The sequence below is a fragment of the Nesterenkonia sp. F genome (genome assembly GCF_000220985.1).
Classification (GTDB): Bacteria; Actinomycetota; Actinomycetes; order Actinomycetales; family Micrococcaceae; genus Nesterenkonia.
Genome location: NZ_AFRW01000099.1, coordinates 1 through 53,557, shown reverse-complemented (window position 1 = coordinate 53,557; position 53,557 = coordinate 1). Strand labels below are relative to the sequence as shown.

The following is a 53,557-nucleotide window of genomic DNA, read 5'->3' as shown; positions in this document are numbered from 1 at the left end:
CCGAGCGAGACCCCTTCGGAGACGCCCTCGGAGACGCCGAGCGAGGCCCCGTCCGAGACTCCATCGGAGGCCCCGTCCGAGACTCCATCAGAGACTCCCTCGAAGACCTCGCAGGAGACGCTGTCGGGATCGCCGTCGGAGACCCCGATGAACGGAACTGTGGAGGATGGCCCCACCGATGGTCCATCCTCGAGCACCGGTCCGAGCGTCGACCAGAGCACCGATCCGAGTGCCGAGGCGCAGGCGCCGGAGGATCTCGCCGAGACCGGCATCAGCACCACGATGCTGGGCATCGCCGCAGGGGCGCTGCTGCTGGTCGGTGCGGCGGTGACGGCCGTGGGCCTGCGTCGTCGTCGCGGTCACTGATCCGGTCGGACGGGTGCCGGCGGAGCGTCGTCGGCACCCGTCGCCGGTCGGCGGTGCCCGGGGGACGCCCCGGGCACCGCTCAGCCGTCCAGGCGCTGACGCTTGGCACTGATCACCCCGGTGTTGAAGCCGGCGAGGTTCAGCCCGCCGTGGAAGCGGGCGTGCTCGATCTTCACGCAGCGGTCCTGCACCGCCTCCATGCCCCGGTCGCGGGCCAGCTGCGCCGCCTCCGGGTTCCGGATGCCCAGCTGCATCCATACGGTCTGGGCGCCGACCTCGGCGGCCTCGTCGACGATGCCCGGCACGTCCCCGGGGCGGCGGAAGACGTCGACGATGTCGGGGACCTCCGGCAGGTCGGCCAACGAGGGGTACACCGGCTGGCCCAGGATCTCGTCCAGCCGGGGATTGATGAAGTGCACCCGGTAGCTCGACGAGCTCAGCAGATAGGTCGCCACGAAATGGCTGGCGCGCTGCGGCTTGTCCGAGGCGCCGACGATCGCGATCGACTGCGCAGAGTGCAGCAGCTGCAGTCGGCGCACCGGCGACGGCGGCTCCCAGATCCCGTGCGGGTGCTCGGCGGTGGTCTCCGTGGTGCTCATCGGGCCTCCTCGCTCTGCTCAGCCTGCTCGCCCTGCTCGCCGTCGCTCTCGACCGCCGTCGCGGCCAGGGCGGCGTCCAGCGCCTGGTCCAGATCCCAGAGGATGTCCTCGACGTCCTCCAGACCCACTGAGATGCGGATCAGATCCTCCGGGATGCCGGCGGCGTCCATCTGCTCTTCGGTGAGCTGCTGGTGGGTGGTCGAGCCGGGGTGCAGGATCAGCGTGCGCACGTCGCCGACGTTGGCCAGGTGGCTGGCCAGCTGCAGCGACTCGATGAACCGTGCGCCGACCTCGCGGCCGCCGGCCACGCCGAAGCTGAACACCGAGCCGGCGCCCAGCGGCAGCACCTCCTGCGCCCGCGCGTGGTCGGGATGCGAGGCCAGTCCGGCGTAGTTGACGTAGGAGATGCGTTCGTCGGCCTCCAGCCATGCGGCGACCCGCTGCGCATTGGCGACATGCTCGCCCATCCGCTGGGGCAGCGTCTCGATGCCCTGCATCAGCTGGAACGCCGCCTGCGCGCTCAGCGACGGGCCGACGTCGCGCAGCTGCTCGGAGCGCAGTTTGGTCAGGAAGCCGTACTCGCCGAAGTTCCCCCACCACGAGAGGTTTCCGTAGGAGGGGACCGGCTCGGTCATCGAGGGGAACTTTCCGTTGTCCCAGGGGAAGGTCCCGGCCTCGACGACGACGCCGCCCAGCGTGGTGCCGTGTCCGCCGAGGAACTTCGTCACCGAGTGGACGACGATGTCGGCGCCGTGCTCGATCGGCCGCAGCAGGTAGGGCGTGGTCAGGGTGGAGTCGACCACCAGCGGCACCCCGTGCTCATGGGCGACGTCGGCCAGCCCGCGCAGGTCGGCGACGTCGGAGCTGGGGTTGGCCACCGTCTCGGTGTAGACGACCTTGGTGTTCTCCTGCAGCGCGGCGCGGAAGGCCTCCGGGTCGGTGGTGTCGACGAAGGTCGTCTCGATGCCGAAGCGGCGCAGCGTGACGTCCAGCTGGGTCACGGTGCCGCCGTAGAGCTTCGAGGAGGCGACGATGTGGTCGCCGGTGCCGCAGAGCGCGGCGAAGACCAGGAACTCCGCGCTCATCCCCGAGGCGGTGGCCACCGCCCCGATGCCGCCCTCCAGCGAGGCCAGCCGCTCCTCCAGCGCATTGACCGTGGGGTTGCCGATCCGCGAGTAGATGCTGCCGTACTTCTGCAGCGCGAAGAGGTTCGCGGCGTCGTCGGTGTCCTTGAAGACGAAGGACGTCGACTGGTGGATCGGCACCGCCCGGGTGCCGTGGACGGCGTCCGGGACGGTCCCGGCGTGCAGCGCCCGGGTGCGGAATCCGAACTGTCGATCGCTCATGCGGTCTCCTGGGTCGTGGGGCGGGTGGCGGCGGTGCCGCGGGCGTGGCAGATCGCGGCGATCTGGTCCACGCAGTGCTCATTCTGCAGGCTGGTGGTGTCGCCGAGGGAATCGCCGTCGTGCAGCTGGGCCAGCAGCCGGCGCATGATCTTGCCGGAGCGGGTCTTGGGCACCTCGGGCACCGGGATCACCCGCCGCGGCTTGGCCACCGGCCCGATCACCTCTCCGACGTGGGCGCGCAGCCCGGCCAGCAGCTGATCCTCGGCCGCGGCGTCGCCCGCCGATCCGGCGTCGGCGAGGCGCTCGCGGGCGGCGTCGGTCAGCACGACGAAGGCCACTGCGGCGTGGCCGGTGGTCGCATCCTCCACCGGGCAGACGCCGGCCTCGACCACGTCGGGGTGGGAGACCAGGGCCGACTCGATCTCGATGGTCGAGAGCCGGTGGCCGGAGATGTTGATGACCTCGTCGATGCGGCCGAGGATCCACAGGTCGCCGTCGCCGTCCTGCTTGGCGCCGTCGCCGGCCAGGAACCAGCCCTGCTCGGCGTACTGGGCCCAGTAGGAGGTGTAGTACCGCTCGGGATCGCCCCAGACGGTGCGCGCCATCGACGGGCCGGTGCGGGTGAGCACGATGTTGCCCTGGGTCTCGGCGTCGACCGATGCGCCGGCGTCGTCGACGACTGCGGCCTCCCAACCGGGCATCGCCCGGGTCGCGCAGCCGGGCTTCAGCGCGCGGGTCGCGGCATCCTCCGGGCGCGGGGAGAGCACGGTGGAGCCCGACTCGGACTGCCACCAGGTGTCGACCAGGGGGAGTGCGGGTCGTCCGGCGTCGTCGACGGCGTCGCGGCCGATCTCCCGCCGGATCCACCGCCAGGCCTCGGGATTGACCGCCTCGCCGACGGTGCCGGCCAGCCGGATGCTGGAGAGGTCGTACTCGTCCGGAATGCCGTCGGGGAAGGCGCCCATCAGCGAACGCACCAGCGTCGGGGCGGTGTAGTAGCTGGTCACGCCGAGGCGCTGGATGATCTCGAAGTGCCGTCCGGGATGCGGGGTGGTCGGCGTGCCCTCGTAGATGACCTGGGTCGCGCCGGCGGCCAGCGGTCCGTAGATCTCATAGGTGTGGGCGGTGACCCAGGCCAGATCGGCGGTGCACCAGTGGACGTCCTCGCTCCGCCGCGCCGGATCCGGGTGGGCGAAGAGCCGCAGGTGGGTGAACAGCGCGCCGGTCAGATAGCCGCCGGTGGTGTGCACCAGACCCTTGGGCTTCCCGGTGGTCCCGGAGGTGTACATGATGAACAGCTCGTGCTCGGCGTCGAAGGACTCCGGCTCGTGCACCGGCGAGGCGGTGTCGACGACGTCGCGCCAGGCCACGTCGCGGCCCTCGGCCCAGGCGACGTCCGAGCCGGTGCGCTCGACGACCAGCACATGCTCGATCGCGTTCTCCCCGGCGACGGCGGCGTCGGCGTTCGTCTTCACCGGCACCGCCTGCCCGCGGCGGAACTGCCCGTCGGTGGTGACCAGCAGCTTCGCGGAGGTGTCCTCGACGCGGAAGCGCAGCGCCTCGGCCGAGAAGCCGCCGAAGACCAGCGAATGCACCGCGCCGATGCGCGCACAGGCCAGCGTGACGACCACCGTCTCCACGAGCACCGGCAGGTAGATGACCACCCGGTCGCCGGCGCCGACGCCCAGGGCGGTCAGGGCGTTCGCCGCGCGGTTCACCTGATCCTGCAGCTCGGTGTAGGTGACCTTGCGCCGGTCGCCCGGCTCGCCCTCGAAGTGCAGCGCGACGACGTCGCCGCGGCCGGCGGCGACATGGCGGTCGACGCAGTTCACCGCGGCGTTGAGCCTCCCGCCGGAGAACCAGCGGATGTCCGGTCCCCGCCGGGCGTCGGGATCCGGCGGGGTCCAGGAGTGGGTGGTGGTCCAGGGGCTCTCCCAGTCCAGCAGGGCGGCCGCGCGGGCCCAGAAGTCCAGGCGTTCGTCCTCGGTCTGCGGATCGGCCCAGGCGTGGACGTCGGCTGCCAGCGGCTCGGCGGACGCGACGGCGGCGTCGCCGATGGTCTCGGCGGGTCGGGTCACCGGGCGTCCTCCGGGGCGGGATCGGGAGCGGGGGCGTGCACCTGGGCGAAGTCGCTGCGGTGGAAGACCAGCGGGCGGGCCTCGTCGCGCTCGTCGACGGCGACGTCGAGGACCTCCAGGACGACGATGTCGTGGTCGCCGGCGGTGACCTGGTCGTGGACGCGGGTGGTCAGCGTCAGCGGCGAGCCGTCCAGGGCGATCGCGCCGTCGTCGTCGGCGGTCCGGGCGACGCCGTCGAAACGGGAGGCGCGGTCCTTCGAGGCGATCTGGCGGCACAGCCCGTGCTGGCCACGGCCGAGCACCGAGATGCCCAGCCGGTCGGCGCCGTCGCGCAGCCGTGGCCAGGTGTTCGAGGTGTGCTGCACCGCGAAGGTGACCAGCGGCGGATCCAGCGAGACCCCGACGGTGAAGGTGGAAGCGACCAGCGCCTCGGGGGCGCCGTCGACCTCGGCGGCGACGACGACCACGCCCTGCGGGAACTCGGAGAAGGCCCGGCGCAGCTGCAGCGGGTCGAGGGCGGTCGGCGTCTCGGCGGCGACCGGTGCGGATGCGGACATCGGCGATTCACTCCCATCGGTCCTGGCGGTAGCACCCGACTCAACGGGTTGCTGCGGCGTCGACGAGCCAGATCTCTCGGCCGCTCGGGATGGATACCTGATTCACGGTACGGGGTGCCGATCCCCGGGTCCAACGCGCGGCCCATCATGTGAGACGCGGCGTCATCGGGAGTCATCCGCGCTGCTCGGGCACTCCGCCCGGAGGTGTCCGGAATGTGGACGGCGGGTCGTGTGAGCCCGACCGGGCATGTACAGTGCGAGCCGTACCATCCAGAGCGGCTGAGAGACCTGGCTCGTCGACGCCGCAGCAACCCGGACCCGCCGGGTGCTAATGCCAGGACCGATGGAGGTCTCCTTCCTCGCGCACACCCGATCGGCGGATCGCTCCGTCGGCCGTCGCGCGAGGGGCGCCTGCATCGGCGAGCCACACGAGGAGCACCGCATGACGCACACCCCGTCCCAGCCGCCGACCACCCCGTCCGGACAGCGCGAGATCCTGTTCAACGCCTTCGACATGAACTGCGTGGTCCACCAGTCCCCGGGACTGTGGCGCCACCCGGAGGACCGGGCGCGGGAGTACAACACGCTGAAGTACTGGACCGATGTCGCGAAGACCCTGGAGAAGGGGCTGTTCGACGGCCTGTTCATCGCCGACGTGCTCGGCCCCTACGACGTCTACGCCGACAGCCCCGACGCCGCGCTGTCCTCCGGCGCGCAGGTGCCGGTCAACGACCCGTTCCTGCTGGTCTCGGCGATGGCCGCGGTGACCGAGCACCTCGGCTTCGGACTGACCGCCGGCACCGCCTACGAGCATCCCTACCCCTTCGCCCGCCGCCTGGGCACGCTGGACCACCTCACCGGCGGCCGCGTGGGCTGGAACGTCGTCACCGGCTATCTGCCCTCGGCCGCGCAGAACATGGGCCAGGACGACCAGCTCGAGCACGACGCCCGCTACGACCATGCCGACGAGTACATGGACGTGGTCTACAAGCTGCTCGAGGGCTCCTGGGAGGACGACGCCGTCGTCGCCGACAAGGCCGCCGGCGTCTTCACCGACACGTCCAAGGTCCACCGCATCGAGCACCAGGGCGAACACTTCAAGACCCCGGGCATCTCGGTGGTCGAGCCCTCGCCGCAGCGCACGCCGGTGATCTACCAGGCCGGCGCCTCCACCCGCGGGCGGGCCTTCGCCGGCAAGCATGCCGAGGCGGTGTTCATCAATCCGCCGACGAAGGAGCTGGCCGAGCAGTCGGTGCAGCGGATCCGCCAGGCCGCCGCCGACGCCGGTCGCGACCCCTACTCGGTGCGCATCTTCGCCATGCAGACCGTGGTCACCGGGGCCGACGACGCCGCCGCGCAGGCGAAGTACGACGACCTGGTCCAGTACATCGACCCGATCGGCGGACTGGTGCTGATGTCGGGATGGATGGGGCTGGACCTCAGCCAGTTCGACCTCGACCAGCCGATCGGCGACGTCGAGTCCAACGCCATCCAGTCCACCGTCGAGACCTTCCAGAAGGCCTCCGGCCGCGAGGGCGAGCCGTGGACGGTGCGTCAGCTGGCCGAGTGGGTCGGCGTCGGCGGCTTCGGCCCGGTGATCGTCGGCGGCGGCGAGTCCGCGGCCCGGCAGCTGGTCGAGTGGCAGGAGGAGACCGACGTCGACGGGTTCAACCTGGCGTACCACATCACGCCCGGGACCTTCGAGGACATCGTCGAGCACGTGGTGCCCGAACTGCAGAAGCTCGGCCGCTACAAGACCGAATACACCTCCGGCACGATGCGCCACAAGCTCTTCGGCGCCGGCGACCACCTGCCCGAGACCCACCACGGCGCCCAGTTCCAGCTGCGCCGGCAGGCGCAGAACGGCTGAGGAGCGACCAGCCATGACCACACCCCAGGACTTCACCCGGCGCCTCGACGCCGGGCCGGTGATCTGCGCGGAGGGCTTCCTCTTCGAGCTCGAGCGGCGCGGGTACCTCTCCGCCGGCGAGTTCGTCCCCGAGGTCGCCCTCGAGCACCCGGAGGCGCTGCGCGGGCTGCACGTCGACTTCCAGCGCGCCGGCTCCGACGTCGTCGAGGCCTTCACCTACAACGGGCACCGCGAGAAGATGCGGGTCATCGGCAAGGAGGACCTGCTCGAGCCGCTGAACCGCGCGGCTCTGCAGATCGCCCGGCAGGTGGCCGACGAGCGGCCCGGCGACCTGGTCGCCGGCAACATCTCCAACACCAACATCTGGGACCCGGCGGATCCGGCCGCCCAGGCGGAGGTGCGCGGGATGTTCGAGGAGATGGTCGGCTGGGCCGTCGACGAGGGCGCCGACCTCATCGTCGCCGAGACGTTCTACTACGCCGGCGAGGCGCTCGCGGCCCTGGAGGTCGCGAAGGAGAGCGGCCTCGCGGTGGTCACCACGCTCGCGCCGATGGCCACGGAGAGGATGTCCGACGACGTCGGCATCGTCGAGACCGCCCAGCGGCTGGAGCAGGCCGGCGCCGACGTCGTCGGGCTCAACTGCTTCCGCGGGCCGCAGACCACCATGCCGTGGCTGCGCCGGATCCGCGAGGCGGTCTCCTGCCACGTGGGCGCGCTGCCGGTGCCCTACCGGACCACGGAGGAGGAGCCGACCTTCTTCAACCTCTCCGACGACGCCGCGGCGGTGCCCGCACCGCACGGGCGGACCTTCCCGACGGCGCTGGATCCGCTGTTCACCAACCGGTACGAGATCCGCTCCTTCGCCGAGGAGGCGCTGGCGCTGGACGTGCAGTACCTCGGGGTGTGCTGCGGGGCCGCGCCGATCCACATCCGCGAGGTCGCCGAGGCCGCCGGGCGGACGACGCCGTCGAGCCGGGACGGCGAGCGGATGCAGAACCACTTCATGTACGGCTCCCACGAGCGGCTGCCCGAGCACATCGCCGGGCTGGGCGAGACCGCCTGAGGGAGGTGCGGGGCCTCCTTCCTGGCGATGACTCCGTGGAAGATGGCGGAAAGTTCACGCTTTCCCGCACTTTCCACGGAGTCATCGCCGTCGCCGCCGGATCTACGCCCAGCTCGTCAGCGCGCGACGCTCGACCAGGCCCAGCAGGGCGTCGGTGATCTTGCCGATGACCGCCAGCAGGATGATCGCCAGCAGCAGCCGATCGGTGCGGCCGGTGTTCTGCGAGTCGGTGAGCACGAAGCCCAGGCCCATCGAGGAGGCGATGAGCTCGGCGGCCACCAGGAACAGCCAGGCCTGGGCCAGCGCCAGCCGTAGGCCGGAGAACACCGAGGGAACCACTGCCGGCAGCTGGACGGTGGTCAGCAGCCGCACCCCGTGCAGCCCGAAGGCCCGGCCGGCCTCGACCAGATGCGGGTCCACATGCCGCAGGGCCGAATACACGGCGGTGAACACCGGGAAGAAGGCGCCGATGGCGATCAGCGTGACCTTCGAGTCCTCGTAGATGCCCATCCAGAGGATCAGCAGCGGCACCCAGGCCAGCGAGGGCACGGCCCGGAAGGCGCCGATCGTCGGCTGCAGCAGCGTGTCGGCGATCCGCGACAGTCCCAGCAGCGACCCGATCGCCAGCCCGAGCACCGCGCCGATGCCGAAGCCGAGCAGCACGCGCTGCACGGAGATCGCGATGTGCTGGCCCAGCTCGCCGCGCTCGTGCAGCTCCACGCCGGCGGCGACGACGTCCTGCGGCGCCGGCAGCTGCACGGAGGAGAAGAGGCCGAAGACATCGGTCACCAGCCACCAGGCCAGCAGCAGGATCAGCGGCACGACCGCGCCGAGCGCCGGCCGGGCGCCGGGGATGCGACGGACGCGGCGCGGGGTGCTCTCCTCGGCCGACTCTGGCCCGGAGGGCTTCCGCGCCCACTCGGAGCGGTGGGTCCCGACGGCCTGCTCGGGCCGGCCCGTCCCTCCGGTCTGGTGACGTCCCTGGTCAGCGACCTTTCGGGAGCTCTCCTGCGTCGCCTCAGCCATCACTCATCACCTCCGGAGGAGGTCGTCCCCTCGGCGTCGGCGGCCTCGCGGTCCTCGGCGAATTCGGGGTGGAACAGGGTCTCGAGGGCCTGGTCGATGTCCTCCTGCTCGGAGACGTCTCCGGTGTCCAGGAAGATCGGGCCGACCTCCTCGAGGACCTCGCGCTGCGCCTCGCCCGGCACCGGGTCGACGTCGAAGGTGGTGCGCTCGGTGATGACCTGCTCGGCCACCGAGGTCTCGATGTTGCCGTACTCGGCGAGGATCTCGGCGGTCTGGTCCGGGTTCTCCTGCGCCCACTGCCGGGCCTGCTCGTAGACGTCGACCACGGTCTGCGCCGTGTCCGGGTGCTCCTCGATGAACGTCTCAGTGGCGTTGATGACGCTGTAGGTGTTGAAGTCCACGTTCCGGTAGAAGAGCTCGGCCCCCTCCTGCTCGGAGCCGGCCATGATCGGGTCCAGGCCCGCCCAGGCGTCGACGTCGCCGTTGGACAGCGCGGTGGCGCCGTCGGCGTGCTGGAGGTTCTGGACCTCGACGTCGTCGACGCTCATCCCGGCCTCCTGCAGCGCCTGGACCAGGAAGAAGTAGGGGTCGGTGCCCAGCGTGGCGGCCACGCTGGCGCCCTCGAGGTCCTCCATCGATTCGATGTCCGAGTCCGGCCCGGTGACCAGCGCCGACCACTCGGGCTGGTTCTCGATGAGGATCATCTTCTGCTCGGCGCCGTTGGCGCGGGCCAGCAGCGCGGCCGACCCGGCGGTGGAGCCGACCTGGATCGCCTCGGCGCGGAGCTTCTCATTGGCGTCGTTGGAGCCGTGGGACTGGACCCACTCGACCTCGGTGCCCTCCTCGGAGAGCTCCTCCTCCAGCCAGCCCTGCTCCTTCATGATCAGGCTCAGCGGGTTGTAGGTGGCGAAGTCGATGGTCAGCGTCTCCAGCGAGCCGCCCTCGGCGTCGGACGGCCCCTCGCCCTGCACGCAGCCGGCGGCCAGTGCGGTCACTGCGGTGCCGGCGGCGACGATGCGGGCCAGCCGGGTGGTGCGGGTGGTGCGGGTGGTGCGGGTGGTGCGGGTGGTGCGGGCGGTGCGGAGGGCGGTGTGCTGCGAACGATTCATCTCGGGAACGGCCTTTCGTGCAGTCGTCTCATCAAGGGGCGGTGGTGCCGGGGCGTCGGCGACGCTGAAGCGGGGGAGCGTCAGTGCTCGTGGGCGTCGACGCCGAGGCCGGCGAGCAGCTCGCCGCGCAGCGTGGCCAGCTCGGCCGAGGCGCGGTCGCGCGGGCGCTCGCCGGGGACGTCGAGCAGCCGGGAGACCGTCGCCCCCTCGCGGGCGGGCTCGGGCTCCTCGTGCGGATCGGCGCCGAGCAGCAGGATCCGGTCGGCCAGCTGCAGGGCCTCGTCGACGTCGTGGGTCACCAGCAGCACGGTGGTGCAGGTCTGCGCGTGGACGTCGAGCAGCAGGTCCTGCATCTTCAGCCGGGTCAGCGCGTCCAGCGCGCCGAAGGGCTCGTCGAGAAGCAGCACTCCGGGCCGGCGGGCCAGAGCCCGGGCCAGCGAGGCGCGCTGGGCCATGCCGCCGGAGATCTCGCGCGGCCGCAGCTCGGCGTGCTCGGCCAGACCGACCAGGCGCAGCAGCTCGTCGACGCGGTCGCGGCCCTCGGCGCGCGAGACGCCGCGCGGCAGTCCCAGGGCGACGTTGCGGCGGATCGAGCGCCAGGGCAGCAGCCGCGGCTCCTGGAAGCCGACGGCGGTGCGCTCGTCGAAGGGCCTCACCGGGTCGCCGTCGATCAGCACCCGGCCGTCGTGGCCGGCGTCGAGGCCGCCGACGGCGCGCAGCAGCGTGGACTTGCCGCAGCCGGAGGCGCCGAGGACGGCCACGACCTCGCCGGGCCGGAGCGCGACGTCGACGTCGCGCAGCACGGTGCGCTCGCCGAAGCGCCGGCCCACCGCCCGCAGATCCACCGGCAGCGACCGGCGGGCGGACCCGGTCGTCGCGGCGGGGCGTGCGGCGGGGGACTCGGCGTCGGAGGCGCGCTCGGCGCGCGGCGTCGCGAGGGCGGATGCGGACGTCGTCATGGAGGAATCACGCTCCCATCGGTCCTGGCGGTAGCACCCGGCGTGACAGAAGCACCCGGGTTGCTGCGGCGTCGTCGAGCCAGATCTCTCGGCCGCTCGGGATGGATACGCGGTTCACCGTACGAGGTCGGACGTGCCGCGGCCAAAGCGCGCCCACGATGTGAGACATGCGGAGACAGGCGGGGGTGTTGCGGAGGCATGGGTCTGAAGCATGCACGTCCCCGTCCGGCCCCGTCGCGGCGCGGCGAATCTGACGAACTGTGACATGAACACTCTGCGCAGATTTGACGAGTGTTCATCGCCGGCCCGTACAGTTGAGTCCAGCCACCATCCAGAGCGACTGAGAGATCTGGCTCGACGACGTCGCAGCAACCCGGAAAGGCCACGCCGCGCCGGGTGCTACCGCCAGGACCGATGGAGAATGCCCATGATCTCACTGCGCCATGTGTCCACGACCTTCCCCGCCGCACGGGGTGAAGAGCCGATCCGCGCCGTCGACGGCGTCAGCCTGGAGATCCCGCCGGGGAGCATCCAGGGCATCATCGGCTTCTCCGGAGCGGGGAAGTCGACGCTCCTGCGGAACATCAATCTGCTCGAGCGTCCCACCGCCGGCGAGGTGCACGTCGCCGGGACCGAGCTCACCACCCTCGACGGCGAGGCCCTGCGCCGTGCGCGTCACCACATCGGGATGATCTTCCAGGGCTTCAACCTGGTGAACAATCTGACCGTGGCGCAGAATGTGGAGCTCTCGCTGAAGTTCGCCGAGGTCTCCGAGAAGGCTGAGCGCCGCCGGCGCGTGGCCGAGGCGCTGGACATCGTCGACCTCGCCGACCGTGCGGAGACCTACCCGGCCCAGCTCTCCGGCGGGCAGAAGCAGCGCGTGGCCATCGCCCGGGCGCTGGCCACGCGGCCGCAGGTGCTGCTCTGCGACGAGCCGACCTCGGCCCTGGACCCGGCGACGACGGCGACCGTGCTGCAGTACCTCGCCGATGTGAACCGGGACCTGGGCATCACCGTGGTCATCGTGACCCACGAGATGGAGGTCATCAAGGCCCTCGCCGACCATGTGGCCGTCATGGAGGACGGCCGCGTCGTCGAGCGGTTCCCGGCCGCCGAGCTGGATCGTGAGGACTTCGCCCCGCGCACCGCCATCGGCGAGTACCTCGCCGGCGGCGGCATCCGCGTCGATCGCGGCGCATGGGCAGCGGCCGCCGCGACGTCCGCGGGGGACGGCCTTCCGCCGGCGGCCTACGTCGCCGCGCCGGATCAGACCGCGTCGCACGGCCCGCACCAGGTCTCGGAGGTGGTCCGCTGATGCATCGCATCCTCGAACTGCAGCCCGAGCTGGTCCAGGCCCTGCTGGAGACCTTCGTGATGATCGGCGTGGCCATCCCGCTGGCGGTGCTGCTCGGCACGCCGCTGGGCGTGTGGCTCTTCGTCCACGCCCCGGGCGGGATCTCGCCGTCGCCGCGCAGCCACGCGGTGGTCAGCGGACTGGTCAACGCCGTGCGCTCCTTCCCGTTCCTGATCCTGCTCATCGCGATCATCCCGTTCACCCGGCTCATCGTGGGCACCACCGTCGGCACCGCCGCGGCGATCGTGCCGCTGACGGTCAACGCGATCCCGTACTTCGCCCGGCTGGTCGAGCAGAACATCAGTCAGCTCGGCACCGGCGCCGTGGAGGCATCCCGGGCGATGGGCGCGACGCGGGGGCAGATCATCCGCAACGTGCTGCTGGTCGACGCCCGGCCCGGCCTCATCGGGTCGATCACCATCACCACCGTCAGCTTCATCTCCTATTCGGCGATGGTCGGGCTGGTCGGCGGCGGAGGGATCGGCGACTTCGCCATCCGCTACGGCTACTACCGCTACGAGACCGCGGTGATGCTGGTGGCCATCGTGCTGATGCTCGCCCTGGTCAGCGTCGTCCAATGGGGCGGCGGTCGGCTCTCCCGACTGGCCGACAAACGGGTCTGACCGCTCTGCTCCCGCTCGCCGGGACCGTCTCCGGCTCCATCCGTCCGCAGTCCGGCGCGACCCGCTCGTCGCGTCGACTGCTCACCGCACCTCTGACACGAAAGCATCCACCATGTCTCATCTGCTGAACACCTCCGGATCCTCGCTCGGCGGCCCCTCCCGCCGCGGCGTGCTCGTCGGCAGCCTCGGCGCCGCCGGTGCGCTGGCGCTGACCTCCTGCGGGCTGGCCGACGCGGTCGGCGGCGGAGGCGGCGACGACACGACCATCAGCATGATCGTCACCGAGTCCGCGCCCTTCCAGGAGCCCACCGAGATCGCCAAGGAGCTGCTGGCCGAGGACGGCTGGACGCTGGAGACGACCTACGTCACCGACATCATCCAGCCCAACCAGGTCGTCTCCCAGGGCGAGTACGACGCGAACTTCTTCCAGCACATCGCCTACCTGCGCCAGTTCAACGAGGACAACGGCACCGACGTCGAGCCGGCCTTCTCGGTGTACTACGCGCCCAGCGGCATCTTCTCGCTCGAGCATGACAGCATCGAGGACCTGCCCGAGGGCGCGCAGATCGCGCTGGCGGTGGACACCGCCAACAACGGCCGCGGCATCAAGCTGCTGGCCGAAGCCGGCGCGCTGGAGATCGACGAGTCCAAGCCGGTGACCGAGCTCAGCCAGCGCGACATCACCGCCAACCCGAAGAATTTCGAGTTCATCGAGGTCGACCAGCAGTCCACGCCGCAGACGCTGCCCGACGTCGACGCCGGCTTCGCCTTCGCCCGGCTGATCGCCGAGGCCGGCCACGACGTCGACGAGACCGCGCTGATCCTGGAGGACGACGCCGAGGTCCGGCGTCCCTACACGATCGTCGTCGCCGGCCAGCCCGGCTTCCAGGACACCGAGAAGGCCCGGGCGCTGCAGAAGGCCTTCCAGTCCGAGGAGGTCCGGCAGTGGTACGCCGAGTACCTCGACGGCGCCATCGACTTCACCGACGAGTTCACCCTCTCGACCGTCGAGGACGTCTGGGCGGACTTCGCCGGCTGAGCCGGACCGCCCCCTCCGAACCCTCCCGGCGGCGGTCGCGCGGTGCACTGGGCATGGCCGCGACGACCGCCGTCGGGAGTCTCCCTCCCGAGCCGGCGCCGCCGGATGCCGCACGGCTCGCACCGCCTGCACCGCCCGAGGACGTGATGCCACGATGAGCACGAGCACACCGGCCGAGACGCTCGCCCCCGAGGCCCGTCGCTCCGCCGACGGGATCGAGCTCGGCGAGGACCTGCTCGCCGGGATCGCCGACGGCGCGGCGGCCCGCGAGCTGGAACGCGACCTGCCGCACGGCCCCGTCGCCGCGCTGGACGCGGCCGGCTTCGGCGCGCTGCGCGTGCCCCGCGAGGCCGGCGGCCCCGGAGCGAGCATCGAGGACCTGGCCCGTCAGGTGATCCGGCTGGCGGCCGCCGACTCCAACGTCGCCCACCTCTACCGCGGGCACTTCGGCTTCGTGGAGTCGCTGCGCTTCCAGCCCGGGGAGATCCGCCGCGCCTGGTACCCGCGGGTGCTGGCCGGCGAGACCGTCGGCAACGCCTCCACGGAGAAGGGCGGCAATGCGCTGGGCACGCTGAACACGGTCCTCACCCGCGGCGAGGACGGCATGCTGCGGCTGGACGGCGAGAAGTTCTACTCCACCGGCACGATCTTCTCCGACCACACCCGCGTCTCGGTCTCCCGGCCCGGGGGCGAGGGGCGCGGCTTCGCCGTCGTGCCGACCGACGCCGCCGGCGTGACCGTCCACGACGACTGGGACGGCTTCGGCCAGCGGCTCACCGGCACCGGCACCACGCAGTTCGACGGCGTGCCGGTCGCCGAGGACGCGGTGCTCGATCGGGTGCCCGGCTCGCACGAGGCCGTCCATGAGGCGGCCTTCTTCCAGCTCCACCTGCTGGCGGTGCAGGTCGGCATCGCCCGCGCCGCCCTCGCCGACGCCTCCGCACTGGTCGCCGCGCGCACCCGCACCTTCAACACCTCCGGGGCCGGGCAGCTGTTCCGCGAGGACCCGCTGATCCAGCAGATCGTCGGCCGGATGTCGGCGCGGACCTTCGCGGCGGAGGCGACGGTGCTCGAGGTCGCCCGCATCCAGGACCGCGCGCTGGCCGCCGGGCTGGCCGCCGGCACGCAGGATCCGCACGCCGAGCTGCCGCGTGCGGTCCACGACGCCGAGATCGCCGTCGAGCAGGCACAGATCACCGTGCCGGAGACGACCATCGGCGTCGCCCAGGAGCTGTTCCAGACCGCGGGCGCCTCGGCGACGCTGCGCGGCAAGGCTCTGGACCGCCACTGGCGCAACGCCCAGACGATCGCCACGCACAATCCCGTCGCCTTCCGCGCCCGCGCCGTCGGCGACTGGGAGGTCAACGGCACCCTGCCCGAGGGGCTCAACGCGATCGGCGAGGCGCGGACCGCCGCCGGAGGAGCCGGCGACGCGGCGTCGTCGTCCTGACGGCGGTCGACGTCCCCGGCCGGCCGTCGCGCCGGAGCCCCTGCCCAGACCCAGAGAACGGAGCGATCCCGTGCCCCAGCCGATGCTGTTCAACGCCTTCGACATGCTCGTCCCCGTCCACCAGTCCCCGGGGCTGTGGCGCCACCCGGACTCGCGGATCGCCGACTTCGACACGCTGGACTTCTGGACCGAGCTGTCGCGGACGGTGGAGGATGCCGGCTTCTCCTGCCTCTTCCTGGCCGACGTGCCCGGGGTCTACGACGTCTACGGCGGCAGCGGCGACGCCGCCGCGCGCGGCGGCGTCCAATACCCGCTGCTGGATCCGCAGGTGATCGTGCCGGCCCTGGCCGCGGCGACCACCCATCTGGGCTTCGGGGTGACCGCCTCGGTGACCTACGAGGCGCCGTACCTGCTCGCGCGGCGCTTCGCGACGCTGGACCACCTCGCCGGCGGCCGGGTGGCCTGGAACATCGTCACCAGCTACCAGGACTCGGCGGCGCGGAACCTGGGCATGCAGGGACAGATCCCGCACGACGAGCGCTACGACCGCGCCGACGAGTATATGGAGGTGATGTACGGGCTCTTCGAGCGCTCCGTCGAGGACGACGCGGTGGTCGCCGATGCCGAGCGCGGGGTCTTCGTGGATCCGGAGAAGGTCCACGACGTCGGCCACGAGGGCCGCTGGTTCTCCGTGCCCGGGCGCATGCTCACCCACCCGGGGCCGCAGCGCACTCCGCTGCTCTTCCAGGCCGGCTCCTCGGCCCGCGGACAGCAGTTCGCCGTCGACCATGCCGAGGCGATCTTCGCGATCACCTCGCGGCCGGAGAAGCTGGCCGATCAGGTCGCCGCCACGCGTGAGGAGCTCTCCGCCGCCGGCCGGGATCCCGGGTCGGTGCGCTTCTTCGCGATGGTCACCATCGTCGTCGGCGAGACTGAGGACCAGGCGCGGGCGCGGGTGGAGGAGTACCGCGAGCACGTCGACACCGAGGCCGCGCTGACGCTCTTCGGCGGCTGGACCGGCGTCGACCTCTCGGACCTGGCCGAGGACGACGTCATCGCCGATGTGCAGACCGAGGCCAACCAGTCGGCGCTGGCGATGTTCACCCGAGACCCGGAGCAGCGCTGGACGGTCCGCGACGCGGCGGAGTTCATCGCCATCGGCGGCCGCGGCCCGCTGATCGTCGGCGATCCCGCGCAGGTGGTGGACGAGCTGGAACGCTGGCGGGACGTCGCCGGCGTCGACGGCTTCAACGTCTCCGCGGCGGTGCGTCCGGCCGACTTCGAGCGGTTCCGCGACCTGGTGACCCCGGAGCTGCGGCGCCGCGGGCTGCTGGGCAAGCGGCCCGAGCAGCCGGTCACCCTGCGCGAGCAGCTCGGCGGCGAGGGGCCGCATCTGGCCGCCGACCACCCCGGCCGCCGCGGCTGAGCGGTCGGCGAGGCAGGAACCCTCACCGCGAGGCGCGGATCAGGAGCATGTCCGCCAGCGCCCCGGCCACATCACGGCCCGCGCCGACGGCGGGGACGTGATGCGGGATCAGCGAGGCGGTCGGCTCGACGTCGACCACGACCGCGCCGTCGGCGGAGCTCAGCCGCGGGGCCACCAGATCCGCAGCCCCGGCGCCGAGGCCGGGCATCGCGCCGACGGCGTCGGCGGCCATCTCGGCGAGCTCGTCGGCGAGCTCGTCGGTGACGTCGACGGGCAGCCCGCCGGCGTCCAGGCCGGCGGTCGCCGCCAGGATCCGCACCTCGCCGGCCTCCGGCACGGCGTCGGCGCGCAGGCCGGCCGCCTCCAGGGCCTCGTCGTCCAGGTGGGGCGTCCGCGGCGCGAGGATCGCATGGCCGCGGCGGCGGTCGGCCTCGCGCTCGAACAGCTCGCGCACCGTCGTGGAGCCGTCGCCGACGACGTGCAGCGGCACCCGGACGATCGCCGAGACGACCCGGTCGCCGACGACGAAGACCCGCAGGTCCAGACCGTCGTGGTGGGTCTCGAGCAGCAGGTTGAGATTGGCCCCGGGGCCGCGACGGCGCGCCTGCAGCGCGGGTCGCCAGGCGGCGCGCAGCTGGTCCTCGGTGCGCAGGCCGGTGGTGATCCCGGCGCCGGGGTGGCCGGCGACGGGCTTGAGCGTCGCGGGGCCGTCGAGCTCGGCGAGCTGCTCGCAGGCGGCGTCCAGCGCATCCGGGCCGTGCATCCGCCCGGCGGGCACCGGCACGTCGCGGACCCGCAGATGCCGCTTGGTCAGCCAGGCGTTGTCGCCGACGCGCCGGGCGTGGGCGCCGACCAGCGTGGTGACGCCGTCGCGCAGCCCGCCGACGACGATGCCGCCGAGCAGCAGGACCTGCTGGCCGTCGACCTCCTCGGTGCGCACTCCGCGGCGGCTCAGCGCCGCGCGGATCAGCTCGTCGTCGGTCGCCGGGCGCGGCACCGAGGCGACGGCCCCGGCGTCGCCGGCCAGGCGGTCGGCGATGAACTGTTCGACGGCATGCTCGCTCTCGTCGCGGGACGGCGCGGCGGCCGCCTCGTCCGGAGAGTCGGCGGAGGCGCCGGACTCCGCGTCGGCCTCCTCGGCGGCGTCGGCGGCGGAGGTGTCGCGGGCTGGGGGCGTGGAGCTGGCCATGCGCCCCAGGATAGCGCCCGGGCCGGGGTGGTCGCCGTCAGGCCGAAGTGCCGCCGCGCTCGGCGGGACGGCCGCCCTCGTCGGCCCAGTCGCCGCCCGTCTCCTCGGTGGAGAGTCCGGGATCGGAGACGACGTCGCCGCCGCCCTCGGCGCCGGCGGCCGTCGTGGTGGGGGAGGAGTCCGGGTCCCCGGGGTCCTCCCCGCCGGATCCCGCCGACGGCGAGGCGTCGGCCAGGTCGGCGTCGGCGGCCTCGCGCACGCGTTCCGCGGAGGTGCGCACCGCCTCGGCGGCGGCGTCGGCGGCCTTCCGCGCACCGGCGGCGACGTCCTGGGCGGTGCGGGCGGCGACGTCGGAGGCGCGGTTCACCTGCTCCTGGACCGTCGGATCGTTCCACGTCTCCGAGGCGGTGCGGCGGGCCCTGTCCAGGCTCTCTCCGCCGTTCTTCGAGCCGAGCACGTAGCCCACGGCCACGCCGACGCCCAGTGAGAACAGTCCCATGATGTGTTCCGTCCTTCCGTCACGACCGTCGTCGGGTCGGGTGGTCTGCAGCGCGGCCCGCGACCGGCGGTCGAAGGCCTCTGCGTCGAACCTACGGGGCGGAGCCGACGGTGTCACCAGTGCAGGACCCGGGCCCGTCCCTGACCTGTCCCTGACTCGTCCCTGACCCGCCCCCGCCCTCATCCCGCAGACTGACGTGCGCCGCGAGCCGCGCGCATAGAATGGCCGGGTCGATCGAGGATCGATGCCTGCTCGTCCGTCGAAGCGTCAGCGAGGTTCAAGCGCAGTGGCCGTAGAGAAGACCGACGAGAGCGATCCCGCCGCCCAGCGGTCGCCCGTCGATCCTGCCGCCCTGGAGGCCCGCGGGCTGAACTCTCTCCAGGTGGCCGAGCGTCAGCGGCTGCAGCTGGCCAACGTCCAGCCGCACACCACCTCGCGCTCGCTGCTGGAGATCCTGCGCACCCACCTGATGACGCTGTTCAACCTGATCATCGGCGCCTGCGCGCTGGTGATCATCCTGCTGGGCCGCTGGCTGGACCTGCTCTTCGCGATCTCCGCGGTGGCCAACGTGATCATCGGGCTCTTCCAGGAGTACAGCGCCAAGCGCAAGCTCGACGCCATCGCGCTGCTGCACCAGGACGACATCCACGTGCTGCGCGACGGCATGCTGGTGGAGATCCACCGCGAACACATCGTGCTCGACGACGTCGTCGAGCTGCGTCGCGGCGACCAGATCCCCGCCGACGGCGTGATGCTCTCCTCGGCAGGCCTGGACGTCGACGAGTCGATGCTCACCGGCGAGTCCGACGCGGTGCCCAAGCGCCGCGACGACCGCGTGCTCTCCGGCACCGCGGTGCTCGCCGGCTCCGGACGCTTCCAGGTCACCGCCGTCGGCGACTCCGCCCACGCCGTGCGGCTGGCCGCCGAGTCGAGGCGCTACCAGAAGATCAACTCCGAGCTGCGCCGGGCGCTGGAACGGGTCGCCTTCTGGCTGTCGATCGTGCTGCTGCCCATCGTCGCCGTCGTGCTCAACGGACAGATGCAGGCCTTCGGCGGCTGGGGCGAGGCCTGGCGCGACGGCCGGTGGCGCGAGGCGATGGTCACCGCCGTCTCCTCGGTGACGGCGATGATCCCCGCCGGGCTGGCGCTGATGACCACCATCGCCTTCGCCGTCGCGGCGGTGAAGCTCGCCCGGTCGCAGGTGCTGATCCAGGAGCAGCCGGCGGTGGAGATCCTCGCCCGCGTCGACGTCGTCGGCCTGGACAAGACCGGCACGCTCACCGACGGGACCATCGCCTTCCACGGCGCCGAGCCGCTGGACGCCGTCGGTCGTCCGACGCCGGCTCGGAGACGGTCGTCGACGGCGCTGGAGGGCACCGAGCCCTGGCAGCAGGTGCTGGCCTGGTTCGGCGCCGACGAGTCCGCCAACGCCACCGCCGCGGCGCTGAGCGGCCCCTTCCGCGCGCTGCCGCGCCACCGGGAGACCTCCCGGGTGCAGTTCTCCTCGGCGCGGCGTTGGTCGGCGGTGACCTTCGCCGACGACGCCGGGGAGCTGGCCGGCCACTGGGTGCTCGGCGCGCCCGAGCTGCTGCGTGCGCCGACGACCGCCGCCGGCGTCGCCGTCGACGAGCTGCTCGACCGCACCGAGGCGGTGGCCGACCGCGGGCTGCGCACGATGATCCTCGCCCACGCCCCGCTGCACGGGCCGGTGGTGCCCGGTGCGACCGGCGAGCTCGGACGCGGCGAGCGGCTGCCGGACGAGCTGCGGCCGGTGGCGCTGCTGACCTTCAAGGAGAACATCCGTCCCGACGCACGCTCCACGCTGGAGTACTTCTCCCGCCAGCACGTGGAGATGAAGGTGATCTCCGGCGACAGCCCGCGCACTGTGGCCGCCGTCGCCCGCGAGGTCGGCATGGAGGTGGCCGGCCACGGCGTCGACGCCTCCGAGCTGCCCGACGACCCCGAGGGGCTGCGCCGCGCGATGGCGGCCCACCAGGTCTTCGGGCGGGTCTCGCCCGAGCAGAAGCGAGCGATGGTCCAGGCGCTGCAGGCCAACGGCCACGTGGTCGCGATGACCGGCGATGGCGTCAACGACGCGCTGGCGCTGAAGAGTGCGGACCTGGGCATCTCGATGGGCAGCGGCGCCCCGGCGACCAAGGCCGTCTCGCGCATGGTGCTGCTCGACGGACGCTTCGACCGGCTGCCCGACGTCGTCTCCGAGGGGCGCAAGGTCATCGCCAACACCGAGCGCGTCGCCCATCTGTTCCTGACCAAGACGCTCTACGCGATCCTGCTGGGGCTGTTCTGCGGGCTGCTGTTCTGGGAGTTCCCGTTCCTGCCGCGGCAGTTCTCCACCGTGGACTTCCTGATGATCGGCTGCCCGGCCTTCTTCCTGGCCCTGATGCCCAACACCCGTCGTTACCGTCCCGGGTTCCTGCGACGATCGGTGCTGTTCTCGGTGCCGATGGCCGTGGCGATCTGTCTGGGCGTCATCGCCGTCAGCATCGCCGGACGCCTGCTCGACGAGCCCGCCTCCGCGGTGCAGACCGCCTCGACGCTGTGCCTGACGGTCATCGGGCTGTGGGTGCTGGCGGTGGCGCTGCGGCCGATGACCGCTCCGCGGATGATCCTGGTCGCGGCGATGTACGGACTGCTGGCGGTGGTCCTGCTGCTGCCGGTCTCCCAGCGGTATCACCTGTTCGAGATGCCCGGCCCGGAGCTGCTGGCGGCGGCCTTCGTCGCCTCCATCCTCGGCGCCGGCCTCGTCGAGGGCGCCTGGCGCCTCCACGAGCGGCACGTGGAGCAGGACCCGCTGGACCCGGCGCCCCGGTGAGCCCGAGCGCCGTGGGCCGGGCCGGCCTCAGTCGCCGGTGACCGCAACCAGCAGGTCCTCGCCGCTGGCCCCGACCTCGACGTCCAGGCCGAAGGTCACGTCGTGGCTCTCCTCGAGCGTCTCGCCGGAGTAGTAGTCCTGGGCGGTGAAGCTCACCGTCGCGGTCATCCGGTCCGCGCCCGTCACCGACCAGCCGTCGGGGCCGAAGGTCAGCGTGAGATCCTGCGCCTTCGGCATGCTCCATTCGATGGTGGAGGCCTCCACCCGGTTGGGCGTCTCCACGCCCATCGGGCAGCCCGAGGGCATCAGGACCGGCTGCTCGGCGCAGGAGGAGAGGTACGCCTCGACCTTCCGATGCATCGCCTCGGCCGCCGCCGAGGAGGCCTCCAGCTCGATCTCGATCTCCTCGGACGGCCCCGCCTCGCCGGAGCCGCTGGAGCCGCCGGAGCCGCCGTCGGCGTCCTGCGGGTCGAGGGCGAGCACCTGGCGGGCGGAGCCGGTCAGCCACTCGCTGTCCACGGCGACGTCGAGCACCGAGGGGGCGTAGGCGGCGAGCTCGGCGGTGTCCTCCTGCAGGTTCACCGGCTCGCCGTTGACCTCCACCTGGCCGATGCCCCCGGCTGAGGCGCCGGGGACGGAGAGCGAGACCTCGGCCAGCACCGCCGGGTCCAGCGCCCACTGGTCGAAGATGCCCCAGGCCTCGTCGGCCTTCTCCATCGGAAGCCGGGAGCGGTGCTCCTCGCCGTCGACGGTGAAGACCAGGTCGGCCGACCCGGAGCGCTCGACGACGCGCAGGTCCTCGATCTGCTCGGCGGAGCGCTCCAGCGTGGCGCCGTCCAGCAGCAGCGTGTCCAGCGAGCCGGCGGGCAGCCGCGGGTCTTCTCCCTCGCCGGTCTCGCCGGCGGCCTCGGGGACGTCGTCGAACTGTCCGAGGACGACCTCGCCCTCGCCGGCCTGGACGGCCTCCCACCACTGCTCGCCGAGCGCCTCGGTGGTGTAGACCTTCGTGTCGACGAGCCAGACGGCGAATCCGCCCAGCACCAGGGCGACGATCAGCGCGGCCGACCAGGCCGCCCATGCGATCACGGATCGGCCGGAACCGCTGGATCCGCCCGCGCCTCCCGCGGCGTCGTCCGCGGCGGGACGCTGCGGGTCCGCGGCGTGGGGATCATGCTGTCCGGGAAGGGTCATGGTGCTGGTGTGCCGCTCTCGTCGTGCGTGGGCGTCGGCGGCTGCGGCCGCGACGTCGGACCTGCGGCTCAGCCTAGCAACCGCGGGCGGCGCGTCCGGGCGGCGCGTCCGGGCGGCGGGGCCGTCGGCGGGCCGGTCCTGCGTCCGGGGCCGCTCGGTCGGTCCCGGCCTCACATCAGCAGCGCGGAGACGCCGATCATCGCCGGGATCGCCAGGACGGTGGTCACCAGCACGGTGTCCCGGGCGATGACCTCGCCGGATTCGTAGCGGATCGCGGAGACCAGCACGTTCTGCGCGCTGGGCAGCGAGGCCATCACGACGGCGGCCAGCAGGTCGTGGCCGTCGAGCCCGAAGACCAGGTGGGCGAACAGCCAGGCCAGCGTCGGGTGCAGCACCAGCTTCAGCAGCGAGGCCAGCACGACGTCGCGCCGTCGCCCGGCCTTCTTGTCCAGCGGACGGCTGCCCACCAGGGACAGCCCGAAGGAGAGCAGCATCAGCGGGATGGAGGCCCCGGCGACGGTCTCGATGGACTCGCGCACCGGACCCGGGAAGGACCAGTCCTGCCAGGAGAACAGCAGCCCGAGGATCGCGCCGATGATCATCGGGTTCATCAGCGACTGGCCGACGCTGCGCAGCACCGCGGTGCGCGGAGCGGGACGGACCCGGGCGCGGCTGCTCTGGCCGCCGGTCAGCCAGTCCATCGCGATGACGTAGACCGGCGTGTAGAGCGCCAGCTGGAACATCACGATCGGCGCGGCGAAGGCGACGTCGCCGAGGACGTAGGCGGCGATCGGGAAGCCGAGGTTCGCCGAGTTCACCAGCGAGGCGCTCATTCCGCCGATCATCCGCTCGCCGCCGGTGCGGCGGGCGGCGATGAGCCGATTCAGCAGCAGGCCGACGATCAGCGTGGCGAAGGCGCCCAGCGCGGCGATGAGGAACTGCGGACCCAGCACCGCGTGCAGCGAGGCGTCGGCGACGGTGGTGAACAGCAGGCAGGGCGAGGCCACGAAGAAGGCCACGCGGGAGAGCACCACGCGGGACTCGGCGCCGAGGAGGCCGAAGCGGCCGATCAGGAAGCCGGCGCCGATGACCAGCCAGATGACGATGAAGCCGGAGAAGACGGCCGCCATGCTGCCTGCCTCCTCTCCGCTCCGGGCTGCTCATCGTGCCGGGGCGGGGCGATGGGGCCCGGTCCCGACCCGGGTGATTCTACGCCCGTCGGCGGGCGGGCGGCGGGGATGACGTGGAGCGGGCCGGAGGAGGGCGGCGCGCGGGTCCAGACACAGATCGAGTGGGCGGTCTGTCGAGGTCCCGGATCCCGCATCGGGAAGAAACCTCGACAGGCCGCCCACTCGATGGAAGAGGGGGCAGGAGCCTCAGCTCACTGCTGCTGCTCGCCCTCTCCCTCGGCCTCGGCGGCCGGGGTGAGGAAGTCCTCGCGGATGCGGTCGACGCCCTCGGCGGAGATCTGGAAACCGTGCTCCTGGCCGGCGTCGATGATGATGCCGGCGCCGGAGAGCGACTGCACCACGGCGACGCCGGGGGCGTCGACGGCGTGCGGGGCGTGCTCGGAGTACTCCTCCGGAATGATGTCGGTGGCGCTGAAGAGCGCGATCAGCGGGTTGCCCTCGTTGTCCTGCAACGTCAGCGGGTTCACCGAGCTGGTCTCGTCGGAGATCTCGTGGGGGCTCAGGAAGTAGACCGAGCTGGTCAGGAACGCGCGGATGATGTCGCCGGGCTGGGCCTCGCCGTCCTTGCCGGCGATCAGCACCTCCTGCAGCGACTGCTGGGGGGCGGCGCCCTCGGGGTTCTCGTCGGGAGTCTGGGCGTCGGAGTTCTGGGGAGTCTCGCTCATCCCTCCACGCGATCACGCCGAGCGCCGTGTTGCCAAGTCGGGGCGTCCGTGCGACGCCGCCGCGCGGGGCGGCGCTGGTACTCTCGGCGTCGTGCTGCTTTCCGACCGAGACATCCGCGCCGAGCTGGCCGCCGACCGCATCCGCCTGGATCCGCTCGACGAGTCGCTGATCCAGCCCTCCAGCGTCGACGTGCGCCTGGAGCGGATGTTCCGGCTCTTCGACAACCACAAGTACGCCCACATCGACCCCTCGGTGCAGCAGCCCGACCTCACCCGGCTGGTGGAGGTCGACCCCGACGAGCCGTTCATGCTCCACCCCGGCGAATTCGTCCTGGGCGCCACCTATGAGCAGGTCTCCCTGCCCGAGGACGTCGCCGCCCGGCTGGAGGGCAAGTCCTCGCTGGGGCGGCTGGGGCTGCTGACCCACTCCACCGCCGGATTCATCGACCCCGGCTTCTCCGGGCAGGTCACCCTGGAGCTGTCGAACATGGCCACGCTGCCCATCAAGCTGTGGCCGGGCTCGAAGATCGGCCAGCTCTGCTTCTTCCGGCTGACCTCGCCGGCCGAGCACGGCTACGGCACGCAGGCTCACCAGTCCCGCTACCAGGGCCAGCGCGGACCGACGGCCTCGCGAAGCCACGAGAACTTCCACCGCACGATCATCCAATGATCCCGCCTTCCCCGAGGCGATGACTCCGTGGAAGGTGCGGGAATACACGTTCTTTCCCACACCTTCCGCGGAGTCATCGCGGTGAGCGGGCCTGCGAGCTGGCCGGGGCGCGCACCGGCAGGATCAGCAGAAGTCCGATCAGCAGCACGGCGGTGATCCCCAGGACGCCGAAGATCGTCGCGCCGGTGGTCGCGACCAGGACCGTCCACGCCAGCGACGACATCCAGCTCGCCGCCCGTCCGGTGGTCGCATAGAGCCCGAAGATCTCGCCCTCGCGTCCCGACGGGGTGATCCGGGCCAGGAACGAGCGGCCGGCCGACTGGGCCGGTCCCACGCAGGCGGTGAGCGTCAGACCGCCGATCCAGAAGACCAGCTGCCCGCGGTCGGCCAGCGCGAAGACCGCCAGTCCGGCGACCACCATCACGATCAGCGCGACGACGATGAGCACCTTCGGCCCGAAGCGATCGTCGAAGCGCCCGGCGAGGATGGTGGAGACTCCGGCGATGAGGTTGGCGGCGATCCCGAAGGCCACCAGCTGGAGGACGTCGAAGCCGAAGACCTGCGCGCCGATGATCGCCCCGAAGGTGAACACGCCGCTGAGGCCGTCGCGGTAGACCGCACTGGCCAGCAGGAACCAGAACGTGCTGCGCGTCGCCGGAGTCCTGTAGAGCCCGACGACGTCCCGGACCAGCAGCCTGTAGCCGGCCAGGATGCCCGCGCGCCGCTCCGGCCGGCCCTGCGGAGCCGGCTCCGGAACGTTCAGGAACACCGGCAGGGTGAAGACGATCGCCCACACGGCGCAGCCGAGGGCGACCAGCCGGAACGGCACGCCGTCGTCGGAGGGCACCCCGAACCAGTCGGCGACGTAGAAGACCGCCACCAGCACCAGCATCGTGACGCCGCCGAGATAGCCGAAGCCCCAGCCGAGTCCGGAGAGACGGCCGACGTCGCCCGGCCGCGCGATGCTGGTTAGCAGCGCGTTGTTGTTCACCCCGGCGATCTCGCCGAGGACCGTGCCGGCGGAGATGAGCGCGACGGCGAACCAGAAGTATGCCGGCGCCGGCTCGGCGAACCACAGCCCGAGCATGCAGCCGATCGTGCCCACGGTGCCGATCCCCAGCCAGAGTTTCTGACGCCCTCGGGCGTCGGCGCGCTGGCCCAGCAGCGGAGCGACCAGCAGGATGAGCAGTCCGGCGATCGTCGTCCCGGCCCCGAGGCCGCCGGCGAGATCGGCCAGCGCGCGCTCCTTGGCCGGGGCGTCATCGTCGAGGGCCTGCAGCTCCGCCGGCAGGAACGCATCGGTGGTCAGGTACAGGGCGGTGAAGACGAAGGTCAGGATGACCGTGTTGAACGGCTGCATCCCCCAGTCCCACAGCGCCCACGACAGGATCCTGGACCGCGTCGCCGCGGTCCGTCGGGAGGAGTCCCCGAGGCTGAACCTGGTCTCGGAGGAGCCGCCGGACGGCGCGGAGGGGGAGCTCATGCTCAGCATCGTATCGGCGCGCCCGCCTCCCGGACAGGGGCGTCCCGGAACCGGCGACGACGGCGTCGTCCCCCGTCACACCGGGGTTCGGCCCTGAGCCCGACGCGCGGCGCGTGTTAAGCTGGGCGAGTCCCTCGCAGTGCGGCTGACGGGGTCCCTGAGGTCGCACGCGTCCCGCCCCCGCGCCGTCGGCGCACGAGCCGAGGAAGGACGCCGCCCATGCTGACCCTGCTCGCCGCGCTGTTCGCCGCGAGCCTCGTGGTCCCCTGGGTCATGCGCCGCCTCGGCCGAGCCACCTTCCATCTGCTGGCCCTGCTGCTCGCCGTCGCGCTGACGGTGCTGCTGGTGCGCACGCTGCCGCCGGTGCTCGACGCCGACCAGGCCGCCGTCGTCGGTCCGCGCGCCCCGCCGGTCCAGGTCACCGAGTGGATCCCCGACCTCGGTGTGGACATCGCGCTGCGCGCCGATGTGCTGAGCCTGGTCATGGCGCTGCTGATCCTCGGCGTCGGCGCGCTGGTGATGGTCTACTGCGCCCGCTATTTCAGCTCCGCCGACCGCAGCGCCGGCCCCTTCGCCGCCGAGCTGCTGGCCTTCGCCGCGGCCATGCTCGGCCTGGTGCTCAGCGACGACCTGATCATGCTCTTCATCTTCTGGGAGCTGACCACGGTGCTGTCCTTCCTGCTGATCGGCCACGCTTCGCACCGCATCGTCGCGCGCCGCTCGGCGATCCAGGCGCTGGTGGTCACCACCTTCGGCGGGCTGGCGATGCTGGTCGGGCTGGTGCTGCTGGGAGAGCTGGCCGGCACCTACCGGCTCTCCGAGATCCTCGCCGCCGCCGGGGCCGGACAGGCCGGCGACGTCGCCCAGCTCTCCGGGGCCGGCGTCGACGTCGCGGTGCTGCTGCTCCTGGTCGGCGCGGTCACCAAGTCTGCGCTGGTCCCCTTCCACTTCTGGCTGCCGGCGGCGATGGCCGCCCCCACCCCCGTCTCGGCGTATCTGCACGCCGCGGCGATGGTGAAGGCCGGCGTCTTCCTCGTCGCCCGGCTGGCCCCGGGCTTCCACGACACCGCCTTCTGGGATCCGACGGTGATCGTCCTCGGCCTGCTGACGCTGATCATCGGCGCCTGGCGCTCGCTGCGGCAGACGGACCTGAAGCTGGTCCTGGCCTACGGCACGGTCTCGCAGCTGGGCCTGCTGGTGCTGGTCAACGGCCTGGGCACCGCCGAGGCGGCGCTGGCCGGGGTCGCGATGCTGCTGGCCCACGGACTGTTCAAGGCCGCGCTGTTCATGGTCGTCGGCATCATCGACCATGAGACCGGCACCCGCGATCTGCGCCAGCTCTCCGGCCTCGGCCGCGCGCAGCCGGCACTGCTGGTGACCGCAGTCCTCGCCGCGGCCTCGATGGCCGGCATCCCGCCCCTGGTCGGCTTCGTCGCCAAGGAGTCGGCGCTGGAGTCGATGGTCGCCGTCGGCGGCTGGCTCGGCTGGACGGTCGCGGCCGGCGTCGCGCTGGGATCGGGGCTGACCGTGGCCTACAGCGCCCGCTTCCTCTGGGGAGCCTTCGCGACCAAGCCCGGCATGGAGACCACCCCGACCGGCCGGCTCGGCATCGTCTTCCTGGCCGCGCCGGCGGCGCTGGCCCTCCTCGGGCTGCTGCTGGGGCCGGTCCCGCGGCCGATCGGTCTGCTGGGCGGGCCGGTCAGCGCGCTCTCCGGAGCCGGCGAGGAGACGACGGCCGAGCTGGCGCTGTGGCACGGGCTGACCCCCGGACTCGGACTCTCGGCGGCGGCCTGGCTGCTCGGCGCCGGCCTCTTCCTGCTGAGCCGGCGCGACGTCGACTGGCCGGGACGGGTGCCGCGGCGGCTGGAGGCCGAGCGCACCTATCGCGGTCTGGTGCGCGGGCTGGACGCGCTGGCGGTCCGACTGACCTCGAAGACCCAGCGCGGCTCGCTGGGCTTCTACCTGTTCATCATCCTGACCGTGGCCACGCTGGTTCCGCTGAGCGTGCTGCTGCTGGCCGGCCACCGGGTGCCCGCCGACTGGATCCTCGCCGAGGACCCGCTGCAGGTGGTGCTGGCGGTGGTGGTCCTCGCCGGTGCGGTCGGCGCCGTGCGCGCCCCTAAGCGCTTCATGGCGGTGCTGCTCGTCTCGCTGTGCGGCTTCGGCTCGGCGGGGATCTTCGCCCTGCAGGGCTCGCCGGACCTGGCGCTGACCATCCTGCTGGTGGAGTCGGCGGTGCTGGTGGTCTTCGTGCTGGCGCTGCGCATGCTGCCCGCCGGCATCTGGACGCAGAACCCCACCGGCTTCCGCACCGCCCGCGCGCTGCTGGGCGCCGCCTTCGGGCTGGTGATGATGGCCGCCGTCGCCGTCGGCCTCGCCGCGCGCTCGGCGGACCCGGTCTCGGTGGAGTTCCCCTGGCTCGCCCACGACGTCGGTCACGGCGCCAACATCGTCAACGTCACGCTGGTCGACATCCGCGCCTGGGACACCTTCGGCGAGATCACGGTGCTGGCCTCGGCGGCGACCGGCGTCGCCTCGCTGATCTTCGTGCAGCGCCGCGACGTGCGACGGCGCAGTCTCCACGAGGTCCCCACCGGATCGGTGGGGCGCGTGGTCGACGACGCCGAGCTCTCCCCGCAGCACGCCCAGGAGCTGCGCGTGGCCCGCTCCTTCGCGACCGTCGCCCGCGAGGCCTGGCTGGTGGCGGGCCGCACCGTGGCCCCGGAGCACCGCTCGATCGTCTTCGAGGTGGTCACCCGGCTGCTGTTCCACGCGATCATCCTGCTCTCGGTCTACCTGCTGCTGGCCGGGCACAACGACCCCGGCGGCGGGTTCGCCGGCGGCCTGCTCGTCGGGCTGGCGCTGATGCTGCGCTACCTGGCCGGCGGCCGCTACGAGCTGGAGGCCGCCGTGCCGTTCAGCGCCAGCGCACTGATGGGCTGGGGGATGACCGTCGCCTGCGCCTCGGGACTGATGCCGCTGCTGGTGGACGGCCAGCTCTTCCAATCGGCCTACGTCGAGCTGACGATGCCGCTGCTCGGCGAGCATGCGCTGGTGTCCTCGGTGGTCTTCGACGTCGGGGTCTACCTGGTGGTCGCCGGGCTGATCCTGGACATCCTGCGCAGCCTGGGCGCGGAGATCGACGTGCGGTCCGAGCAGCAGAGCCTGGCCGAGGCCTCGCGGCTGCGCCGCCGCGGGCGCATGGCCTCGGCCTGGGCCGGGATGGGGGACTGAGCCATGACGATCAATCTGACGCTGCTGGTGCTGATGGGCGCGCTCTTCGCCGTCGGCGTCCACCTGCTGCTGGAGCGCTCGCTGACCCGCGTGCTGCTGGGCATCATCCTGATCTCCAACGGGGTGAACCTGCTGATGCTGCAGACCGCCGGCCGGGCCGGACTGGCGCCGATCGTCCGCGGCGACGCCGGCTTCGAGGACATGCTGGACCCGTTGCCGCAGGCGCTGGTGCTCACCGCCATCGTGATCTCCTTCGCGCTGACCAGCCTGATGCTGGCGCTGATCTACCGCTCCTGGGCGCTGGCGCGGCAGGACGAGGTCGCCGACGACGAGGAGGATCGTCGCGTGGCCGCCCAGCCCGTCCACGACCCGGAGGAGGACTCCGACGTGCCCGCCGAGACCAGCGAGTTCTCCGAGGCCGACCCTGCGGACCCGCACCAGGCCCGCCAGCGCGGCCGGCTGCTGAATCCGCAGGCCGGCCGGGACGCGACCGCCGGCGGCGCGGTGGAGGACCAGCTGCGCCGCGGGCTGCACGAACCCGACGACGACGCAGGGGCTCGCGGGCGAGCGGCGGAGCCCGACGCCGGTTCTGCCGACGGTTCCTCCGACGGCCCGCCCCGCCGTGGAAGGAGGCGCTGACATGGACGGCGATCTGGCCTCCCTCATCCCGCTGGCGGTGCTGCTGCCGGTGCTCGGCGCGGGCTTCGGCTTCGCCTTCTACCGCCAGCAGACCACCCAGCGCGCCGTCACTCTGGGCACGCTGACGCTGACCGTGGTGCTGGAGATCGTGCTGCTGGCCGACGTCTGGCAGGGCGGGGCGCAGGCGGTCCATCTGGCCGGCTGGCCGGCGCCCTTCGGCATCGCGATGGTCATCGACCGGTTCTCCGCGCTGATGCTGGTGGTCTCGTCGATCATCACGCTGGCAGTGCTGCTCTATGCGGTCGGGCAGGGCGCCGCGGCCGAGGAGCGGCGCGACGACGGTCCGGTGTCGATCTTCTACCCGACGTATCTGATCCTGGTCGCCGGCGTCTCCAACGCCTTCCTGGCCGGGGACCTGTTCAACCTCTACGTCGGCTTCGAGATCTTCCTGACCGCCTCCTACGTGCTGCTCACCCTCGGCGGCGGCGAGGCGCGGATCCGGGCCGGAGTGACCTACGTGGTCGTCTCCATCGTCTCCTCGCTGCTCTTCCTGATCACCATCGGGGTCATCTATGCGGCCACCGGCACGGTGAACCTGGCGGATCTGGCGTTGGCGCTGGGCGAGCTGGACCGCGGCATGCAGCTGCTGCTGCATGTGATGCTGCTGGTCGGCTTCGGGATCAAGGCCGCGGTCTTCCCGCTGGCCTTCTGGCTGCCGGACTCCTACCCGACGGCGCCGGCGCCGGTGACCGCGGTCTTCGCCGGCCTGCTGACCAAGGTCGGCATCTACTCGATCATCCGCACCGAGACGCTGCTCTTCCCCGGCGAACGGCTGAACACCGCGCTGATGATCGTCGCACTGCTGACCATGCTCGTCGGGATCCTGGGCGCGCTGGCGCAGAGCGACGTCAAACGCATGCTCTCCTTCACGCTCACCAGCCACATCGGCTATCTGGTCTTCGGGCTCTCGCTGCTGTCGATCACCGGGATGTCGGCGACGATCTACTACGTCGCCCACCACATCACCATCCAGACCACGCTGTTCCTGGTCACCGGGCTGATCGAGCGCCGGTCCGGGACCTCGGCGGTGGACCGGCTGGGCGGGCTGGCGAAGATCTCCCCGGTGCTGGCGGTGCTGTTCTTCCTGCCGGCGATGAATCTGGCCGGCATCCCGCCGTTCAGCGGCTTCATCGGCAAGCTCGGGATGATCCAGGGCGGCGTCGCGGAGAACACCGCGATCGCCTGGACGCTGGTGGTCGGCTCGGTGGTCACCTCGCTGCTGACGCTGCTGGCGCTGGCCCGCATCTGGGCCCGGGCGTTCTGGCGCCGCGCCGAGGACGCCGACGACCCCGACCCGCTGCTGATGTCGAAGACGCTGGCCCACGCGCGGGCGGCCAACAAGCGGCTGCTGCCGACGTCGATGACGGTTCCGACGGCGCTGCTGGTCGGGCTCTCGCTGGCCTTCACCGTCTTCGCCGGCCCGCTGCTGAGCTTCTCCCGGGCGGCGGCGCAGGACATGTACGAGCGCACCCCCTATCTCGAGGCGGTGCTGGGCGAGGAGCGCGTCGACGGCGTCCGGGCCGAGCTGCGCGAGCTGGCCGCGCAGGTCGACGGCCTCGAGACCGGCGACGGCGGCGCGGAGGAGCACGCTCCGGTGCACACCTCGGTGGAGCCGCGCGACGCCGAGCAGCTGGAGTCCGACGACGCCGCCGACGGCCACGCGGACGACGCCGCGTCCGGTGCCGGCGATGGTGCCGGCGACGGTGCCGGGTCCGGTGCCGGCGATGATGCCGGCGACGAGGCAGGAGGTGAGTCCCGATGAGGCGACCGAGGACCCCGCTGCGGCTGGAGATGCCGCTGATCGCCTTCCTGGCGTTCCTTTGGATGGCGGTCTGGCGCGACTTCACGCTCGGCACGCTGCTGGTCGGTCTGGTGCTCGGCACGGTGATCGTGCGGGTGTTCTACCTGCCGCCGCTGCGCGGCACGGGGCGCTTCAACCTGTTCTGGTGGGCGGTCTTCGCCGGGCGCTTCCTGGGGCGGATGGTGGCCGCCTCCTTCCAAGTGGCCTGGCTGGCCGTCGTCCGCGGCCCCCGGGTGCGCAGCGCGATCGTGGCGGTGCAGCTGCGCAGCCACGACGATTTCCTCGTCACGATGGTCGGCCACGCCGTCGCGCTGGTGCCGGGCTCGCTGGTGCTCGACGTCGACCGCACGACCACCACGCTCTACCTGCACTGCCTGGACTTCCGCGGCCCGGAGGACATCGAACAGGTGCGCCGCTCGGTGCTGCGCGACGAGGCGCTGCTCATCCGCGCCGGCGGGACGCCGTCGGATCTGGCGGGGATCCGCGCCGAGAAGCGCCTGGGGCGCACGCCCGGGCTCAGCCCCGCCGAGCTGCGGGCGCATCCGCCGATCGCCGGGTCCGCCGCCCGGTGCGCTGCACTGGGCGACGTCGACGCGTCCGGAGGAGGGAGGTCCTGATGCTGGAGACTGCGCTGCTGATCACCCAGGCGCTGCTGGGCGCCGCCGTGCTCTGTGCGGTGGTCCGCGTCTTCCGCGGCCCGTCGGTGCTCGACCGGGTCATCGCCGTCGACGTGACCCTGCTGGTGGTCTCCTCGATGCTGCTGGTGGACATGATCGCCCGCGACCACCGGGACTTCGTGCTCTTCGTCATCGCCGGGGCGATGATCGGCTTCCTCGGCGCCGTCGCGATCGCCCGCTTCATCCCGGTGCGCCGCCATGAGCAGGTCGCCCGGCCGGATCCGGCCGCGGCCGCCGCGGGGGAGACCCGGACGGCCGGGACGGCGCGGACGGCGGGGGCCGAGCCCTCGCGGCCGACGTCGGAGGCCGTCGGCGACGAGGACCCGGCGACGTCGTGGTTCACCGCCCTGGCCCGCTCGCGGCGCGAGGAGCAGCGGCGGGCCCGCGCGCGGCAGGACCACGACGAGGACCACGACGAGGGCCATGGCGACCCCGAGGGCGCAGGCCGTGACGGCGCGGATCGGCGGGAGGAGGAGCGATGAGCGAGCTGGCCCCGATCCTCGACGGCGTCGCGGCGGTGTTCCTGGTGATCGGCGGGCTGATGTCGCTGGCCGCCGGCGTCGGGCTGCTGCGCTTCCCGGACCTGCACTCGCGGATGCACGCGGCCACCAAGCCGCAGGTGCTCGGGCTGCTGATGTTCGTGCTGGCCGCCGCGCTGACCTGGCGCAGCTGGGAGCTGATCGCCATCGCGCTGCTGACCTGGGGCGTGCAGATCCTCACCGCACCGGTCAGCGCCCATATGGTCGGCCGGGCCGGGTACCGGAGCCGGCACGTGCGGCGCGACGCGCTCGTCGTCGACGAGCTGGCGCGCGCCGTCGACCGCATCGCCCGCGAGGACACCTCGCGCCCGGAGCTCGACGAGGACCGGCCGAGCTCCTGACGGCCCCGCCGACGCCCGGGCCAGGAGGCACCGACGTCATCGAGTGGCCGCCGGTGACGAGAGTTCTGCGCCTGACGAGGGGATCGGCGGCCGATTCGTCGTCATCGGCGGCCACTCGATGCCGGGCGGGAGCCGCGGAAAGCCCCTCAGACCTCCGAAGGGTCCTTGGCGGCGCCCTTGATCTTCCGCATCGAGGCCTTCGCTCCGCGCTGGGAGAGGACCTGCACCCCGGCGGAGACCGCCGCGGAGCTCACCGCGAAGATCAGCGCCTTCTGCAGCGAGATGTCCTCGTCCTCCGAACTCTTCGGCGTCTCCTCGCCGGTGGCCTGCTTCCATGCGAACTCGAACGCCTTCGTGGCCGCGAAGCCCCCGGCCAGCGAAATCCCGGTGGTCAGCAGCTTGTCCATGATCTTGTCCATCGGCACTCCTCGCGGGTCGGTCTCTGTGCGCGCCCGGCCGCCGCCGCGCGGATCGCGGGCGGCCGACCTCGTCCCCAGCCTAGCCCAGGCGCCGCAGGCTTGGCCGCCGCCCGGCCCTCTCCCCGCCGCGGCGCCGGTGAGGTACGGTGGGGCACGTCATTCGAGACACGACAGGGGAGCGCCCCTCGGCACGCACGTGCCGGAAGGCGCTGAGAGTGGGCTGAAGGCCCAGACCCTCGAACCTGATCAGGCCAGCACCTGCGAAGGAAGTCGAGACTCGTCCTCGGATGCCGGATCGCCGACGACGGCGGCATCAGTCCGCGCACCTGCGGTCCTGCCGCACCGTCGTCCCCGGCTCCCTCCTGCGTGCTCGTGGTCCATCACTGTGACGACCAGGGAGCATCATGAGCAGCACCGACGCCTCGAAGGCATCGAAGAAGGATCCGCAGCGGGCCGCCGCGACGCCGTCGCCGACCACCCGGAGCGCGAAGACGACCCGCTGGTCGGTCTCCGACATCGTGGTCGCCTCCACCCTCGCCGTCGCCGCCGGCGTCATCTTCTGGGGCTGGAACCTCAGCTACCAGGTCATCGGGGGCCTCTTCGCCGCCTATCCGCCCATGGCCACCATCGTGCACGGCATGTGGCTCTTCCCCGGCGTGCTCGGCGCGCTGATCATCCGCAAGCCCGGCGCGGCGATCTACTGTGAGCTCGTTGCCGCCGTCGTCTCCGCCCTGCTGGGCTCGCAATGGGGACTGACCGTGCTCTCCTCGGGCTTCGTGCAGGGTCTGGGCGCGGAGCTGATCTTCCTGGCCTTCCTCTACCGCCGCTTCACCCTCGACACCGCCGTGCTCGCCGGTGCGCTCTCGGGCTTCTTCGGCGGGGCCACCTACCACTGGATCATCCCGATGTACGCCTATGCGCCGCTGGAGACCGCCGTCCACATCGGCTGCTTCACCCTCTCCGGAGCGATCATCGCCGGAGCGCTGATGTGGGTCGCGACGCGTGGGCTGGCCGCGACCTCGGTGCTCGGCCCGCTGGCCTCGCGGCGCGCCCACCGTGAGCCGGTCGTCGGCTCCGGAGCGGGCCGATGAGCGCGACGCCGACGCCGCGCGGGACCGTCGACGACGGGCGGGCCGGGACCGCGCCGAGCGATTCCGCACCGTTCGCCCCCGCCCCGATCGCTGATGCACCGATCGCTGATGCACCGATCGCTGATGCACCGATTGATGATGCGCCGTCGGCGGCCGGCACATCACCGCACCCGGCCGGCGCCGAGGTCCGGGCCGAGGGCTGGACCTTCCAGCACGCCGACCGTCCGGCCCCGGCGCTGGAGGATCTGGATCTGCACGTCGCCCCGGGGGAGAAGGTCCTGCTGGCCGGCCCCTCGGGGCGGGGAAGTCCACGCTGCTGCACGGGCTCGCCGGGGTCCTCCACGACGAGGACGCCGTGTCCGCCGGTGCGCTGCGGATCGACGGCGCCGCTCCCGACACCGCCCGCGGCCGGGCCGGCCTGATGCAGCAGGATCCCGAGTCGCAGGTGGTGCTCTCCCGCATCGGCGACGACGTCGCCTTCGCCGCGGAGAACCTCGCCGTGGAACGGGGCGAGATCTGGGAGCGGGTGCGTGAGGCGCTCGACGCCGTCGGGCTCGGCCCCGGCGGCCCCGGCGGCCCCGGCGGGACGGGCGCGACGGCCGCCCGGATGCTCGACCATCCCACCGCCCAGCTCTCCGGCGGGCAGAAGCAGCGGCTCGCGCTGGCCGGGATCCTGACGATGCGTCCGAGGCTGCTGCTCCTCGACGAGCCGACGGCGAACCTCGACCCGGCCGGCGTCGTCCAGGTCCGCGACGCGGTCCTCGCCGCCGCCGAGGCCACCGGGGCGACGCTGATCGTCGTCGAGCACCGGCTGGGCGTCTGGGCCGAGCACTTCGACACGCTGGTCGTGCTCGAGACCGGCGGCGGCGTGGCGCGCCGGGTCGATGCGGCGCGCATCGCCGACGACGAGCCCCTGCGCGACGAGCTGGCCGCCATGGGGCTCTGGGTCCCCGGCATGCCCCCGCAGCTGCCGTCGTGGTCGCCGCGCCGTGGCGATGTCGTCGACCCGGCGCCGTCCGGACACGACGGCGAGGAGCTGCTGTCCGCCGAGGCGCTCGCCGTCGACCGCACCGCCCCGCGCCGGGGCCGAAGCGACGGTCGACGGCACGGTCGACGGCGCGGTCCGCGCGCCGGATCGGCGCCTCGGCCGGTGCTGGACGGTGTGGACCTGACGCTGCGCCGCGGCCGGGCACTGGGGCTGACCGGACGCAACGGCACGGGGAAGTCCACGCTGCTGCTCAGCCTGGCCGGGCTGCTGCCGCTCCACGGCGGCCGGGTGATCGCCGGGGCGGGGCTGATAGGCGGTGCCGGCAGTGCCGGGGAGGCGGCCGGCGCTCCCGGCGCCGCGGGCGGCCGGAATCGGCTGGGCGAGGACCCGGGCGGTTGGCGCGCGGCCGATCTGGTCGCCCGCCTCGGGGTGGTCTTCCAGGAGCCCGAGCACCAGTTCGTCCGTCCCACCGTCCACGAGGAGCTGGCCCTCGGCGCGCGCCAGGCCCGCCGTCCGGGCACCGAGGACCCGCTGTTCACCGAGGAGCAGGTCGCCGCCCGGGTCGCCGAGCTGCTCGAGCGCCTGCGGCTCACCGAGCTGGCCGATGCCAATCCCTTCACCCTCTCCGGCGGGGAGAAGCGCCGGCTGTCAGTGGGCACGGTGCTCTCCGCCGGTCCGGCGGTGCTGCTGCTCGACGAACCGACCTTCGGCCAGGACGCCCACACCTTCGCGGAGCTGGTCCGGCTGCTGCGCGAGCACCTCGACGCCGGCGGCGCGCTCATCGCGGTGACCCACGACGCCGCCTTCCTGCAGGCCCTGGACGCCGAGGAGCTGCGTCTCGGCGAGCCGGCGGGAGGGGCGCGGGAGGACGACGCCGAGGCATCCGAGATCTCCGGCGACGTCGCGCCGTCGTCGTCCGGCCGCCGGGCCGCCCCCGCCCGCGAGCCCGCCTCCGGCTCCACCGTCCCGATGCTCTCCGGCGTCCGCAGCGAGTCGTTCCTGGGCCGCCGCGGCGCGCTGGCCAAGCTCGCCGCCGTGCTGCTGGTGACCGTCGCCCTGGTGGCGACGATGGACTGGGTCAGCTCGGCGGTGGTGATCGCCGCGGGCCTGCTGCTCGTCCCGGCCGCCGGGCTGCGGCTCGGACAGTTCCTGAGGCGCCTGTGGCCCTTCGCCGTCGGCGCCGTCGTCGCCGTCTGGGGGACCGCCGTCGCCGCCGAGGCGTCCGGCGAGACGCTGCTGGACCTGGGCTTCACCACGGTCTCCGCCGGCTCGCTGGAGCTCGGCGTGGCCATGGGCGCCCGCGCGCTGGCCATCGTGATCCCCTCGGTGCTGGTCTTCTCGACCACCGACCCCACGGATCTCGCCGACGGGCTGGCCCAGCAGCTGCGGCTGCCGGCGCGCTTCGTCCTCGGTGCGCTGGCGGCGATGCGGCTGCTGGGCCTGCTGGCCCAGCACTGGACGACGATCGGCCATGCCCGCCGGGCCCGCGGCATCGGCGCCCACGGCGGCCTCGTCGCCCGGATCGGGGCGACGCTCTCGCAGGCCTTCGGGCTGCTGGTGCAGGCGATCCGCATCGCCACCCGCCTGGCGGTCACCATGGAGTCCCGCGGCTTCGGCGCCGGGCCGCGCACCTGGGCGCGGCCCGCGCGCACCGACGCGGCCGACGTCGGACTGATCCTCGGCGGGCTGGCGCTCGCCGCGGCGGCCACGGCGGTCTCGATCGGCGTCGGGGCGTGGAACCCGGTGTGGTGAGGCGGTCCGCGGGCCCGCGCCGACGACGGAGACACCGTGCCTTCGAGCGGGCTCAGGGGTGGGAGGCGGGTGGAAGACGCGCGACGGCGAGCAGCCCGCCCGTCGGCCTCGCGCTCAGCTCGAGGGTCCCTCCGTGGGCCTCGACGATGCGCCGGGCGATGGCCAGGCCGAGTCCCGCGCCGGTGTGGTCCCAACTCGATGCGAGGGAGGAGCCGTCGCCGGCGGGCGAGGTGCTGCGGGATCGTCCGGCACCGCGCTGGAACGGTTCGGCGAGCACGGCGACGTGCGCCGGGGACAGGAGCTCCCCGGTGTTCTCCACTGTCAGCACCGTGGACGGGCTCGCACCGTCGTCCTCTGGCGCCGTGCGGAGGACGACCCGACCCTCGGAGGGCAGGTTGTGCACGATGGCGTTCTGCACCAGATTGGCGGCCAGCTGCGTCAGCAGAGTCTCTGAGCCCGCCGTCGGCGCGGCGTCGGCGACCACCTCGAGATGCGCTCCGCGACGTTCGGCCAGCGGCAGCAGGTCCTCGGCGACCTCTTCGGCGATCAGCGAGAGCTCCACCGGCCGCATGTCGAAGGTGCCCTGCTCGGCCCGGCTGAGCAGCAGCAGCGCCTCGGTCAACTCGACGGCACGGTCGTTGACGGCCCGGAGCCTGTCGATCAGCTCCCCGCCGCCGCGGTCCGGATCATCCCGGGCGACGTCGAGCAGCATCCGTGTGGTCGCCAGCGGAGTGCGCAGCTCGTGGGAGGCGTTGGCCGCGAAGCGCCTCTGCTCGGCGACATGAGACTCGATCCGCGCCATCATGGTGTCGAAGGCGTCGGCGAGCTCGCGGAACTCGTCCTGGCGGCCCGCCAGGGCGATGCGATGGGCCAGCGAGCCGTCGGCCGCCGCCCGGGTGGCCTCGGTGATGCGGTCCAGCGGCCTCAGCATCCGGCCGGCGAGGATCCAGCCGCCCGCCAGCCCGATGACCAGCAGGAATGTCAGCGCCGCGAGAGCGGCCGGGGCGAAGGCTTCGACGAGATCGGAGCGAGCCGGGACGAACCCGCCCTGCGAGCGGATCGTGCGATCCGGTACATAGCGCAGCAGGAACACCCACACGACGGCCAGGAGCAGTCCTCCGGCCAGCACCAGGAATCCCGCGTAGCTGAGCGTCAGCCGTACCCGCACGCTCATCCCCGGCGGTCTTTTCATGGGGCGCTCCGCCCGCCGGCGCCGGGGTCGTCGCCCGGGCCCTCCGCCGCGGACATGTCGATGCGGTACCCCACTCCGGGCACCGTCGCGATCACCCAGGGCTCCCCGAGCCGGCGCCGCAGTGCGGAGACGGTGATCCGCACCGCATTGGTGAAGGGATCGGCGTTCTCGTCCCAGGCCCGCTCCAGCAGCTCCTCGGCGCCGACGACGCCGCCCTGGGCTCTCAGCAGCACCTCCAGCACCGCGAACTGCTTGCGGGTGAGGGCCACATGGCGGCCTCCGCGGAAGACCTCGCGACGGAACGGATCGAGCCGCAGCCCGGCGCCCTCGAGCACGGGTGGTCTGGGGTCCCGGCGTCGGCGGGCCAGGGCTCGCAGGCGCAGTACCAGCTCCTTCAGCTCGAACGGCTTGGTGAGATAGTCATCGGCGCCGAGCTCGAACCCGGAGGTCTTGTCGTCCAATCGGTCGGCGGCGGTCAGCATGAGGATGGGCGTCCCGGACCCGGAGTCCACGATCCGACGGGCGACCTCGTCGCCCGACGGGCCGGGGATGTCACGGTCGAGGACCACCAGTTCGTAGGTGGTGAGATCCAGCAGCTCCAGTGCGGAGTCTCCGTCTCCGGCGACGTCGGCCGCCATGGCCTCGCGACGCAGTCCCTGCTGGACGGCCTCGGCGAGGTAGGGCTCGTCCTCGACGATCAGTACGCGCATCACCGGCAGTCTACGCAGGCCTGCATATCGTCGGCGTATGCGGATCCGCATACGCTGTGACAACACGGGGACCGATGGGCTGGGGCCATGAACACCACAAGACATGCGACATCAGCCAGTTCATCACGCGACCCGTCGGATGCCGCCCCGACGGGAGCGCCCCCTCGGGGCGGCCACCGTCGCTCCGCCGCCGTCGCCGTGGTCCTCCTGGCCGTGGCCGCGGTGCTGGCGGTCTGCGTCGTGCAGGGGTCGGTCCCGTCTGCCGGAGGTTCATCGTCCGGGGACTCGGACTCCTCCGCTGCGGCGGAGAGGACGGATGCCGGCTCATCCTGGGGATCCTTCATGGAGGAGCTCACGGGAGAGCCAGGCGTCGAGGACGGCGTGGTCGATCAGGACGTCCATCTCCCCGCTGCCGACCAGGACCACCCGGCTGTGACCCGACTCGACGATGACCTCCTCGAGGCACTCCGCTCGGCCGCGGAGGACGCGGTCGCCGAGGGGGTCAGCATCGGCATCACCAGCGGGTGGCGTTCGGAGAGGTACCAGGAGGACCTCTTCGAGGACGCCGTCGACGAGCACGGGTCCCATGAAGCGGCGTCCCGCTGGGCCGCCACGGCGGAGACCTCGCAGCATGTCAGCGGCGACGCCGTCGATGTCGGCCCCTACGACGCCATCGACTGGATGCGCCGCCACGGCGCCGACTACGGGCTCTGCCAGATCTACGCGAACGAATCCTGGCACTATGAGCTGCGCCCCGAGGCGGTGACACGGGGCTGCCCGCCGAAGTACGCGGACCCCGGTGAGGACCCCCGGCTGCAGCGGTGACGCGGACGATCCGGATTGGACGATCCGGATTGGACGATCCGGGTTGGACGATCCGGGTTGGACGGCCCGCGGTACGCTGGCTCCATGCGCATCGCAGCAGCTCAGCTCGTCACCGGCGAGGACCCGCAGCAGAACCTCGAGCTCGTCCGCGACTGGACGCAGCAGGCCGCCGAGGCCGGCGCCGACGTCGTCGTCTTCCCCGAGGCCACGCAGCGCGCCTTCGGGCATCCTCTGACCTCGATCGCGGAGCCGATCGACGGACCCTGGGCGACCGCGGCCCGGGAGATCGCGTCGGCGCACGACGTCGTCGTGGTGGTCGGCATGTTCACCCCCGCGCCGCCGAGCGACGAGGGCCGCGAGCGGGTGGCCAACACGCTGCTGGCCGTCGGCCCCGGAGTCGAGGCCTCCTATGACAAGATTCACCTCTACGACGCCTTCGGCTTCCGCGAGTCGACCACCGTCGCTCCGGGGGAGACTCCGGTGCGCGTCGACGTCGACGCCGCGACCTTCGGGCTGGCGACCTGCTACGACGTCCGCTTCCCCGACCTGTTCACCGCCCACGCCCGCGCCGGCGCGATCGCGACGATCCTGCCGGCCTCCTGGGGCGCCGGACCGGGCAAGGTCGACCAGTGGCGGCTGCTGGCCCGCGCCCGCGCGCTGGATTCGACACAGTACGTCATCGCCTGCGGCCAGGGGCTGCCCTCGGCCGCCGGCGTCGAGCCCGTCGACGGCGCACCGACCGGCGTCGGACACTCGATGATCATCGGTCCGACCGGCGAGGTGCTCGCTGAGGCCGGCGAGGCCCCGGAGCTGCTGGTGGCCGACCTCGACGTCGACGCCGTCGCCTCGGCGCGCGAGCGGCTGCCGGTGCTCGCCAACGCCCGGGAGATCCCGCGGAGCTGAGATCTGCGCAACATCCCGCCCCGTCGTGGGTGAGTGTGGTTGCATAGGGACGTGACACGGGGTGCCGCGATCCGCGGCTGAGATGACACCCGTCGAACCTGATCCAGTTCGCACTGGCGAAGGGAATGTCCGTCACGGTGCGGCTCGCGGTCGCGGCCGGAGCGCAGCGGTCGACCGAGACCGTCGAGACGCGCGCATCCGCCCGGCGCATGCTCCTTCGCCTCGAGACGAGAGGCACGCATGAGCACCGACTCCCAGAACGCCGAGAACTCCGTCGCCGACACTGTTGCCGACACTGTTGCCGACACTGTTGCCGACACCGCCGCCGACGCGCTCCGCCCCGCCGCGCCGCTGTCCGAGCAGCTCGTGCTGGTCACCGGCGGCGCCCGCGGCCTCGGCGCGGCGATCACCCGGGCCTTCCTCCGCGAGGGGGCGAGCGTGGTGATCAACTACCGCAGCTCGCGCGAGGCCGCCGAGGCGCTGGCCGCCGAGCACCCGGGCCGGGCGCTCGCCGTCGCCGCCGACGTCCGCGACGCCGCCCAGGTCCGGACGCTGGTCGATGCCGCGCGCGAGCACTTCGGCCGCCCGATCACCACAGTGGTCAACAACGCGTTGGTGGACTTCGCCTTCACCGGCGACGCCCGCTCGACGGCCGGCGAGATCACCGCCGCCGAGCTCTCGACGCAGTTCTCCGGATCGGTGCAGGCTCCGCTGCAGGTCATCCAGGCCGCGCTGCCCGGGATGCGCGAGGCCGGCGTCGGCCGGATCATCTCCGTGGGCACCAACCTCTTCCAGCACCCGGTGGTGCCGTACCACGACTACACCGCCGCCAAAGCGGCGCTGCTCTCGCTGACCAGGACCTTCGCCGAGGACCTGGGGCCGGAGGGGATCACCGTCAACATGATCTCCGGCGGGCTGCTGCGCAGCACCGACGCCTCCGCGGCCACGCCGACCGAGGTCTTCGACGCCATCGCCGCGTCCACGCCGCTGCGGCGGGTCACCACCCCGGAGGAGCTGGCCGACGCCGCGGTCTTCTTCGCCTCGCCCTGGGCGCGCGGGGTGACGGCGCAGAACCTGATCGTCGACGGCGGGCTGGTGAAGGGATGAGCCCGAAGCCGGCACACTTCAACCTCTTCCTCCACGGCGCCGGCCACCACAAGGCCGCCTGGCGGGCGCCGGACTCGTCCGCCGACCAGCTGGCCGACCTGGGCTGGTACGAGGAGATCGCCCGCATCGCCGAGCGCGGGCTGCTGGACGCGGTCTTCCTGGCCGACGGGCAGTCGATCAGCATCACCGGCGTCGAGGACGGGCCGATGTGGCACTTCGAGCCGCTGACCCTGCTGACCGCGCTGAGCCGGGCCACGGAGCGCATCGGGCTGGTCTCCACAGTGTCGGCGACGTTCTACGCTCCCTTCCACGCCGCCCGGCTGCTGGCCAGTCTGGACCGCATCTCCGGCGGGCGGCTCGGCTGGAACGTGGTGACCTCCATGTTCGACGCCGAGGCGCAGAACCACGGGATGGAGGCCATGCCGCCCCATGCCGTCCGGTACGGCCGGGCCGAGGAGTTCGTCGACGTCGTCACCCGGCTGCTCGATTCCTGGCCGGAGGACTCGCTGGTGGTCGAGCGCGACGGACGCTACGTCGACGGCTCCCGGCTGGCCTCGCTGGAGCACGCCGGCGAGCACTTCGCCGTCCGCGGGCCGCTGAACGTCCCGCGCCCGCCGCAGGGCCGCCCGGTGCTCTTCCAGGCCGGCTCCTCCGAGCAGGGCCGGGATCTGGCCGCGCGGCGGGCGGAGGCGATCTACGCGGTGGCCTACGACCTCGCCGCCGGGCAGGCGTACCGCAGCGATGTGCGCGCCCGGATCGCCGCGGCCGGTCGGGACCCGGACTCTGTGGCGGTCATGCCCGGACTGGTGACCTATGTCGGCTCGACCATGGCCGAGGCCCGGGAGAAGCAGGCCGCCCTCGACGAGCTGCTGCCGGTGGAGGACTCGCTGCGCCAGCTGGCGGTCTTCACCCAGCAGGACACCTCCGACTGGGAGCTCGACGCCCCGGTGCCGGAGCTGCCGCCGCTGGAGGCGTTCACCGGGCCGCAGGGCCGCTATGCGACGATCCTGCGGATCATCGAGTCGGAGCGTCCGACGGTGCGGCAGCTGCTGGGCCGGCTCGCCGCCGGGGGAGGCCACTGCACGATGGTCGGCACCCCGGAGTCCGTCGCCGACGAGATCGAGCGCTGGCTCGACCGCGGCGGCGCCGACGGATTCAACCTCATGCCGCCGGCGCTGCCGGCGAGTCTGGAGGACTTCGTGGACCAGGTGGTCCCGGAGCTGCAGCGCAGCGGCCGGTTCCGCACCGCGTACGGCGCGACGACGCTGCGCGGGCATCTGGGGCTGGAGGTGCCGGAGCCGGCGTCGCGCTGACCGCCCCTCGATGACTCCGTGGAAGGTGTGGGAAACGCGACGTATTCCCACACCTTCCACGGAGTCATCGCCGAGGGTCATCGCCGAGGGTCATCGCCGAGGGTCAGAGGGGAGGGTTCAGTCGTCCAGCGGGCGGCCCACTGGCAGATCCTCGGCCAGCAGCGCGGTCAGCTCGGCGGTGAGATCGTGGTCGACCGGCTTCTCGACGTCGTCGATCCGGGTGACCGGCGAGACCAGCCGCACCGAGGAGGCCAGAAAGACGTGGTCGGCGGCGCGCAGCTCCTCCGGGGTCAGCGGGCCGTAGCCCAGCTCCCACCCGGCGCGCTCGGCGGCGGCGAAGATCGCCCCCTGCGTGGTGCCGGGCAGGATGCCGGACTCCCGCTCCGGGGTGGACAGCCGAGGCGGCGAGCCCTCGGCCCCGCGATGCACCAGCAGCACCGTCGACGTCGGGCCCTCGAGGATCTGTCCGTCGCTGGTGTGGAAGATGACGTCGTCGAAGCCATGCTCCTTCGCGTGGCGCAGCGCCGCCATGTTGACCGCGTAGCTCAGCGTCTTCGCCCCCAGCAGCAGCCAGGGGGCGCGCTCGGCGGCGGTGGAGTCATGGCCGCGGTCAAGCAGGGTGACCGCGATCGGCTCGCCGCGGGAGGCCAGCAGCGACTCCGAGGCGGGGGTGAGCAGCACCCAGGCGGTGCCGGCGAAGGCCGGGTCGTCGGCGGCCGGCTCGCCCTCGACGCCGCGGGTGACCACGAGTTTGATGGTCAGGTGCTCCGGCAGCGTGCCGCGGGTGCTGAACTCCTCGATGCCCAGGTCGACGGCGCCCCGCCAGGACTCCGCCGGCGGAAGGGGTAGCTGGCAGATCCCGGCCGAGCGCGCCAGACGGCGCAGATGGGCGTCCAGCTTCCGGATCTCTCCGCCGAGGCAGTACATCGTCTCGAAGACGCCGTCGCCGCGGATCGCGCCGAGGTCGGTCACCCGCAGCTGGGGCTGGTGCGGATCGAAGATCATCCCGTGGGGGTGCTCGGCGTCGATGCGCACTCCGACGGCGGCGACGGAGTCTTCCTGAAAATGCTCAGCCATGCCGGCCAGCATAGGCCCTGCGCCCGGCTCGGGGGCACCCGCACCGCCCGGTCAGGGGCTTCGGGGCCGTAGAATGGTGGATCAGGCGTCGGACGGCCGACCGGAGGGGGTGGGCAGAACTGTGCTGTGGCCGCTGAGCGTGCTGGGCCTGGAAGGCCTCGCCGACTGGATCTTCGCGGTGCTCGTGGTCCTCGAGATCGTCGTGCGCCTGGCGGTGCTGGGCATCGTGCCCGGCGACCGGCGTCCCAACACGGCCATGGCCTGGCTGCTGGCCATCTTCTTCATCCCGGTGGTCGCGCTGCCGCTGTTCCTGCTGATCGGCCGCAACAAGCTCTCCGCGAAGCGTCAGGAGCGCCAGGCCTGGATCAACCGGGAGCTGCTGGAGATCACCAGCCACATGGACCTCTCCGACCAGCTGCGCGCCGACGACGCGCAGCTCGGCGCCACCGCCGCGCTGAACCGCAACCTCGGGGCCTTCCCGCTGCAGGAGGGCAACCGGATCCGGCTGCTGCCCGACTATCGCGAGTCCTTCGAATGGATGGTCGCCAGCATCGACGCCGCCGAGGACTACGTCCACGTGCTCTTCTACATCGTCGGCGATGACGAGGAGTACGCCGGCCCGGTGCTCGACGCGATGGAGCGCGCCGCCGAGCGCGGCGTCGCCGTGCGGCTGCTCTACGACCACCTGGGCACCATGCGCGTCCACGGCTACCGGCGACTGGTCCGCCGGCTGAAGGGCTCGCGGATCCAGTGGCACCGGGTGCTGCCGGTGCGGCCGTTCCAGGGCCGGTTCTCCCGGATCGATCTGCGCAACCACCGCAAGATCGTCGTCGTCGACGGCAGGACCGCGCTGACCGGCTCGGCGAACCTCATCGAGCCGCACTACCAGCGCCCGTCGGCCGCGCGCATGGGCCGCCGCTGGGTGGAGATGACCGCAGTGCTCACCGGCCCGGCGGTCACCGGGCTGGACATCGTCTTCGCCTCCGACTGGTACGCCGAGACGGGGGAGAGCCTCGGCGACGTGCTGCGCGTCGACATCGAGGCCGACGAGCGGGCCTCCGGCGGCTCGCTGGTGCAGGTCGTCCCCTCCGGCCCCGGCTTCCCCGACGAGAACAACCTCCGGCTGTTCAACGACCTCATCTACCAGGCCACCGAGCGGGTGATCATCTGCACCCCCTATCTGGTGCCCGACGACTCGCTGCTCTGTGCGATCACCAACGCCGCCCACCGTGAGGTGGACGTGACGCTGATGGTCTCGCGGAAGGCCGACCAGTTCATGGTCCAGCATGCCCAGCAGTCCTACTATCAGCAGCTGCTCGAGGCCGGAGTGCGCATCCACCGCTACCCGGATCCGGACGTGCTCCACTCGAAGTTCATGATCATCGACGACGACGTCGCGGTCATGGGGTCGTCGAACATGGACATGCGGTCGTTCTCGCTGAACCTCGAGGTCACGCTGATGATCGTCGATCCGGAGAAGGTCCGCGAGCTGGAGACGGTCTTCGCCCGGTACCGCTCGGTCTCCTCGCTGCTGACCCTGCACGACTGGACGCACCGCCCCTGGTACGTGCGCTACCTGGACAACGTCTTCCGGCTGACCTCCGCCCTGCAGTGAGCCTCGCCTCCGGCGCGGTCACGAGCGCAGCCCGTCGGCCCGCGACGATGGGCTAAGCTGGACGGGCTCGTCGTCGCACCGGGTGCTCCGGCGAGTCCCCGCGTTCGACGGCGACCGCACGGCCGCACCGGCCGACGTCGCCCCGCCGCCCGCACCACCGCACTGCTTCCTACCCGGAGAGACGATGAGCACAGACCCGCGCCCGGGAGCCGACTCGGCCCCATCGCGGCGGCGGCTGGTGCTCGCGGCCGCGCTGGCCTCGACCTTCGCGCTCTCCTCCTGCTCCGCAGTCGCCGAGGACGGTTCGAGCGCCGGCTCCCGCGACCCGTACGCCGCCGTGGCCACCGAGAGCTCGGACGAGGGCGCGGGCGGCCCGAGCGCCTCCGGCGGGGGCGAGCCCGCCGCGGCGCGGCTGGACCGGGAGGACATGCAGGAGGTGCTCCTCGGGGAGGGGGAGTACCCGTTCACCGCCGACGAGGTCGTCCGGCGCACCGGCCTGGAGTACTTCGAGGAGAGCATCGGCGTCACCGGCCAGGCCTATCGCCGCAGCTTCGGCGAGGACGACGCGTGCGCCCGGCAGATGGACACGGTCAACGAGCGCCTGGTCGGCGAGGACCCGGTCGACGGCGTCTACCGCGAGGCCACGGTGACCGACGACGCGGGCGAGCACACCCTCCATGTGTGGATGCTCGCCTACGACCGTCCCGTCTCCCGGGGCGAGGTCTGGGACGAGGTCCTGGCCGCCTGCGACGGGAAGTCGCTGGAGAGCCGCCACGACGGTGTCAGCTTCGGCGCGCTCGCCGAGGGCCCCTTCCGCGGCCTGTCGATGTCCATCGACGACGGCGGCGGCGAGTCCTCGGCCGCGCCGACCGGCGGGACCATCTCCTCCCGTGTGGACGGCTTCTCCGTCACAGCGGATCTCGGGCACCACGTGCTGAGCATCTCCAGCGTGGGTCTGAGCCGCGAGTCCTTCGACCAGGCGCTGGAGGTCCAGCGGGCGGCCCTGGAGGAGCATCCGGACCTGCTCGGCTGAGCGGCGCCGGGGTCGCGCGTCCCCGGACCGCGCACCGTCGAGCGGCCCCGGTCACCCGGGGAAGTCCACCCCGAGCGCGCCGAGCACTCCGGCGGCCTTCGCGACGATCTCCTCCCATTCCGCGGCGGGATCCGAGTCGGCGACGATCGCCCCGCCGAGGCCCAGATGCATCCGTGCTGTTCCCGGTGCTGCTCCCGGCGCCGGTCCGCGCGTCGCTCGGCGGGCGGGCGAGACGTCCTCGGCGCCCTCCGCGTCCCCGGCGCCCTCGGCGCCCTCGGCGCCGTCCTCGTGCTCCAGCACCAGCGTACGGATGAGCACGGAGAGATCGGCCGCGCCGGTGGTGCTGAAGTACCCGGCCACCCCGGCATAGGGGCCGCGTCGTCCGGTCTCCAGCCGTTCGAGGATCTCGAGGGTGGAGAGCTTCGGCGCCCCGGTCATCGAGCCGGGCGGGAAGGCGGCGGCGACGACGTCGGCGTGGGCCACGCCCGCGGCCGCCCGGGCGCTGACCGTCGAGACCAACTGATGCACGGTCGGGTAGCTCTCGACCGCGCAGAGCCGCTCCGTGCGCAGGGTGCCCGGCTCGGCGTGGATCGACAGGTCGTTGCGCGCCAGATCGGTGATCATCACGTTCTCCGCACGGTCCTTGGGGTGGGAGGCCAGCTCATCGCGCAGCGCGGCATCCTCGGCGGCGTCGGCGCCGCGCGGCCGCGTGCCCTTGATCGGTTCGGTGCGCGCGGTGCCGTCGGCGGAGAGGCTGAGGAAACGTTCCGGCGAGGTGGACAGCAGGTCCGCCGCTCGGCCGGCGCCGGGGAAGCGCAGCAGCTGGGTGAACGGCGCCCGGTTGGCCGCGCGCAGCCGGCGATACAGGGACAGCACGTCCAGGGATCCCGCGGAGCCGGCGACCAGACGGCCGGTCACCGCCGTGGTCAGGCAGGCCTCGTAGGTGGTGCCCTCGCGGATCTCGGCCAGCACCTCGTCGATCGCGGCCAGGTGGCGGGTGCGCGAGTCGCGGACGGCGAGCTCGGCCACGGTCGGCGGCAGGTCGGGCTCCTCGGCTCCTCCGGGGCGGCGGTCTGCCTGCCGTGCCGCGGCGACCGCCTGGGCCGCCGCGGCGTCGACCGCGGCGGCCCAGGCGGAGTCCTCGCCGAGGCTCTGCCGCTCCACGGTGCCGGAAGCATGGTCGACGACGACGGCGTGCGTGGCGCGGAAGAGTCGGGCGTCGTCGGTGCCCGGCTCCCGCCCGGCCGGACCTTCGGAGGCGGCGTCGGCGGCGACGGCGGGAGTCGGCCCGTGTCCCGGCCGCGGGGCGAGCTCGTGCCAGAGCTCGTGGCCCAGCCAGCCGACCCAGCCCAGCGCGAAGTCGGGAGAGTCTCCGGCATCTCCGGCGTCCTCGGAGGCCGCGGGTGCGTGCGGCCAGCGGCGGCGCAGCCAGGCGAAGAAGCCCTCCTCGGTGCGGCGCTCGCCGCCGTCGGCGATCTCGACGGTCACTCCGGCGCGGTGGCGCACTTCGACGGCGTGCGGGCCGCGGGAGAGGGCGATGATGCTGTGTCGGCTGCGCGGCCGCCCCGGGGGTCGCGTGGTCGCTGCTGTCCAGCAGCGCCGCCGGGGTCGCCTCCTCGTCCGTCGGGCAGAGCCGGGCGAAGAGCGTCACGGCGACGTCCTCGGGCAGCCCGTCGGCGCCGAGGCCGCCGACGGCGACGGGCGCGCGGACGACCGGCGGCTCACCCGTCGCCGGCTCACCCCGTGCCGGCTCACCCATCGCCGAGCAGCCGGCGCCGGCGGATCAGGTGGCGCGCGCCGTCGGCGGCGATCGCCGCGCCGATGATGATCTGGATGATCGAGATCCACAGCGGCCAGCCGTCCGGGTCGATCAGCAGAGCGCCGGTCAGAGCGATGCAGACGCCGGCGACCACCGTGCCCCACGAGGCGCGGCGCGGCTGGACCACGACGTCGGGGGCGGGTCCCTCGTCGGAGGATCGGGGATGCGGCATGGGTCCAGTCTAGGGCGCGGTCGCCGGCGGATGCCGGGCCGGTCAGGCCGTGGCGGCTCGTCGCGCGGCGGTACGATGGCCGGCGTGACCGACGACAGCACCGAGACTCGAGACACAGGCCCGGCCCCGTGCGGCGGCTCCTCCGCCCCCGACGTCGTCGACGCGGGGCAGATTCCCCGCCGCGGCCGCCCGCGCAGCGTCGCCTCGCATCAGGCGGTGCTCACCACGGTCGCCCGGCTGCTCGACGACGAGCAGGTCGGCTACGACTCGCTGACCATCGAGCGCATCGCCGCCGAGGCCGGCGTGGGCAAGCAGACCATCTACCGCTGGTGGCCGAACAAGGCCGCCGTCGTGCTGGAGGCGCTGCTGGCCGGACATATGCGGCTGGAGTTCGCCCCGCTGCCGGACACCGGCGACCTGCGCGCGGACCTGCACCGGTGGATGGACCACACGCTGGAGCTGGTCTTCACCGAGGAGACCATCGGCATGGCGCGCAGCATCATGCAGGCGCTGGTCACCCCCGGTGCGGCCGACGAGGAGCTGCTGGCCACCACCACGTTCTGGGAGGACACTCCGCTGGTCGAGCGTCTCGTCGCCGAGCGCGCGGCCGGACGGCTGGGGGAGCAGGCCGTCCCGGAGACGATGTCGGCGGCGCTGACCGATCCGCTGCTGCTGCGCATCGTCTCCACCGGGCGCCCCGGTGACAGGTGGGCGCACTCGCTGGTCGACACGGTGCTGGACCCCATGCTCCGCTGAGCGGGGCCGCGAGGCCACGGGTCGGCTGGACGTCCCCGACGCTCCGCAGAGCGGCGGTGTGATCTTTCCGACGATGATTTCCGAGACGGGCCGAGCCGCATTAGGCTGGGTGCGGCGGCCGCTCGGCCGTCCCGTTCCGCGCATCATCCTCGTCCCCGGAGGCCGCCGCCCATGGCTGCTCTGCTGCATCGACTCGGACTGCTCGCCGCCCGTCGCGCCAAGACCGTCGTCGCGGCCTGGCTCGCGGTGCTGGCGCTGGCCGTCACCTCCTTCCTCTCCTTCGGCGGGCAGCTGACCGACCAGATCTCGCTGCCCGACCTGGAGACCACCCGCGTCACCGACCGGCTCGCCGAGGAGCTGCCGGACGTCTCCGGCGGCTCGGCCACGGCGGTATTGCGCACCGAGGACGGCGAGGCCTTCACCGACGCGCAGCAGGACGCCGTCGCCGACCTCGCCGAGGAGGTCGAGGAGGTCGATGCCGTCGACGGCGTCACCGATCCCTTCGCCGCCGCGCAGGACCGTCAGGAGCAGCAGGACCAGCTCTCCGACTCGCGCACCGAGATCGAGGACTCGCGCGAGGAGATCTCCGACGGGCGCGACCAGATCGAACAGGGTCGCGAGCAGCTGGACCAGGGCCAGCAGGAGCTCGACGACGCGATCGCCCAGGCCCAGCAGCAGGGCTATTACGAGTCCATGCAGTCGCAGTTCGCCCAGCAGCAGGAGGAGCTCGAGGCCCAGCGCGAGGAGCTGGAGTCCCGCGCGGAGGAGCTCGACTCCGGCGCCGAGGAGCTGGCCGACGGTCAGGACGAGCTCGAGCGCGGCGAGGCCATGATGGACCTGGCCTCCGACGTGTCGATGGTCTCAGAAGACGGCGACGTCGCCGTGCTGAGCATCGGTTTCACCGAGGCGATGGCCGAGGTCGGTATGGGCGACCTCTCCGAGGTCTCCGACGTGCTGACCGAGGCAGACCTCGACGGCGTGGAGGTGCTGCCCTCGGGCGACCTGGACATGGAGATGCCCGCCCTCTTCGGCCCCACCGAGGCGATCGGACTGATGATCGCCGCTGTGGTGCTGCTGGTCATGCTGGGCACCTTCGTCGGCGCGGGGCTGCCGCTGGTCAACGCGCTGATCGGCGTGGGAATCGGCGTCGCCGGGGCGCTGTCGCTCTCCGGCTTCGTCGAGATGATGTCGGTGACCCCGATCCTGGGCCTGATGCTCGGCCTGGCGGTGGGCATCGACTACGCGCTGTTCATCCTGCACCGGCATCGAACCCAGCTGAAGGACGGCCTCGAGCTGCGCGAATCCATCGCGCTGGCCACCGGCACCGCCGGCAATGCGGTGCTCTTCGCCGGGGCGACGGTGATCATCGCGCTGCTGGCGCTCAATGTCACCGGCATCGGCTTCCTGGGCCTGATGGGCTCGATCGGTGCGGCCTGCGTGGCCGTGGCGGTGCTGATGGCGATCACCATGACACCGGCGGTGCTCTCGCTCGTCGGCCGGCACATCCTGCGCCGCGGCGAGCGGCGTCACATCGGCATGCGACGCCGCACGGAGATCTCCACCGCCATGCCGACCGGACGGGCGGCGCTGATCAGCGTCGTCGCCGTCCTCGCGCTGGCGGTGATGGCCATCCCGGTGGGCTCGATGCGCCTGGGCCTGCCCGACGCCAGCTCCGACCCCGCCGAGTCGACCTCGTACCAGGCATACACCGCCATGGAGGAAGCCTTCGGCGAGGGCCGCAACGGCCCGCTGCTGGCGGTCGCCGACCTGTCCGACGGCCTCGACGAGGCCGGAGCGCAGGAGCAGCAGATCGCGATCGGCGAGGCGCTGCGCGCCGACGATCAGGTCGCCGCGGCGGTCCCCGCCGCCGTCGACGATGACCACGAGATCGCGGCCTTCCAGGTGATCCCGGAGAAGGGTCCGGCCTCGGCGGAGGTCGAGCAGCTCGTCCACGATCTGCGCGACGGCGTGCTGCTGGACGGCTCGGACGTCTCCGACGTCGAGCTCTCCGTGGCCGGCATGACCGCGGCGAACATCGACATCTCCGAGGTCATCGCCGACGCCCTGCCGCTCTACCTGGGGCTGGTGGTCGGTCTGTCGCTGGTGCTCATGGTGGTGGTCTTCCGCTCGCTGCTGCTGCCGGTGCTGGCCACCCTCGGATTCGTCGGCTCCTACGCCGCCGGACTGGGCGGCGTCGTCGCGGTCTTCCAATGGGGCTGGATGCAGCCGGTCTTCGGCATCACCGAGCCGGGCCCCATCCTGACCTTCCTGCCGATCCTCACCGCCGGCATCCTCTTCGGCCTGGCGATGGACTATCAGCTGTTCACCGCCTCGGGGATGCGGGAGGCCTATGTCCACGGCGCCTCGCCGAAGGTGGCGGTGCGCCGCGGCCTGCACGCCGGCCGCTCGGTCGTTACCGCCGCGGCGCTGATCATGGGCTCGGTCTTCGCCGGATTCATCTTCACCGACGATCCGATGGTCAAGTCCATCGGACTCGGCCTGGCGCTGGGCGTGCTGCTCGACGCCTTCGTCGTCCGGCTGCTCCTGCTGCCGGCGCTGCTGACCCTCTGCGGTCGGGCGGCCTGGTGGCTGCCCCGCTGGCTGGACCGGATGCTGCCGGACGTCGACGTCGAGGGGGCGGCGTTGGAGCGTCGGTCGCTCGACGCCGACGACGAGGGTGGTTCGCCCGGATCGCCCGGATCCGGCGGTTCGGGCGGATCCGGCGGTCCCGATGGTCCGGGCGCCGACGACGGGCCGCGGGCTCCCGGCGCGGGGCCTGAGGTCGGCGAGGAGCGGTGGGAGCCGGAGTATTCCGGCATCCCGGCGCTGACCTCCTCCGGCTCCGCGTCGCGGGACTGAGCCGCCGCCGGTCAGGCAGCCGGGTCGGGGGCCGGTCGGGGCGTCAGGCC

45 protein-coding genes and 6 riboswitches are annotated in these 53,557 nt (G+C 72.5%); of the genes, 26 read left to right on the top strand and 19 right to left on the bottom strand.

Features of this window, described 5'->3' with window-relative positions; genetic code table 11:
- Positions 1-159 precede the first annotated feature (159 nt).
- The gene (locus GU5_RS17275; RefSeq protein ID WP_237704699.1) at positions 160-366 is read left to right on the top strand and encodes an LPXTG cell wall anchor domain-containing protein; all 207 of its coding nucleotides are present in this window, start codon (positions 160-162) and stop codon (positions 364-366) included.
- Positions 367-446: 80 nt separating this feature from the next.
- Here GU5_RS17275 and GU5_RS0108375 read toward each other — a convergent pair whose 3' ends face one another.
- Genes GU5_RS0108375 through GU5_RS0108360 form a run of 4 tightly spaced genes read right to left on the bottom strand, consistent with a single transcriptional unit; the run spans position 447 to position 4,946 of the window.
- Positions 447-965 carry a CoA-binding protein gene (locus GU5_RS0108375; protein ID WP_010525137.1) on the bottom strand — a complete coding sequence of 173 codons (519 nt, stop codon included), beginning with the start codon at positions 963-965 and terminating at the stop codon, positions 447-449.
- Positions 962-2,311 carry an O-acetylhomoserine aminocarboxypropyltransferase/cysteine synthase family protein gene (locus tag GU5_RS0108370; RefSeq protein ID WP_010525136.1) on the bottom strand — a complete coding sequence of 450 codons (1,350 nt, stop codon included), beginning with the start codon at positions 2,309-2,311 and terminating at the stop codon, positions 962-964. Before GU5_RS0108370 ends, GU5_RS0108375 begins: the two co-directional genes overlap by 4 nt.
- Entirely contained in the window at positions 2,308-4,389 is a 2,082-nt protein-coding gene (gene acs / locus GU5_RS0108365; protein WP_010525135.1) for an acetate--CoA ligase, read from the bottom strand. Before acs ends, GU5_RS0108370 begins: the two co-directional genes overlap by 4 nt.
- On the bottom strand, positions 4,386-4,946 hold the full coding sequence (locus tag GU5_RS0108360; protein ID WP_010525134.1) for a flavin reductase family protein: 561 nt from the start codon (positions 4,944-4,946) through the stop codon (positions 4,386-4,388). The genes acs and GU5_RS0108360 overlap by 4 nt, the downstream gene beginning before the upstream one ends.
- 10 nt (positions 4,947-4,956) lie before the next feature.
- Positions 4,957-5,042: riboswitch (SAM riboswitch) on the bottom strand.
- Positions 5,043-5,209: 167 nt separating this feature from the next.
- Positions 5,210-5,296: riboswitch (SAM riboswitch) on the top strand.
- 92 nt (positions 5,297-5,388) lie between these two features.
- Here GU5_RS0108360 and GU5_RS0108355 point away from each other — a divergent pair.
- Both GU5_RS0108355 and GU5_RS0108350 read left to right on the top strand, forming a co-directional pair.
- Positions 5,389-6,816 carry an LLM class flavin-dependent oxidoreductase gene (locus GU5_RS0108355; RefSeq protein ID WP_029514142.1) on the top strand — a complete coding sequence of 476 codons (1,428 nt, stop codon included), beginning with the start codon at positions 5,389-5,391 and terminating at the stop codon, positions 6,814-6,816.
- A 13-nt stretch (positions 6,817-6,829) separates the two neighbouring features.
- Entirely contained in the window at positions 6,830-7,879 is a 1,050-nt protein-coding gene (locus GU5_RS0108350; RefSeq protein ID WP_010525132.1) for a homocysteine S-methyltransferase family protein, read from the top strand.
- Between the two features lie 102 nt (positions 7,880-7,981).
- Here the strand turns inward: GU5_RS0108350 and GU5_RS0108345 are convergent, their stop codons facing one another.
- The 3 genes from GU5_RS0108345 to GU5_RS0108335 all read right to left on the bottom strand — a co-directional run bounded on the left by GU5_RS0108345 (position 7,982) and on the right by GU5_RS0108335 (position 10,973).
- On the bottom strand, positions 7,982-8,905 hold the full coding sequence (locus GU5_RS0108345; RefSeq protein ID WP_010525131.1) for an ABC transporter permease: 924 nt from the start codon (positions 8,903-8,905) through the stop codon (positions 7,982-7,984).
- The gene (locus tag GU5_RS0108340; protein WP_010525130.1) at positions 8,905-10,014 is read right to left on the bottom strand and encodes an aliphatic sulfonate ABC transporter substrate-binding protein; all 1,110 of its coding nucleotides are present in this window, start codon (positions 10,012-10,014) and stop codon (positions 8,905-8,907) included. The genes GU5_RS0108345 and GU5_RS0108340 overlap by 1 nt, the downstream gene beginning before the upstream one ends.
- Positions 10,015-10,094: 80 nt before the next feature.
- On the bottom strand, positions 10,095-10,973 hold the full coding sequence (locus GU5_RS0108335) for an ABC transporter ATP-binding protein (RefSeq protein ID WP_010525129.1): 879 nt from the start codon (positions 10,971-10,973) through the stop codon (positions 10,095-10,097).
- A gap of 12 nt (positions 10,974-10,985) precedes the next feature.
- A riboswitch (SAM riboswitch) is annotated at positions 10,986-11,081 on the bottom strand.
- 216 nt (positions 11,082-11,297) lie between these two features.
- Positions 11,298-11,394: riboswitch (SAM riboswitch) on the top strand.
- A gap of 6 nt (positions 11,395-11,400) precedes the next feature.
- Here GU5_RS0108335 and GU5_RS14800 point away from each other — a divergent pair.
- From GU5_RS14800 to GU5_RS0108310, 5 genes are all read left to right on the top strand, one after another.
- Complete coding sequence (locus tag GU5_RS14800) at positions 11,401-12,288, top strand: methionine ABC transporter ATP-binding protein (protein WP_010525128.1); 888 nt, start codon at positions 11,401-11,403, stop codon at positions 12,286-12,288.
- Positions 12,288-12,950 carry a methionine ABC transporter permease gene (locus tag GU5_RS0108325; RefSeq protein ID WP_010525127.1) on the top strand — a complete coding sequence of 221 codons (663 nt, stop codon included), beginning with the start codon at positions 12,288-12,290 and terminating at the stop codon, positions 12,948-12,950. Before GU5_RS14800 ends, GU5_RS0108325 begins: the two co-directional genes overlap by 1 nt.
- 112 nt (positions 12,951-13,062) lie before the next feature.
- A complete protein-coding gene (locus GU5_RS0108320) occupies positions 13,063-13,989 on the top strand; it encodes a MetQ/NlpA family ABC transporter substrate-binding protein (RefSeq protein ID WP_010525126.1) in 927 nt (308 codons plus the stop codon).
- A gap of 154 nt (positions 13,990-14,143) precedes the next feature.
- Positions 14,144-15,439 carry an acyl-CoA dehydrogenase family protein gene (locus tag GU5_RS0108315; RefSeq protein ID WP_010525125.1) on the top strand — a complete coding sequence of 432 codons (1,296 nt, stop codon included), beginning with the start codon at positions 14,144-14,146 and terminating at the stop codon, positions 15,437-15,439.
- 70 nt (positions 15,440-15,509) lie between these two features.
- Positions 15,510-16,865: an LLM class flavin-dependent oxidoreductase gene (locus tag GU5_RS0108310; RefSeq protein ID WP_010525124.1), complete on the top strand. Its 1,356-nt coding sequence runs from the start codon at positions 15,510-15,512 to the stop codon at positions 16,863-16,865.
- A gap of 22 nt (positions 16,866-16,887) precedes the next feature.
- On the opposite strand, the gene GU5_RS0108305 is transcribed toward GU5_RS0108310, so the two are convergent.
- A complete protein-coding gene (locus GU5_RS0108305; RefSeq protein WP_010525123.1) occupies positions 16,888-18,054 on the bottom strand; it encodes a hypothetical protein in 1,167 nt (388 codons plus the stop codon).
- A gap of 37 nt (positions 18,055-18,091) precedes the next feature.
- Positions 18,092-18,553, bottom strand: a complete 462-nt coding sequence (locus GU5_RS0108300) for a hypothetical protein (protein ID WP_010525122.1) — start codon at positions 18,551-18,553, stop codon at positions 18,092-18,094.
- 286 nt (positions 18,554-18,839) lie between these two features.
- On the opposite strand from GU5_RS0108300, the gene GU5_RS0108295 reads away from it, so the two are divergent.
- Complete coding sequence (locus tag GU5_RS0108295) at positions 18,840-21,386, top strand: HAD-IC family P-type ATPase (RefSeq protein WP_010525121.1); 2,547 nt, start codon at positions 18,840-18,842, stop codon at positions 21,384-21,386.
- Positions 21,387-21,413: 27 nt separating this feature from the next.
- Here GU5_RS0108295 and GU5_RS0108290 read toward each other — a convergent pair whose 3' ends face one another.
- The 3 genes from GU5_RS0108290 to GU5_RS0108280 all read right to left on the bottom strand — a co-directional run bounded on the left by GU5_RS0108290 (position 21,414) and on the right by GU5_RS0108280 (position 24,432).
- Positions 21,414-22,577 carry a hypothetical protein gene (locus GU5_RS0108290; RefSeq protein ID WP_010525120.1) on the bottom strand — a complete coding sequence of 388 codons (1,164 nt, stop codon included), beginning with the start codon at positions 22,575-22,577 and terminating at the stop codon, positions 21,414-21,416.
- A 170-nt stretch (positions 22,578-22,747) separates the two neighbouring features.
- On the bottom strand, positions 22,748-23,707 hold the full coding sequence (locus tag GU5_RS0108285) for an AEC family transporter (protein WP_010525119.1): 960 nt from the start codon (positions 23,705-23,707) through the stop codon (positions 22,748-22,750).
- Between the two features lie 251 nt (positions 23,708-23,958).
- Positions 23,959-24,432 (bottom strand): SseB family protein, encoded by a 474-nt coding sequence (locus GU5_RS0108280; RefSeq protein ID WP_010525118.1) that lies wholly within the window; start codon positions 24,430-24,432, stop codon positions 23,959-23,961.
- A gap of 91 nt (positions 24,433-24,523) precedes the next feature.
- Here GU5_RS0108280 and dcd point away from each other — a divergent pair, with 91 nt between their 5' ends.
- Positions 24,524-25,102, top strand: coding sequence for a dCTP deaminase (gene dcd, locus GU5_RS0108275; protein ID WP_010525117.1), 579 nt, complete (start codon positions 24,524-24,526; stop codon positions 25,100-25,102).
- A gap of 73 nt (positions 25,103-25,175) precedes the next feature.
- On the opposite strand, the gene GU5_RS0108270 is transcribed toward dcd, so the two are convergent.
- Positions 25,176-26,585, bottom strand: a complete 1,410-nt coding sequence (locus GU5_RS0108270; protein ID WP_237704698.1) for an MFS transporter — start codon at positions 26,583-26,585, stop codon at positions 25,176-25,178.
- Between the two features lie 219 nt (positions 26,586-26,804).
- Here GU5_RS0108270 and GU5_RS0108265 point away from each other — a divergent pair, with 219 nt between their 5' ends.
- From GU5_RS0108265 to mnhG, 6 genes are read left to right on the top strand one after another with little or no spacing between them, the layout of a single operon-like run.
- Complete coding sequence (locus tag GU5_RS0108265) at positions 26,805-29,819, top strand: Na+/H+ antiporter subunit A (RefSeq protein WP_010525115.1); 3,015 nt, start codon at positions 26,805-26,807, stop codon at positions 29,817-29,819.
- A 3-nt stretch (positions 29,820-29,822) separates the two neighbouring features.
- Entirely contained in the window at positions 29,823-30,458 is a 636-nt protein-coding gene (locus tag GU5_RS14795; RefSeq protein WP_010525114.1) for a Na(+)/H(+) antiporter subunit C, read from the top strand.
- Between the two features lies 1 nt (position 30,459).
- The gene (locus GU5_RS0108255) at positions 30,460-32,280 is read left to right on the top strand and encodes a Na+/H+ antiporter subunit D (protein WP_010525113.1); all 1,821 of its coding nucleotides are present in this window, start codon (positions 30,460-30,462) and stop codon (positions 32,278-32,280) included.
- Complete coding sequence (locus GU5_RS0108250; RefSeq protein WP_083830415.1) at positions 32,277-32,936, top strand: Na+/H+ antiporter subunit E; 660 nt, start codon at positions 32,277-32,279, stop codon at positions 32,934-32,936. Before GU5_RS0108255 ends, GU5_RS0108250 begins: the two co-directional genes overlap by 4 nt.
- Entirely contained in the window at positions 32,936-33,478 is a 543-nt protein-coding gene (locus tag GU5_RS16360) for a monovalent cation/H+ antiporter complex subunit F (protein WP_010525111.1), read from the top strand. The genes GU5_RS0108250 and GU5_RS16360 overlap by 1 nt, the downstream gene beginning before the upstream one ends.
- Positions 33,475-33,876 (top strand): monovalent cation/H(+) antiporter subunit G, encoded by a 402-nt coding sequence (gene mnhG / locus GU5_RS0108240; protein WP_010525110.1) that lies wholly within the window; start codon positions 33,475-33,477, stop codon positions 33,874-33,876. The genes GU5_RS16360 and mnhG overlap by 4 nt, the downstream gene beginning before the upstream one ends.
- 146 nt (positions 33,877-34,022) lie before the next feature.
- Here mnhG and GU5_RS14785 read toward each other — a convergent pair whose 3' ends face one another.
- Positions 34,023-34,295, bottom strand: coding sequence for a DUF4235 domain-containing protein (locus tag GU5_RS14785; RefSeq protein ID WP_010525109.1), 273 nt, complete (start codon positions 34,293-34,295; stop codon positions 34,023-34,025).
- Between the two features lie 162 nt (positions 34,296-34,457).
- A riboswitch (TPP riboswitch) is annotated at positions 34,458-34,581 on the top strand.
- 118 nt (positions 34,582-34,699) lie between these two features.
- Between GU5_RS14785 and GU5_RS0108230 the strand changes: the two genes are divergently transcribed.
- Both GU5_RS0108230 and GU5_RS17895 read left to right on the top strand, forming a co-directional pair.
- Positions 34,700-35,386 carry an ECF transporter S component gene (locus GU5_RS0108230; RefSeq protein ID WP_010525108.1) on the top strand — a complete coding sequence of 229 codons (687 nt, stop codon included), beginning with the start codon at positions 34,700-34,702 and terminating at the stop codon, positions 35,384-35,386.
- Between the two features lie 355 nt (positions 35,387-35,741).
- Positions 35,742-38,126 carry an ATP-binding cassette domain-containing protein gene (locus tag GU5_RS17895; protein WP_010525106.1) on the top strand — a complete coding sequence of 795 codons (2,385 nt, stop codon included), beginning with the start codon at positions 35,742-35,744 and terminating at the stop codon, positions 38,124-38,126.
- 52 nt (positions 38,127-38,178) lie between these two features.
- Here the strand turns inward: GU5_RS17895 and GU5_RS0108220 are convergent, their stop codons facing one another.
- Positions 38,179-39,300, bottom strand: a complete 1,122-nt coding sequence (locus GU5_RS0108220; protein ID WP_010525105.1) for a HAMP domain-containing sensor histidine kinase — start codon at positions 39,298-39,300, stop codon at positions 38,179-38,181.
- Positions 39,301-39,314: 14 nt separating this feature from the next.
- Complete coding sequence (locus tag GU5_RS0108215; protein WP_010525104.1) at positions 39,315-40,028, bottom strand: response regulator transcription factor; 714 nt, start codon at positions 40,026-40,028, stop codon at positions 39,315-39,317.
- Between the two features lie 342 nt (positions 40,029-40,370).
- Between GU5_RS0108215 and GU5_RS0108210 the strand changes: the two genes are divergently transcribed.
- From GU5_RS0108210 to GU5_RS0108195, 4 genes are all read left to right on the top strand, one after another.
- Positions 40,371-40,853 carry a M15 family metallopeptidase gene (locus tag GU5_RS0108210; protein ID WP_010525103.1) on the top strand — a complete coding sequence of 161 codons (483 nt, stop codon included), beginning with the start codon at positions 40,371-40,373 and terminating at the stop codon, positions 40,851-40,853.
- A gap of 84 nt (positions 40,854-40,937) precedes the next feature.
- Entirely contained in the window at positions 40,938-41,756 is an 819-nt protein-coding gene (locus GU5_RS0108205) for a carbon-nitrogen hydrolase family protein (protein ID WP_010525102.1), read from the top strand.
- Between the two features lie 47 nt (positions 41,757-41,803).
- Positions 41,804-41,899, top strand: a riboswitch (TPP riboswitch).
- Between the two features lie 97 nt (positions 41,900-41,996).
- Positions 41,997-42,863, top strand: coding sequence for a 3-oxoacyl-ACP reductase (locus GU5_RS0108200; protein WP_010525101.1), 867 nt, complete (start codon positions 41,997-41,999; stop codon positions 42,861-42,863).
- The gene (locus GU5_RS0108195; RefSeq protein WP_010525100.1) at positions 42,860-44,176 is read left to right on the top strand and encodes an LLM class flavin-dependent oxidoreductase; all 1,317 of its coding nucleotides are present in this window, start codon (positions 42,860-42,862) and stop codon (positions 44,174-44,176) included. The genes GU5_RS0108200 and GU5_RS0108195 overlap by 4 nt, the downstream gene beginning before the upstream one ends.
- Positions 44,177-44,293: 117 nt before the next feature.
- On the opposite strand, the gene GU5_RS0108190 is transcribed toward GU5_RS0108195, so the two are convergent.
- A complete protein-coding gene (locus GU5_RS0108190; RefSeq protein ID WP_029514138.1) occupies positions 44,294-45,253 on the bottom strand; it encodes an aminodeoxychorismate lyase in 960 nt (319 codons plus the stop codon).
- Between the two features lie 121 nt (positions 45,254-45,374).
- Here GU5_RS0108190 and cls point away from each other — a divergent pair, with 121 nt between their 5' ends.
- Both cls and GU5_RS0108180 read left to right on the top strand, forming a co-directional pair.
- Positions 45,375-46,868, top strand: coding sequence for a cardiolipin synthase (cls, locus tag GU5_RS0108185; RefSeq protein WP_010525098.1), 1,494 nt, complete (start codon positions 45,375-45,377; stop codon positions 46,866-46,868).
- A gap of 184 nt (positions 46,869-47,052) precedes the next feature.
- Positions 47,053-47,901: a hypothetical protein gene (locus tag GU5_RS0108180; protein WP_010525097.1), complete on the top strand. Its 849-nt coding sequence runs from the start codon at positions 47,053-47,055 to the stop codon at positions 47,899-47,901.
- A gap of 51 nt (positions 47,902-47,952) precedes the next feature.
- Here GU5_RS0108180 and GU5_RS14770 read toward each other — a convergent pair whose 3' ends face one another.
- Positions 47,953-49,407: an anthranilate synthase component I family protein gene (locus GU5_RS14770; protein WP_050806637.1), complete on the bottom strand. Its 1,455-nt coding sequence runs from the start codon at positions 49,405-49,407 to the stop codon at positions 47,953-47,955.
- 245 nt (positions 49,408-49,652) lie between these two features.
- Positions 49,653-49,892, bottom strand: a complete 240-nt coding sequence (locus GU5_RS0108170) for a hypothetical protein (protein ID WP_010525095.1) — start codon at positions 49,890-49,892, stop codon at positions 49,653-49,655.
- A gap of 84 nt (positions 49,893-49,976) precedes the next feature.
- On the opposite strand from GU5_RS0108170, the gene GU5_RS14765 reads away from it, so the two are divergent.
- Both GU5_RS14765 and GU5_RS0108160 read left to right on the top strand, forming a co-directional pair.
- Positions 49,977-50,648, top strand: coding sequence for a TetR/AcrR family transcriptional regulator (locus tag GU5_RS14765; protein ID WP_158217719.1), 672 nt, complete (start codon positions 49,977-49,979; stop codon positions 50,646-50,648).
- 171 nt (positions 50,649-50,819) lie between these two features.
- A complete protein-coding gene (locus tag GU5_RS0108160) occupies positions 50,820-53,507 on the top strand; it encodes an MMPL family transporter (RefSeq protein WP_010525093.1) in 2,688 nt (895 codons plus the stop codon).
- Positions 53,508-53,557 lie beyond the last annotated feature (50 nt).

What these genes read in the sequence shown, in the direction of transcription:
- GU5_RS0108375 (WP_010525137.1), bottom strand. Translation starts at nt 965, where the DNA reads ATGAGCACCACGGAGACCACCGCCGAGCACCCGCACGGGATCTGGGAG.
- GU5_RS0108370 (WP_010525136.1), bottom strand. Translation starts at nt 2,311, where the DNA reads ATGAGCGATCGACAGTTCGGATTCCGCACCCGGGCGCTGCACGCCGGG.
- GU5_RS0108360 (WP_010525134.1), bottom strand. Translation starts at nt 4,946, where the DNA reads ATGTCCGCATCCGCACCGGTCGCCGCCGAGACGCCGACCGCCCTCGAC.
- GU5_RS0108355 (WP_029514142.1), top strand. Translation starts at nt 5,389, where the DNA reads ATGACGCACACCCCGTCCCAGCCGCCGACCACCCCGTCCGGACAGCGC.
- GU5_RS0108350 (WP_010525132.1), top strand. Translation starts at nt 6,830, where the DNA reads ATGACCACACCCCAGGACTTCACCCGGCGCCTCGACGCCGGGCCGGTG.
- GU5_RS0108345 (WP_010525131.1), bottom strand. Translation starts at nt 8,905, where the DNA reads ATGGCTGAGGCGACGCAGGAGAGCTCCCGAAAGGTCGCTGACCAGGGA.
- GU5_RS0108340 (WP_010525130.1), bottom strand. Translation starts at nt 10,014, where the DNA reads ATGAATCGTTCGCAGCACACCGCCCTCCGCACCGCCCGCACCACCCGC.
- GU5_RS0108335 (WP_010525129.1), bottom strand. Translation starts at nt 10,973, where the DNA reads ATGACGACGTCCGCATCCGCCCTCGCGACGCCGCGCGCCGAGCGCGCC.
- GU5_RS14800 (WP_010525128.1), top strand. Translation starts at nt 11,401, where the DNA reads ATGATCTCACTGCGCCATGTGTCCACGACCTTCCCCGCCGCACGGGGT.
- GU5_RS0108325 (WP_010525127.1), top strand. Translation starts at nt 12,288, where the DNA reads ATGCATCGCATCCTCGAACTGCAGCCCGAGCTGGTCCAGGCCCTGCTG.
- GU5_RS0108320 (WP_010525126.1), top strand. Translation starts at nt 13,063, where the DNA reads ATGTCTCATCTGCTGAACACCTCCGGATCCTCGCTCGGCGGCCCCTCC.
- GU5_RS0108315 (WP_010525125.1), top strand. Translation starts at nt 14,144, where the DNA reads ATGAGCACGAGCACACCGGCCGAGACGCTCGCCCCCGAGGCCCGTCGC.
- GU5_RS0108305 (WP_010525123.1), bottom strand. Translation starts at nt 18,054, where the DNA reads ATGGCCAGCTCCACGCCCCCAGCCCGCGACACCTCCGCCGCCGACGCC.
- GU5_RS0108300 (WP_010525122.1), bottom strand. Translation starts at nt 18,553, where the DNA reads ATGGGACTGTTCTCACTGGGCGTCGGCGTGGCCGTGGGCTACGTGCTC.
- GU5_RS0108290 (WP_010525120.1), bottom strand. Translation starts at nt 22,577, where the DNA reads ATGACCCTTCCCGGACAGCATGATCCCCACGCCGCGGACCCGCAGCGT.
- GU5_RS0108285 (WP_010525119.1), bottom strand. Translation starts at nt 23,707, where the DNA reads ATGGCGGCCGTCTTCTCCGGCTTCATCGTCATCTGGCTGGTCATCGGC.
- GU5_RS0108280 (WP_010525118.1), bottom strand. Translation starts at nt 24,432, where the DNA reads ATGAGCGAGACTCCCCAGAACTCCGACGCCCAGACTCCCGACGAGAAC.
- GU5_RS0108270 (WP_237704698.1), bottom strand. Translation starts at nt 26,585, where the DNA reads ATGAGCTCCCCCTCCGCGCCGTCCGGCGGCTCCTCCGAGACCAGGTTC.
- GU5_RS0108265 (WP_010525115.1), top strand. Translation starts at nt 26,805, where the DNA reads ATGCTGACCCTGCTCGCCGCGCTGTTCGCCGCGAGCCTCGTGGTCCCC.
- GU5_RS14795 (WP_010525114.1), top strand. Translation starts at nt 29,823, where the DNA reads ATGACGATCAATCTGACGCTGCTGGTGCTGATGGGCGCGCTCTTCGCC.
- GU5_RS0108255 (WP_010525113.1), top strand. Translation starts at nt 30,460, where the DNA reads ATGGACGGCGATCTGGCCTCCCTCATCCCGCTGGCGGTGCTGCTGCCG.
- GU5_RS0108250 (WP_083830415.1), top strand. Translation starts at nt 32,277, where the DNA reads ATGAGGCGACCGAGGACCCCGCTGCGGCTGGAGATGCCGCTGATCGCC.
- GU5_RS16360 (WP_010525111.1), top strand. Translation starts at nt 32,936, where the DNA reads ATGCTGGAGACTGCGCTGCTGATCACCCAGGCGCTGCTGGGCGCCGCC.
- mnhG (WP_010525110.1), top strand. Translation starts at nt 33,475, where the DNA reads ATGAGCGAGCTGGCCCCGATCCTCGACGGCGTCGCGGCGGTGTTCCTG.
- GU5_RS14785 (WP_010525109.1), bottom strand. Translation starts at nt 34,295, where the DNA reads ATGGACAAGATCATGGACAAGCTGCTGACCACCGGGATTTCGCTGGCC.
- GU5_RS0108230 (WP_010525108.1), top strand. Translation starts at nt 34,700, where the DNA reads ATGAGCAGCACCGACGCCTCGAAGGCATCGAAGAAGGATCCGCAGCGG.
- GU5_RS0108220 (WP_010525105.1), bottom strand. Translation starts at nt 39,300, where the DNA reads ATGAGCGTGCGGGTACGGCTGACGCTCAGCTACGCGGGATTCCTGGTG.
- GU5_RS0108215 (WP_010525104.1), bottom strand. Translation starts at nt 40,028, where the DNA reads ATGCGCGTACTGATCGTCGAGGACGAGCCCTACCTCGCCGAGGCCGTC.
- GU5_RS0108210 (WP_010525103.1), top strand. Translation starts at nt 40,371, where the DNA reads ATGGAGGAGCTCACGGGAGAGCCAGGCGTCGAGGACGGCGTGGTCGAT.
- GU5_RS0108205 (WP_010525102.1), top strand. Translation starts at nt 40,938, where the DNA reads ATGCGCATCGCAGCAGCTCAGCTCGTCACCGGCGAGGACCCGCAGCAG.
- GU5_RS0108200 (WP_010525101.1), top strand. Translation starts at nt 41,997, where the DNA reads ATGAGCACCGACTCCCAGAACGCCGAGAACTCCGTCGCCGACACTGTT.
- GU5_RS0108195 (WP_010525100.1), top strand. Translation starts at nt 42,860, where the DNA reads ATGAGCCCGAAGCCGGCACACTTCAACCTCTTCCTCCACGGCGCCGGC.
- GU5_RS0108190 (WP_029514138.1), bottom strand. Translation starts at nt 45,253, where the DNA reads ATGGCTGAGCATTTTCAGGAAGACTCCGTCGCCGCCGTCGGAGTGCGC.
- GU5_RS0108180 (WP_010525097.1), top strand. Translation starts at nt 47,053, where the DNA reads ATGAGCACAGACCCGCGCCCGGGAGCCGACTCGGCCCCATCGCGGCGG.
- GU5_RS0108170 (WP_010525095.1), bottom strand. Translation starts at nt 49,892, where the DNA reads ATGCCGCATCCCCGATCCTCCGACGAGGGACCCGCCCCCGACGTCGTG.
- GU5_RS0108160 (WP_010525093.1), top strand. Translation starts at nt 50,820, where the DNA reads ATGGCTGCTCTGCTGCATCGACTCGGACTGCTCGCCGCCCGTCGCGCC.